The 55,856-nt window shown below is 61.9% G+C and carries 56 protein-coding genes (1 of these 56 running past the window's edge); 24 read left to right on the top strand and 32 right to left on the bottom strand.

The features are described from left to right. A protein-coding gene (locus EV286_RS28670) for a transposase (protein ID WP_165932973.1) crosses the window boundary here: on the top strand, window positions 1-56 show its 3' end. 223 nt of this gene lie to the left of the window's left edge; the window shows 56 of its 279 coding nt (coding positions 224-279); its start codon lies off the left edge, out of view; it ends in the stop codon at window positions 54-56. On the opposite strand, the gene EV286_RS28665 is transcribed toward EV286_RS28670, so the two are convergent. From EV286_RS28665 to EV286_RS28640, 6 genes are all read right to left on the bottom strand, one after another. Continuing rightward, on the bottom strand, window positions 16-783 hold the full coding sequence (locus tag EV286_RS28665) for a response regulator transcription factor (protein ID WP_132960663.1): 768 nt from the start codon (window positions 781-783) through the stop codon (window positions 16-18). The genes EV286_RS28670 and EV286_RS28665 overlap by 41 nt on opposite strands. A 300-nt stretch (window positions 784-1,083) precedes the next feature. After that, window positions 1,084-1,704 carry a response regulator gene (locus EV286_RS28660; protein ID WP_132960662.1) on the bottom strand — a complete coding sequence of 207 codons (621 nt, stop codon included), beginning with the start codon at window positions 1,702-1,704 and terminating at the stop codon, window positions 1,084-1,086. Window positions 1,705-1,776: 72 nt separating this feature from the next. Then, window positions 1,777-2,148: a response regulator gene (locus EV286_RS28655; protein WP_132960661.1), complete on the bottom strand. Its 372-nt coding sequence runs from the start codon at window positions 2,146-2,148 to the stop codon at window positions 1,777-1,779. A 10-nt stretch (window positions 2,149-2,158) separates the two neighbouring features. Further along, window positions 2,159-7,693 carry an AAA family ATPase gene (locus EV286_RS28650; RefSeq protein WP_132960660.1) on the bottom strand — a complete coding sequence of 1,845 codons (5,535 nt, stop codon included), beginning with the start codon at window positions 7,691-7,693 and terminating at the stop codon, window positions 2,159-2,161. A gap of 311 nt (window positions 7,694-8,004) precedes the next feature. After that, window positions 8,005-9,840: a winged helix-turn-helix domain-containing protein gene (locus EV286_RS28645; protein WP_165932972.1), complete on the bottom strand. Its 1,836-nt coding sequence runs from the start codon at window positions 9,838-9,840 to the stop codon at window positions 8,005-8,007. Between the two features lie 571 nt (window positions 9,841-10,411). After that, window positions 10,412-11,341 (bottom strand): alpha/beta hydrolase, encoded by a 930-nt coding sequence (locus EV286_RS28640; RefSeq protein ID WP_207909940.1) that lies wholly within the window; start codon window positions 11,339-11,341, stop codon window positions 10,412-10,414. A 281-nt stretch (window positions 11,342-11,622) separates the two neighbouring features. On the opposite strand from EV286_RS28640, the gene EV286_RS32160 reads away from it, so the two are divergent. After that, window positions 11,623-11,793, top strand: coding sequence for a hypothetical protein (locus tag EV286_RS32160; protein WP_165932971.1), 171 nt, complete (start codon window positions 11,623-11,625; stop codon window positions 11,791-11,793). A 651-nt stretch (window positions 11,794-12,444) separates the two neighbouring features. On the opposite strand, the gene EV286_RS28635 is transcribed toward EV286_RS32160, so the two are convergent. The 3 genes from EV286_RS28635 to EV286_RS28625 form a co-directional block, all read right to left on the bottom strand. Beyond that, window positions 12,445-12,630, bottom strand: a complete 186-nt coding sequence (locus tag EV286_RS28635; protein ID WP_132960658.1) for a hypothetical protein — start codon at window positions 12,628-12,630, stop codon at window positions 12,445-12,447. 104 nt (window positions 12,631-12,734) lie between these two features. Further along, complete coding sequence (locus EV286_RS28630; protein ID WP_132960657.1) at window positions 12,735-13,145, bottom strand: hypothetical protein; 411 nt, start codon at window positions 13,143-13,145, stop codon at window positions 12,735-12,737. Between the two features lie 273 nt (window positions 13,146-13,418). Further along, window positions 13,419-13,628: a cold-shock protein gene (locus EV286_RS28625; RefSeq protein WP_132960656.1), complete on the bottom strand. Its 210-nt coding sequence runs from the start codon at window positions 13,626-13,628 to the stop codon at window positions 13,419-13,421. 749 nt (window positions 13,629-14,377) lie between these two features. Here EV286_RS28625 and EV286_RS28620 point away from each other — a divergent pair. From EV286_RS28620 to EV286_RS28610, 4 genes are all read left to right on the top strand, one after another. After that, on the top strand, window positions 14,378-14,587 hold the full coding sequence (locus tag EV286_RS28620) for a cold-shock protein (RefSeq protein WP_132960655.1): 210 nt from the start codon (window positions 14,378-14,380) through the stop codon (window positions 14,585-14,587). 112 nt (window positions 14,588-14,699) lie between these two features. After that, on the top strand, window positions 14,700-14,984 hold the full coding sequence (locus EV286_RS32330; protein WP_207909939.1) for a cold-shock protein: 285 nt from the start codon (window positions 14,700-14,702) through the stop codon (window positions 14,982-14,984). Window positions 14,985-15,010: 26 nt separating this feature from the next. Then, the gene (rpsU, locus tag EV286_RS28615) at window positions 15,011-15,250 is read left to right on the top strand and encodes a 30S ribosomal protein S21 (protein ID WP_132960724.1); all 240 of its coding nucleotides are present in this window, start codon (window positions 15,011-15,013) and stop codon (window positions 15,248-15,250) included. A 56-nt stretch (window positions 15,251-15,306) separates the two neighbouring features. Then, the gene (locus tag EV286_RS28610) at window positions 15,307-15,486 is read left to right on the top strand and encodes a hypothetical protein (RefSeq protein WP_132960654.1); all 180 of its coding nucleotides are present in this window, start codon (window positions 15,307-15,309) and stop codon (window positions 15,484-15,486) included. Between the two features lie 318 nt (window positions 15,487-15,804). On the opposite strand, the gene ugpC is transcribed toward EV286_RS28610, so the two are convergent. The 6 genes from ugpC to EV286_RS28580 form a co-directional block, all read right to left on the bottom strand. Further along, a complete protein-coding gene (gene ugpC / locus EV286_RS28605) occupies window positions 15,805-16,875 on the bottom strand; it encodes a sn-glycerol-3-phosphate ABC transporter ATP-binding protein UgpC (RefSeq protein ID WP_132960653.1) in 1,071 nt (356 codons plus the stop codon). Then, the gene (locus EV286_RS28600; protein WP_132960652.1) at window positions 16,872-17,801 is read right to left on the bottom strand and encodes a PfkB family carbohydrate kinase; all 930 of its coding nucleotides are present in this window, start codon (window positions 17,799-17,801) and stop codon (window positions 16,872-16,874) included. The genes ugpC and EV286_RS28600 overlap by 4 nt, the downstream gene beginning before the upstream one ends. After that, a complete protein-coding gene (locus EV286_RS28595; protein WP_132960651.1) occupies window positions 17,801-18,823 on the bottom strand; it encodes an SIS domain-containing protein in 1,023 nt (340 codons plus the stop codon). Before EV286_RS28595 ends, EV286_RS28600 begins: the two co-directional genes overlap by 1 nt. Further along, window positions 18,820-19,665, bottom strand: coding sequence for a carbohydrate ABC transporter permease (locus EV286_RS28590; RefSeq protein WP_132960650.1), 846 nt, complete (start codon window positions 19,663-19,665; stop codon window positions 18,820-18,822). The genes EV286_RS28595 and EV286_RS28590 overlap by 4 nt, the downstream gene beginning before the upstream one ends. Then, on the bottom strand, window positions 19,665-20,549 hold the full coding sequence (locus EV286_RS28585) for a sugar ABC transporter permease (RefSeq protein ID WP_132960649.1): 885 nt from the start codon (window positions 20,547-20,549) through the stop codon (window positions 19,665-19,667). The genes EV286_RS28590 and EV286_RS28585 overlap by 1 nt, the downstream gene beginning before the upstream one ends. Before the next feature lie 75 nt (window positions 20,550-20,624). Then, complete coding sequence (locus tag EV286_RS28580; RefSeq protein WP_132960648.1) at window positions 20,625-21,860, bottom strand: extracellular solute-binding protein; 1,236 nt, start codon at window positions 21,858-21,860, stop codon at window positions 20,625-20,627. 236 nt (window positions 21,861-22,096) lie between these two features. Here EV286_RS28580 and EV286_RS28575 point away from each other — a divergent pair, with 236 nt between their 5' ends. From EV286_RS28575 to fabI, 5 genes are all read left to right on the top strand, one after another. Next, window positions 22,097-23,323, top strand: coding sequence for an ROK family transcriptional regulator (locus EV286_RS28575; protein ID WP_132960647.1), 1,227 nt, complete (start codon window positions 22,097-22,099; stop codon window positions 23,321-23,323). Window positions 23,324-23,625: 302 nt separating this feature from the next. Beyond that, entirely contained in the window at window positions 23,626-25,875 is a 2,250-nt protein-coding gene (locus tag EV286_RS28570; RefSeq protein WP_132960646.1) for a DUF3141 domain-containing protein, read from the top strand. A gap of 58 nt (window positions 25,876-25,933) precedes the next feature. After that, window positions 25,934-26,899 (top strand): phosphate acetyltransferase, encoded by a 966-nt coding sequence (locus EV286_RS28565; protein WP_132960645.1) that lies wholly within the window; start codon window positions 25,934-25,936, stop codon window positions 26,897-26,899. Between the two features lie 5 nt (window positions 26,900-26,904). Further along, a complete protein-coding gene (locus tag EV286_RS28560) occupies window positions 26,905-28,077 on the top strand; it encodes an acetate/propionate family kinase (RefSeq protein ID WP_132960644.1) in 1,173 nt (390 codons plus the stop codon). A gap of 54 nt (window positions 28,078-28,131) precedes the next feature. Then, window positions 28,132-28,914, top strand: a complete 783-nt coding sequence (gene fabI, locus EV286_RS28555; RefSeq protein WP_132960643.1) for an enoyl-ACP reductase FabI — start codon at window positions 28,132-28,134, stop codon at window positions 28,912-28,914. 62 nt (window positions 28,915-28,976) lie between these two features. Here the strand turns inward: fabI and EV286_RS28550 are convergent, their stop codons facing one another. After that, window positions 28,977-30,944 carry an adenylate/guanylate cyclase domain-containing protein gene (locus EV286_RS28550; RefSeq protein WP_132960642.1) on the bottom strand — a complete coding sequence of 656 codons (1,968 nt, stop codon included), beginning with the start codon at window positions 30,942-30,944 and terminating at the stop codon, window positions 28,977-28,979. Between the two features lie 2 nt (window positions 30,945-30,946). Beyond that, on the bottom strand, window positions 30,947-31,621 hold the full coding sequence (locus tag EV286_RS28545) for a VIT1/CCC1 transporter family protein (RefSeq protein WP_132960641.1): 675 nt from the start codon (window positions 31,619-31,621) through the stop codon (window positions 30,947-30,949). 254 nt (window positions 31,622-31,875) lie between these two features. On the opposite strand from EV286_RS28545, the gene EV286_RS28540 reads away from it, so the two are divergent. From EV286_RS28540 to EV286_RS28520, 5 genes are read left to right on the top strand one after another with little or no spacing between them, the layout of a single operon-like run. Continuing rightward, window positions 31,876-32,625: a GntR family transcriptional regulator gene (locus EV286_RS28540; RefSeq protein ID WP_132960640.1), complete on the top strand. Its 750-nt coding sequence runs from the start codon at window positions 31,876-31,878 to the stop codon at window positions 32,623-32,625. 54 nt (window positions 32,626-32,679) lie between these two features. Next, window positions 32,680-34,215 (top strand): putative N-acetylmannosamine-6-phosphate 2-epimerase, encoded by a 1,536-nt coding sequence (locus EV286_RS28535; RefSeq protein WP_165932970.1) that lies wholly within the window; start codon window positions 32,680-32,682, stop codon window positions 34,213-34,215. A gap of 52 nt (window positions 34,216-34,267) precedes the next feature. After that, window positions 34,268-35,593: a sugar ABC transporter substrate-binding protein gene (locus EV286_RS28530; RefSeq protein ID WP_132960638.1), complete on the top strand. Its 1,326-nt coding sequence runs from the start codon at window positions 34,268-34,270 to the stop codon at window positions 35,591-35,593. 51 nt (window positions 35,594-35,644) lie between these two features. Then, a complete protein-coding gene (locus EV286_RS28525) occupies window positions 35,645-36,511 on the top strand; it encodes a sugar ABC transporter permease (RefSeq protein WP_132960637.1) in 867 nt (288 codons plus the stop codon). A 2-nt stretch (window positions 36,512-36,513) separates the two neighbouring features. Beyond that, window positions 36,514-37,335: a carbohydrate ABC transporter permease gene (locus tag EV286_RS28520; protein ID WP_132960636.1), complete on the top strand. Its 822-nt coding sequence runs from the start codon at window positions 36,514-36,516 to the stop codon at window positions 37,333-37,335. A 45-nt stretch (window positions 37,336-37,380) separates the two neighbouring features. Here the strand turns inward: EV286_RS28520 and EV286_RS28515 are convergent, their stop codons facing one another. Next, window positions 37,381-38,592 carry an L-dopachrome tautomerase-related protein gene (locus EV286_RS28515; RefSeq protein WP_132960635.1) on the bottom strand — a complete coding sequence of 404 codons (1,212 nt, stop codon included), beginning with the start codon at window positions 38,590-38,592 and terminating at the stop codon, window positions 37,381-37,383. Window positions 38,593-38,726: 134 nt separating this feature from the next. Next, the gene (locus EV286_RS28510) at window positions 38,727-39,158 is read right to left on the bottom strand and encodes a hypothetical protein (protein ID WP_132960634.1); all 432 of its coding nucleotides are present in this window, start codon (window positions 39,156-39,158) and stop codon (window positions 38,727-38,729) included. Between the two features lie 148 nt (window positions 39,159-39,306). Between EV286_RS28510 and EV286_RS28505 the strand changes: the two genes are divergently transcribed. Beyond that, complete coding sequence (locus EV286_RS28505; RefSeq protein ID WP_132960633.1) at window positions 39,307-39,780, top strand: helix-turn-helix domain-containing protein; 474 nt, start codon at window positions 39,307-39,309, stop codon at window positions 39,778-39,780. 126 nt (window positions 39,781-39,906) lie between these two features. Here EV286_RS28505 and EV286_RS28500 read toward each other — a convergent pair whose 3' ends face one another. Next, window positions 39,907-40,215, bottom strand: coding sequence for a hypothetical protein (locus EV286_RS28500; protein ID WP_132960632.1), 309 nt, complete (start codon window positions 40,213-40,215; stop codon window positions 39,907-39,909). 240 nt (window positions 40,216-40,455) lie between these two features. Between EV286_RS28500 and EV286_RS28495 the strand changes: the two genes are divergently transcribed. Further along, window positions 40,456-40,680, top strand: a complete 225-nt coding sequence (locus EV286_RS28495; RefSeq protein WP_132960723.1) for a hypothetical protein — start codon at window positions 40,456-40,458, stop codon at window positions 40,678-40,680. Beyond that, the gene (locus EV286_RS28490) at window positions 40,677-40,976 is read left to right on the top strand and encodes a hypothetical protein (RefSeq protein WP_132960631.1); all 300 of its coding nucleotides are present in this window, start codon (window positions 40,677-40,679) and stop codon (window positions 40,974-40,976) included. Before EV286_RS28495 ends, EV286_RS28490 begins: the two co-directional genes overlap by 4 nt. Before the next feature lie 24 nt (window positions 40,977-41,000). Here EV286_RS28490 and EV286_RS28485 read toward each other — a convergent pair whose 3' ends face one another. The 10 genes from EV286_RS28485 to pcaD all read right to left on the bottom strand — a co-directional run bounded on the left by EV286_RS28485 (window position 41,001) and on the right by pcaD (window position 49,522). Beyond that, complete coding sequence (locus tag EV286_RS28485; RefSeq protein WP_132960630.1) at window positions 41,001-41,717, bottom strand: ABC transporter ATP-binding protein; 717 nt, start codon at window positions 41,715-41,717, stop codon at window positions 41,001-41,003. Further along, window positions 41,698-42,462, bottom strand: a complete 765-nt coding sequence (locus EV286_RS28480; RefSeq protein ID WP_132960629.1) for an ABC transporter ATP-binding protein — start codon at window positions 42,460-42,462, stop codon at window positions 41,698-41,700. The genes EV286_RS28485 and EV286_RS28480 overlap by 20 nt, the downstream gene beginning before the upstream one ends. Continuing rightward, a complete protein-coding gene (locus EV286_RS28475) occupies window positions 42,462-43,466 on the bottom strand; it encodes a branched-chain amino acid ABC transporter permease (protein WP_132960628.1) in 1,005 nt (334 codons plus the stop codon). The genes EV286_RS28480 and EV286_RS28475 overlap by 1 nt, the downstream gene beginning before the upstream one ends. A gap of 1 nt (window position 43,467) precedes the next feature. Next, a complete protein-coding gene (locus tag EV286_RS28470; RefSeq protein ID WP_132960627.1) occupies window positions 43,468-44,331 on the bottom strand; it encodes a branched-chain amino acid ABC transporter permease in 864 nt (287 codons plus the stop codon). 187 nt (window positions 44,332-44,518) lie between these two features. Further along, window positions 44,519-45,691: an ABC transporter substrate-binding protein gene (locus EV286_RS28465; protein ID WP_132960626.1), complete on the bottom strand. Its 1,173-nt coding sequence runs from the start codon at window positions 45,689-45,691 to the stop codon at window positions 44,519-44,521. A gap of 127 nt (window positions 45,692-45,818) precedes the next feature. Beyond that, a complete protein-coding gene (locus EV286_RS28460) occupies window positions 45,819-46,880 on the bottom strand; it encodes a 3-carboxy-cis,cis-muconate cycloisomerase (protein ID WP_132960625.1) in 1,062 nt (353 codons plus the stop codon). Window positions 46,881-46,923: 43 nt separating this feature from the next. Next, the gene (gene pcaG / locus EV286_RS28455) at window positions 46,924-47,538 is read right to left on the bottom strand and encodes a protocatechuate 3,4-dioxygenase subunit alpha (protein ID WP_132960624.1); all 615 of its coding nucleotides are present in this window, start codon (window positions 47,536-47,538) and stop codon (window positions 46,924-46,926) included. Continuing rightward, window positions 47,538-48,287, bottom strand: coding sequence for a protocatechuate 3,4-dioxygenase subunit beta (gene pcaH / locus EV286_RS28450; protein WP_132960623.1), 750 nt, complete (start codon window positions 48,285-48,287; stop codon window positions 47,538-47,540). The genes pcaG and pcaH overlap by 1 nt, the downstream gene beginning before the upstream one ends. A 28-nt stretch (window positions 48,288-48,315) precedes the next feature. Further along, entirely contained in the window at window positions 48,316-48,720 is a 405-nt protein-coding gene (pcaC, locus tag EV286_RS28445) for a 4-carboxymuconolactone decarboxylase (RefSeq protein ID WP_132960622.1), read from the bottom strand. Beyond that, entirely contained in the window at window positions 48,713-49,522 is an 810-nt protein-coding gene (gene pcaD, locus EV286_RS28440; protein ID WP_132960621.1) for a 3-oxoadipate enol-lactonase, read from the bottom strand. The genes pcaC and pcaD overlap by 8 nt, the downstream gene beginning before the upstream one ends. Before the next feature lie 91 nt (window positions 49,523-49,613). On the opposite strand from pcaD, the gene pcaQ reads away from it, so the two are divergent. Next, entirely contained in the window at window positions 49,614-50,540 is a 927-nt protein-coding gene (pcaQ, locus tag EV286_RS28435) for a pca operon transcription factor PcaQ (protein ID WP_132960620.1), read from the top strand. Here pcaQ and pobA read toward each other — a convergent pair. Beyond that, the gene (gene pobA / locus EV286_RS28430) at window positions 50,534-51,706 is read right to left on the bottom strand and encodes a 4-hydroxybenzoate 3-monooxygenase (protein ID WP_132960619.1); all 1,173 of its coding nucleotides are present in this window, start codon (window positions 51,704-51,706) and stop codon (window positions 50,534-50,536) included. The two genes, pcaQ and pobA, sit on opposite strands and share 7 nt — an antisense overlap. A 112-nt stretch (window positions 51,707-51,818) precedes the next feature. Between pobA and EV286_RS28425 the strand changes: the two genes are divergently transcribed. Next, window positions 51,819-52,700, top strand: coding sequence for a helix-turn-helix domain-containing protein (locus tag EV286_RS28425; RefSeq protein ID WP_132960618.1), 882 nt, complete (start codon window positions 51,819-51,821; stop codon window positions 52,698-52,700). Here EV286_RS28425 and EV286_RS28420 read toward each other — a convergent pair whose 3' ends face one another. After that, a complete protein-coding gene (locus EV286_RS28420; RefSeq protein WP_132960617.1) occupies window positions 52,701-53,456 on the bottom strand; it encodes an IclR family transcriptional regulator in 756 nt (251 codons plus the stop codon). 179 nt (window positions 53,457-53,635) lie between these two features. Here EV286_RS28420 and EV286_RS28415 point away from each other — a divergent pair, with 179 nt between their 5' ends. The 3 genes from EV286_RS28415 to EV286_RS28405 all read left to right on the top strand — a co-directional run. Then, a complete protein-coding gene (locus EV286_RS28415) occupies window positions 53,636-54,343 on the top strand; it encodes a 3-oxoacid CoA-transferase subunit A (protein WP_132960616.1) in 708 nt (235 codons plus the stop codon). Then, window positions 54,340-55,044: a CoA transferase subunit B gene (locus EV286_RS28410; protein WP_132960615.1), complete on the top strand. Its 705-nt coding sequence runs from the start codon at window positions 54,340-54,342 to the stop codon at window positions 55,042-55,044. The genes EV286_RS28415 and EV286_RS28410 overlap by 4 nt, the downstream gene beginning before the upstream one ends. A gap of 10 nt (window positions 55,045-55,054) precedes the next feature. Next, the coding region (locus EV286_RS28405) for an acetyl-CoA C-acyltransferase (RefSeq protein ID WP_132960614.1) at window positions 55,055-55,856 on the top strand (802 nt) is incomplete at its 3' end.

The raw sequence follows: 55,856 nt of genomic DNA, 5'->3' as shown, positions 1-55,856 counted from the left end.
TGACGGCGGCGACACTCAGCGAGATGCTTGAGAAAGCGTCCAGGGATCGGGTGTAGCCAGATCACCTATATCCTGCCCATTGAATGCCGTGGATCCCAGTCGCGCGACCACTTCGGTCCTGTTTTGGACCTGCAACTTGCGCATAATATGCTGCAGATGCATTTTGACCGTATGGTCCGACAGGTTAAGCTTTCCCGCGATCACCTTATTCGAGCAGCCGCACTGCAGCTCGGCAAGCACGGCCGCTTCCCGAGGCGTAAACTCGGTGTGATGCGTACGGTCAGCCGTGACTTTCTCGCTGCCAGACTGGGCTTTGATTTGTCCCTCCGAGTGGCTCGCAAGAGCGCCTAGCGGGTGAGGACAGAATATGCCGCCTGCGAGGACCAGTCGCAGACCGGCAAGGGCGACCTCAATCGGGATGGACGTCGTGAAGAAACCACGGATGCCCATTTGCAAGGCTTGGGACGCCATCAGGGCATCATCGGTGCTCGCAAGCAGCGCGATCGGCACTTCGGGAAAGCGTCCGGCAATAGCCGCCAGGTCATCGCGCAGGCTGTGGCTTGCTATGCTTCTACCCGCCAGATCCAGGGCGATAAGACGCACGTCCTTGCCAAGGGCCATATCGAGACTCTCGGTCGAGACCATATCGATAAAATTCCACCCGGCAAGTTCCCGCTCGAGAAGTTTTACTATCGTTGTACGTGCAAGAGTGGAATGTTCGATAACGATTACAGATGGTCCATTACGCCCGGATCGGCGCTTCGTTTCTAAACTGATGGACACGTTGCGCCCCCCAGAGTCTTCTGCAATCAAACCTTGCGTATATTATTCCTGTTCCCGCGTCATGTCATGATAAATTCAGGATTAATCCCGATCCGAGAGAGCCTTTATGAGAGCCCCCTTGCGGGCGATGCAGGGTGTATTGCAAGCCCTAAGATAGTACCCAGATTTTGATGAAATCAGGCGAGGTCGGCCAGGAGCCTTTCTACCACTTTAAGTGTTCCCTCGAGTTGTGGATATCTTCTTTCTTAAACCTGAAGTAAGGAGGCCGCCGCCGCATTCCGGCTCGCACGACGAAGCCCACTAGGACGTTGCCAGGCCGAGTTTTGCGTTCAGGGTTACCAGATCCGCAAGGGAGTCCACTTTCATCTTTCGCATCACCCGGCCGCGGTGTGCCTTTACCGTTGTCTCGCTTATTCCGAGTTTGCCGCCGATTTGCTTGTTCATGAGCCCGGACGTCACCAGCGCCATTACCTCACGCTCTCGGTTGCTCAGCGAAGAGTAGCAGTCTCTCAGCTGCTGCATTTCGTGCTCGCCATCGATCGCGCTGCTGCTACGATCTATTGCGTCCCGAATGGCGGCCAACAACACCTCGTCGCTGAATGGCTTTGTCAGAAACTCAACGGCTCCTGCCTTCATGGCCTGGACCGTCGTCGGCACATCGCCGTATCCCGTGATGAAAATGATCGGCATCTCGATCCGATCCGGCGCGACGAGCTTTTGCACATCCAGGCCGTTGAGCTTCGGAAGATTGACATCCAAAATCAGGCAACTTGGAACGGCTTCCCGGGGGTGCGACAGGAACGCCTCCGCAGAGTCGAATATCTTTGCCTTCCAACCTTCGACAATGATGAGTTCTTCCAACGATTCTCTGACGGAAATGTCGTCGTCGACAACGAACACAACGGGCACGGCTTCGGACATTGGCGGCCACCTCCATCCGCGATCGAATTCACCGAATTGATACTAGACCATTTTGCACAATATGTGGACCGCTCAGCCTTCTCGAAAGGCGGCATTGATGGCTCCCAGCAAGGCCGTGTCACTGAAAGGCTTCAACAAGCAGTCGACTGCGCCGCGTTCCATCACCTGCGGCCGGATCAACTCATCACCGTGTGCGGTAATGAAAATGATGGGAATGCTCGAGCCGCGACGTTTAAGCTCCAATTGGAGATCAGGCCCGGACATGCCCGGCATTGCGATGTCGAGAATGAGACATTTGGTCTTGGCCCTCCAATGAGATTTGAGGAAATCCTCGGCGGAGGAGAATACCTGCACGGCATAGCCGAATTCGCTCACCAAATCCGGTAGCGACTCCCGAACGGATTGGTCGTCATCGACGATCGATATCAGCAAACGATCCGTCATCTGGAACCCCTCATGACACACCGCCGTTCGTCTTGGAAGCTGAACGAACAGGGCCTGAGGCCCGGCTCGGCATGGCATCGCTATCTGCGCGTGGAATGGAGAAAGAAAAAGTACATCCAGGGCCATCATTGGCGGCCGCCCACAGGCGACCATGATGGCTCTCTACAATAAACCGGCTGACAGAGAGCCCCATCCCCATCCCGTCTTCCTTGGTCGTGTAGAACGCCTCGAAGAGCCGCTCGACAGCCTCCGGGGCAACGCCGATACCTGCGTCCTGGACGGCAAGTCTCACACCATCGGGGCCGTCCAGCGCCGTTCGGACCAGCAATCTTCTCGGACGATCGCATACGTCCCGCATGGCGTCCGATGCGTTCAGGAGCAAGTTTAGTATTACCTGCTGAAGCTGAATGCGATCGCCGACCACAGGCGGCAGACCTCCGACAAATTCGGACTGCAGAATGACGCCGCTTCGCTGAAGCTCGCTGGAAGAGAGCGCTATGATCTCTCGTGCCGCATCGTTCAGGTCTACGAGTTCGGTCGACGTGCCCTTCTTGCCAAACAGCGCGCGCAACCGCTTGATCACGTCCGCCGCGCGGTGGCCATCTCTGATCGAGCGTTCGGCCGTCCTGCGCGCGCCGTCGAGATTAGGCGGGTCGGCGGCCAGCATCCTGAGGCAGGTACTGGCGTTCGTGATGATGCCCAGAAGCGGCTGATTGACCTCGTGCGCGATTGACGCCGTCAGGACGCCAAGCGTCGTCACGCGCGTTACATGCGCGAGCTCGGACCGGGCTTTGCTGAGGGCCTCCTCGGCCCGGTAGCGCGCCGTTATATCCTGGATCGCCCCGACGTAGACCAACTCGCCGTCCTTGTCGCGGGCTCCGTGGGCGACCATGTGCAGGTGCTTGATGGAAGAATCCGGCATCTGCGCCCGGAAGAGATAGTCAAGATCGGTGGCAGGTCCGCGGGCTATCTCGACCATCTCGTACATGAGCGGACGATCTTCCGGATGGATGCGGCCTTGGATCAGCTCCGGCGTTAGCGGCACCGTCGGGTCGAGCTCATAGATGCGGTACATCTGTTCCGAAAACTCAATCTTGTTCGTATTCACGCACCAATACCAACTGCCGGTCAAGCTGAGGTGTTGCGCCTCCCGCAGCCATGTCTCGTTTCTTTTCAGGTCGGAATATAACCGGGCATTCTCCAGCCAGATCGCCGCTTGAGACGCCAGGAAATCCAGTACAGCCACTCTGTCGTTGGTGAAGGCGTGCGCGGTAAGGTTGTTCTCCAGATAGAGCACGCCTATGAGATCGGTCTGCTTGAAAATCGGGAGGCTGAGAACGGATCGGGGCTTGTTGCCACGCAGGTATTCGTCGTCCGGATCCAGGCCCTGAACAGAGGCATCACCAAGGACCAGCCGTTCGTGGGTGCGCAGCACATATTGGAGCGCCGACAGGGGAAGGGTGGACGGGGTGACAGGTGACCTTTCGACCACGACCTCTACGTTGCCCCGGCCCGTTGTGGCATTCGCTTCGACATGCGGCTCGCCGTCATGGAGAAGAATGAGGAGTCCGCGCTCGGCTCCCGCGTGTTCAACAGCCAGGCGCATGAGCTTTTCGAGCAGGCTGGGCAGGACCATTTCGCTGGAGAGGGTCTGAGAGGCCTTGTCCACGGTCTCTACGTCGAGTTGGGCCAGCGGCGCGTCGATCGTATCCACCCAGTGATGCGCGGATGCGCGCGGCCTCAGTTTCGGGTAGCGGGCATCAAGCTGCCTGACCTTACCCGAACCGCCCCACCGTTCATAGCAGCTACGCGCATTGAGGAGGTAGGCGAACGCAATGGTTTCAAGGCCGCGCGCCGCATGGAATTCGCCGGCGAGCTCGTTGGCGAGCGCTTCGTTCTGAAGGAAGCCATGCTCGCGCGAGAGCCGTACGGCCTCCTCATAGAGATATTGAGCCTCGATTTCGCGACCTTCGAGCCGCGCCATTTCGGCGCCCACCAAGGCACGTCGATTGGCAAAGTTTTCGGGGCAATTTTCTGCCCAGAGGCAAATCCGCTCGTAGTGTTTCGAGATAGCTTGGAAGCGTTGCGGGCGTTGCTCTTCCGGGTCCTTGTCGATTGCGGCTGCGCACGAGAGGGCCGCATAGAAATCATACTCGGCTTCCTCGATGGACGACCGCATGGTCCATCTAATTCCTTCCACCCTTTCGGCCGCCTCCAGGGCCGCGGGAAAATCCGCAGCAAAGAAGCGTTCCTGCAGCCTGAAAACCCAGTGGTAGCACACCATCATGGCCAGGCCCGGGTGTCCCTCGATATCCTGGCTGGCCCATTCCGCGTCGAATCCGTCTTCCGCGGCGACGCCGCGGAGCTTTCGGATGAGATCGAGCTGTCCGAAGAAACGCTCCGCGGGAATTCCGAGCTCAATTCTCCTGGCGAACGCCAGCGCCTGTTCGGCCTCTCGCTGAACCTGGGCAAGCGGCCTCCCGGAGACCAGCAGATGGGTCATGAGGTTTCTGGAATTATAGGCGGCGAAAGCCTTGTCGCCCATGGCGCTGCCGATCTCGAACGCGCGTGTCATCATCGGCCGGCAGAGGGGTATATGCTTGATCCATGGCATCGTGAACGCTGCAAAGCAGGAATAAACCCGCGCCTGGTAGCGGTCGGCACTGCGGCGATCCACCAGTTGGCAGCCGAGTTCGCCCAGGCCGAAGGCGGTCGAATAGTCCGAAAAATGCGAGCCCAGCGCCATGTTCAAGGCGGAGTAGGCAACGCTTGAGCTTTCGCAGTTGCCGTAGTCGAGGCTGAGGTTCGTCATACGCAGGAGCACGAGTTCCATCAGATACCTATCGACGGCATAGGCAGCGGGAAACAGCTCCATCAGCACGGACATGGTGGCGATGCAGCTCGGATCGCTCATGCTTGGCAGGTCGATGAGCTCGTCAATGGCTTGGTCAGCCAGTTTTCTTCGCATCTCTAGGTATTCGAGCTGTACGTCCGTTTCGCTCGGATGCGGTGACCACGCGATGCCGACCTGCGAGAGAAAGCCGAGTGCGACCTCCACGGCGCGTTCGCTTCTGCCTGTGGTAAAAAAGAGCAATACGGCAAGGCAGACGACGTCGGCTTGATCCGCGAGGTCAACAGCCCGTTCAGACAGCGAGGCGAGCCGGTGCTCTGCAGCGACAAGCTCGTTGCCGACAATTTCGCACTCTGCCTGTTGCAGCTCCAGATCGAAGGCCAACTGGTACTGCAGTTCCCAAGCACTTTGACCCAGCAACGCCCGCCCGGCGGCAAAATATGCATGTGCGGAGGCATATGCGCTTGCACCTTTGGCGCGCTTCCCCGCCGTGAGATTGAGTCCGGCCACCAGCCCTCGCTCGGAATCAGACTCGATAGCCGTTGTGCCTCTTTCGAACTGGTTGACGATCTCGAAGATTCTTTCGTCGCGTTCGGCCGGCGAGGCGACCGACAGGAGCCTTCTGCCAATTTGCAGATGCATCTCCGGTCGCTCACTTTCAGGAATGAGCGAGTAGGCTGCTTCCTGGACGCGGTCGTGCAAGAAAACAACGGAGTCGCCCAGGAGGTGTATCAAGCCCGCTTCCTCGGCCTCCTGCAGTGTCAGGCGAACGCCATCCTCCGAGCTTCCCCACGCACGTGCAACTGTTTGAATATCCGCGGAGTTCCCCAGGCAGGCCAACTGGCGCAAGGCTTTCTGCGTACCGGCGGATAGGCGGTTCAACTTCGAGGCCATCAGGTCAGCGACGTTGTCGGTGATGCCCTTTGCCTGAATCCGCTCGATATCCCATTGCCAGGTTGCGTGCTCTTGATCGAATGTGAGTAGTCCCTCGTCGGTCAATGCGACAATAAATTGTATCGCGAAGAATGGATTGCCTTCCGTCTTCTCCAGCACGAGCTCGGCCAGCTGGTTTGTCCGCCGCACATTCGAATTCAAGGTATCGGCGAAAAGGCGCGCCAGATGAGGGGCTCCAAGCGGCTTGAGGGCGATCTCGGCAATTGAGCCTCGCTTGGAGCGGATCGCATCAATGGTGATGGACAAGGGATGCCTGGGACCGACCTCGTTATCCCGGTAGGCGCCAACAACCATGAGATGATGTGTCTCGGGATCGGTGACGACAATCTCCAACAGCTCAAGCGTGCCCGCGTCCATCCACTGTAGATCATCGATAAACAGGATGAGCGGATGTTCCGGTTTGGTGAAAACACCAAGAAGGCCGCGGAACGCCGCCTGAAATCGAGCCTGCGCGCTCTGTGGATCGACCTGGGGTATTGGCGGTTGCTCACCGATCAAAAGAGAGAGATCGGGGATCAGGTTCACCATCAACTGCCCGTTCGACCCCAGCGCCGAAAGCAGTTCCTCGCGCCAGCGCGCGAGCTCCAAGTCACTCTTGTTAAGCAGCTGACGCACGAGTGCCTGAAGCGCCTGTGCCAGCGTGCCGTACGGGATATCGCGCTTGTATTGGTCGAACTTGCCGGTTGCGAACAGGCAGCGTGCCGGCACCGGCATCTTGTGAAGTTCGTTGACGAACGACGATTTTCCTATGCCGGAGTAACCCGACACGAACACCACCTCGCAGGTGCCATCGATCGCTGCACGCTTCGCCGCCGCAAACAGAACCTCGATCTCGGCGTCACGCCCATAAAGCTTTTCGGGAATGGCCAGTTGATCCGAGACATCCTTCTGGCCGAGCCGAAAGTTCTCGATTTCGCCTCGTGTGGCCCAGTCTTCAAGGCATTGGTGAAGGTCTGCTTCCAGCCCTGCGGCTGTCTGGTATCGTTCTTCGGGATTCTTGGCGAGGAGCTTCAGGACAATCGCGTCGATAACGGGAGGGAGGCTGTGAACTCTCGCGCTGGGTGGCAGGGGCTGCCGTGCGACATGGCAATGCATCCATTCCACCGGCTCTGAGGCCGTAAAAGGCAATTCCCCCGTAAAGAGCTCGTATAGGCTGATTCCCAGCGAGTAGAGGTCGCTTCGAGCGTCAATCGAACGGTTCATGCGGCCGCTTTGCTCGGGGGCCATGTAGGCGAGCGTGCCGGCAATGACATCCGTTGGCGCGGGAGCATGCGACTCGCCTCGCAGCCTCGAGGCGAGGCCGAATCCGGTCAGGCGAATTCGTCCATTGTCGAGGATGAGGTTGGCCGGCTTGATGTCCCTGTGAATGAGGCCGCGCTTGTGCATCTGGCTTACGGCGGCGGCCATGCTCGTGGCGACTTCCAGCAACCAGATCAAATCGCATGGTCTGTCTTTTTGAAAGAGCACGACATCCAGAGGTTCGCCGCCGCGATCCTCGAGAAGGAGCATGTCTACACCTTCATGGCGCGTGAGAGCTATCGGGCAAACGGCCCAGGCAGATTCAAGGTCGCACGCGATCTGGGTCTCATGCGCGAGGCGTTCATAGTTCCGGGAAGACGCTTGCTGTTCGGTGAGTGCCAGGGCAAGTACCGGCGGTTCGCCGGCCGCGTACCCGCGATACAACGTGAAATCCGCACTTGGTCGCAAGACTTCGAACCGATAGCCTGAATGCTGTTTCATCGTGCCCCCGCATCCCAATGCTGACCCGATCTTTTACAGCCGCGACTAAATCCTTGGTAGAAATGGCAAGCAGAGGTCCAAAACACGCACTCAAAGCCTCGGAGAGACGCGGTTCCCTAAGGCGTTTCTCTCCTCGTCCCTGCTAACGATTCGATCGTCCGGCTCTGCCAGCCTTTCTCGCGGGTCTTGAAGGTGTGGGCGCATGGTATTGCAGTCGCGCGTGGGCGTCGATAGTACTTAGGTGTCGGCCTCTACCAGCGCGCAACCCCGCCGTGCTACGCTACAGCAGTTCGCGGAAGTTCGAACGGCCTCTAGGCAATCGCCTCCGACAGGAAAGTCGGCATCCCGGCGTCTCCGGGGCCCCGGCCTCGTGGCCTATACGTGATCGCCGTTCGATCGCTCCTCTGCGAGCAGCTGCGAGACATGGCAAAGGCTTCTTGAAGCCGCCGCTCCCGCGGCGTGCCCCGATCAGCCTCCCTTAGTGCTCCCAAGGCGCGCCGACACCAATATTCGCACTCATCAAACCGCGAGAGCCGGAGCAATATCGGCGCCGCAGCGCATGCCAGATCGACGCCCATGAGAAGATAAGCCGGATTGGAAAAGCTCCACGTCAGCGCCTTGCGAATATTGTCCAGATGCGGCGCATAGGAGGAGACAACGGTGACGTCGTGGGAAGTGTGGACTTCAACGGCCGACGCCAGGAAGTCGATGTAATAGCCCGCATGTCTTCTTGCCGCCTCTTCCTCGTCGTCGCCTTGCGCAAGCTTGCGCGCCGCATAAGCCCTCGTCGCGTTGAGCAGCTTGTAGATCGTCGCCTCACGCTTGGCAGATATCGAGATGAGTGACTTGTCGACCAGGCTGACGATTGTCTTGATGATCGAATCTGATGCATCGCCGGGGTCCCCGGCGACCGCCTGCGCTGCATGCAGTGTGAATTCGCCGGCGAATACGGATAGTTTGCAGAGGATTTTCTGCTCTGCTTCCGACAATGTCTCGAAGCTCCAGTCGACCATGGATTGCAGCGTCTGGTGTCGGGGCGCGGCGCTCCTGCATCCCCTCAATGTGAGATCGGTATCGTCGTCGAGAAGGTCTGCGGTTCCGCGGATGCCATAGGTCGCAACGCGACTGGCAACGATCGAAATGGCCAGCGCAATGCCATTCAGGCGCCGGCAAATATGCGCAGCGATCGGGGCGTCGTCGTCACTCAATTCAGTGCAATATCCGCAGGACGCCGCCCTATGGATAAAAAGCTGCACGGAGGTCGAGGCGAGGGCCTCGCGAGCATTAGGCGTTTTCTCCGAAGGGCACTCGAGCGCTGCCAGGAAATGGACATTTTCACCTTCGGCGCGCAGGGCCTCGCGGCTGGTCGCCAGAAGATGCACCGTCGGTGCCGTGAGAAAAAGGCGCTCGCAGAGAGACGCGGCGGCGTCGATGACATGCTCGCAGTTGTCGATAACGAGAAGAGTGTGCCTTTCCGCCAGAAAGCTCAGGATCTCGGATTCGGGATCCCATCCGTCCGAAAAGCAGCCGAGTGCTTGGGCGACGGCGGTCGGGACGTCGTCGGTCGCACCAATCGAGGATAGATCGACAAAGAACATGGCACCGCTGCCGAACCGCTGACTCAGCGAATGGGCTACGGCCACGGCGACAGTCGTCTTGCCGATACCTCCAGGCCCGATCACGCTAACGAAACGCCGCGACATGAGCAGCGACGACAATTGCGAGACAGTATCGGTCCGGCCAACCAAGAGGCCCGGCAGCGATGGTATCTTGCTGCGCAATGCATTGACATCCGGCGCGGCATCCCGGGCAACATCCTGCGCGTTGGAGCGCCGAACCCGTGCTACGAAGCTATAGCCCTTTCCCGGAACGTTGATGATGTATCGGACCCCTTCCTGGCCGTCCCCCAAGGCTCGCCGGAGGACGGAGAGTTGAGTCCGAAGATTGACGTCTTCGACCGTGACATTTTTCCAGACAAGATCCGTAAGCTCTCGCTTGCTAACAATGCTGCCTGCCTTGTCGACCAGGGCAATCAGAATATCGAGTGCCCGGCCGCCGATCGCAACAGGTCCGTCACCCGTAAGAAGCAATCGTTCTGAGGGGATCAGGCGGAAAGGGCCGAAATGGATGATGTCGCCGGTTTTCAATTTACAGCAGCCTTCGATTATAAACCGCAGTTTCTGTCCAGCGAGAGCCGCCGGTTGCATGCAAACTCCCGGTTTGCACGTTGATCCCGCTCCGAAAAAACTGCCATTCGGCATCTTCTCGAAGAGAAACCGCATAAGCGGCGCGCCAATCGTCTAGTCGGGTTACTGCTACCTATCTAATGAGCGCAACAATCTTCTGAGCTGTTTATCTGCAGCGCAGACAAGATTTATTTGCGTCGAGGTATTTCGATTTAAAAGCGCCTGATTTTGATGCGCAACTCGATACATTAATATCAGTACAGGCGGTTGGTGTTCTATTGGGGCGATGTCTTCGTTTTTCTTAAGTATCATCATGCGAGTATGACGTGTTATGCATTACTCGCGCTGATAGAATACTGTCGATCATTCTCTGGTTATTTTGACATGATATTGTATTGTTGGGTGAGTGTCGATTGTACTTAGGTGTTGGTCCGAGGGCATATTCCACCTTGTACGGCGGCCGGCAATCAGAACGCCGGCGTGCCACAAGGTGAGCACATCCGTCTTGTTTTGGCCGAAGCCGCATTGCCCGTCAGTAAGGAGCGAACCGAGCGTCCGACGCGAGGAATGCTGTCGCCTGCCTTGTGAAGGACTCGTGATATTGAAAGAGGGAGCCGTGCCCGGCGTCGGGATAGGTGAGGAGAACCGCGTTCGGGAGGTTTTCGCTCAACCAGTATGAGTTCCTGACGGGGATCATCTCGTCGTGCACGCCGTTGATGACGAGCGTGGGCTGGCGAATGTTCTTCAGATCGGCAAAGCGCTCGCCGCTATATCTCTCCCACTCGCGAAAATCGGCGATCTGGGCCAAGGCAATTTGGGGGCCGGAGGGAGGTTCGCGATCCAACGTCCTTTGCGCGAGCCTTCCAATGAAGGCGCCGCCGGCGGCCTGGCTCGCCGGTGAGGGCGTGAAGAAGATCTTCTGCAGGATCGCGTATCCCTTGAGGGTCGGGTCGCTGAAGTATTTGGAAAGATTGGGCCGCTCGATGCGCATGATGTCTTCGCCGCCCCGTGGAGCCGTGCCCACCAGAATGATCCGTCGAAAGACAGAGGGCCGATCCTGTGCCATCTGCTGAGCGACCATCCCGCCAAGCGAGTATCCGAGGACGTCGCAGCTGCTCAGACCCAAGCCGTCGAGGAATGCAAGCGCGTGCTTGGCCATCTCTCCGATCGTTCGCGGTGTGTCGCCAGAGGAGCGGCCAACGCCCGAATTGTCGAAGAGGATGACTTCTCGGCCGGAGGCGAGCGGATCGGTGACCGCAGGATCCCAGTTGTCGAGCGTTCCCGTGAAATGCTGGAGGAAAAGCAGCGGGAGGCCGGTGCCTCCGCCGAAGCGCCTGAAGGCATATGTGTGTTCTCCCACCGTGAGGTACCGGGTCGGGGCGTCAACATTGGTCGCACTCGCTTCTGATGACATGGCGAAGCTCGGGGCTTGATGGACTTCAGCGATCCTGGACGCGCTCATTTCGGCCTCCGGTTGATCCGTCGAGTCAAGCGTGATCCGCACCGGCCTCCGATGCCAGTAAAGTTTCGCAAAGAGTTGCTTAGCGGCGCGGAGCTTGGCTGCGGTTGGCTTCGACATCCGACACGATAGGCGCAGAGGCAAGGACGCTACTGAAGACGTGCGGAGCTCTAGAAGATGAGATCTGTGAACCTATTTATCCATGGACGTATTGGCACTCGGGACAGCGATTGAAGAAGGTCGGGTCAACCCCGGCCTCTTTTGTTTGAAGACGGAGAAGCGTTATGAAGAAGACGGATGCCGACATCCTGCTATCGAGAGCCCGGCGCCAGGTGGCCAACACCAGCGGCGGCGGTCACCTCGGTGGAACCAATTTCGGCCAGTCGCTCGATGCCAAGACATCATCCTCCAAGGGCAAGGGCGAGAAGACACGTCGGCCTGTCCGAGGAAAATAAGCCGCAGCCACGCGATTGCTCGCGTCTCAAGATAAAAACTCCTAACGGCGAGCGGCGCGGCAAAGCCGGCGACTTGTTTTAACCACAATGGCTCACTATATCTCACTTCAGCGGCATTGCTGGTGAGCGCTGGAAAGTATCTGTCGCTCGCAATGTTGTAATGGCTTATGACCTTGACCACGGATGTACTGGCATTGGTAGGTAAGCGATTATGAGGAAGGTCGGTGCGCTTTTGCCCCGGCCTTTTTTATTTTTATCGTCAGGGGAATCAGGATGAAATTACGTGCAGCTGACGAGCAACAGCGGACGCTGTCAAAAAGCGAAAAAACAGCAAGGGCGACAAATGACGCCGCATGGGAAATCATAGAGCAAGAGCGCGCACGCACCGACGCAAAGAGCGAAAGGCTGCGCCAAGCGCGCCTTGCAAGTGAAGCGCTGGAAGCCGACAAGGCCAAGACTGCGACCAAGGCGAAGCGAAAGAGCGGCAAATCAGCTTCCTCCGAAACGCCGGGTCGATGATCCCTGCGTCGCCGCTATCATTCGGCAGAAACTTCTGGCTTAGTTGTTGACGGCAGGTCAGCGAACTTGCCGGAGGCATCTGCCTGCCGTTCGCATCTTTTCGCTATCCATATGGAATATCAGGCGCCGCGACTATCGCTCGCGCAGCTCGGACAGTATCCCTGTCTTGAACCGCAGCAGCAGGGATTGTGATGCTTCGCATCGCGGACCCGCAAGCGGCTCCATCCTGGATGTGACGTAGCCGGCCTTCTTCAGGATTTCGCGCAGCATTTGCGTATCGGATGAGCGAAAATCCACCTGATTGGCATTGGAAGACATCCGGTCCTCCTTTCAGTCAAGGTTAGGGTGGGGACCCTCAACCAGCAGCGCCCGGACTTGGCTTCTGAGGCAGTCAGAATGCGCTTCGCAGCCCTCTTTGGCAATTAATCAATCAAGGTCAATTGGCGGCGTTTCGTCGCGAGCTTTTCCTCAGCACAATTTACTATCTCTTGACGGTGGATGTGGTCGGTGAGGCGCCGTTGGGGGTCATCGGCAGCTCGGCAGGCCAGTGCGATTTTGCCTCGGCTTTTGCCGGTCGCGTTGCTTTCCATGCCGGGCAGGCGCATGGTGACTGGATCAGCAGCTGTTCTCAGTCGCTGCTGGTTGAGGGTTGCCACCCTAACCTCGACCGAAAGGAGGGCGTTATGTCTTCCACGCTCCGCGCGGCTGTTACAAGCGATGATCTGAACATGATTCAGGGCGTTCTCAGTGGTGCCGGCTACAATGCCGACCTCCTTCTTGAGCAGCCTCGCACATTCAATGCAGCTGCATTTCTCCTGATCCACTTGTTCCAAGGTGGAATGACCTCGGCGGACGAACTCGCGAGCGAGCTACGCAAGCGTCTTGGCCGGCCGCCACGGAGGATGTCGTCAGCACGGGCTTCGCCGCCACAGCGGCGCATATGAGGATACACCCGGCGCAAAGCTTCTTGCCGTGAGCAAAGGAACAACCGAGCCCGGCGCGGCTCACTCTGCTTGGCCTAGAAAAGCAAAAGGCCGGTCAGACCGGCCTTTTTTCTGTTGTCGTCACCCTGCCAGCACATCTGTGGTCAAGAGTGAGCAGACACATTAGACGGCACGCAGATTATCTGCGGACGACTTGCCAGAGCGCTTGTCCTGAACGATGTCGAAGGTGACCTTCTGACCGTCCGAAAGTCCACGCAGACCCGCGCGCTCAACGGCGGAGATGTGAACGAATACGTCGGCAGAGCCATTATCCGTTTCGATAAAGCCAAAGCCCTTCGATGCATTAAACCACTTTACCGTGCCTGTATTCATGGCGATTTCCCTTGGATCGTACATAAGTTTAGGTGCTGCCGCGTAAAGTCACGAGGCAGTATTTTAGACCGAAGTTGAAAGGGAAATTCGTGGCGCCTCCGCGCAAACAAAGATCATCAAACAAGATCGATGCAAAACGATAGGCGCAAAGCGTGGATTTAGCAAGCCGCCGACGGATATTTGTCGATCCGCATCGCCCGTCCCGCGCCTCATTCCAAGGCAGAATCGGGGCGGCGCGACCGTCACAGGCGGGGGCTAACGGCCAATCCGGCCGCGAAAATCCTCGATGACGTATGGCGTGTTTCAGTCGCCGTCCCAGCCTTCAGTCATCATTGCGAATTCCAAAGAGCCGCACGCCCGGGAAGCTGTATGGGCTCTCGCTCCCATGCGGGATCAAGATCATCTCGAGCGACTTTTATGGACCCGACACACGAATCGCCCACGATGTGTTCACCCATTCCGTCGTCCTCTCGTTCAGAGGAAAATTCGCAATGGTGGGCGCGTTTATCGATGGGTCCGCAGGCATCACGGCAGCGGAGGACTGCTGTTGGTCGAACGGATGATACGGCTGGCCCACGATAAAGTGCCGGCCGTCATTGCTTTATCGCCGTCGGTGTTTATATTGGCACGATCGAACTTTGCTGACGACTTTTGTCCGAGCCTTGCGGCCCTCTCAGATCTCCTCTCAACGTCGATTTTTGTTGCCGGGTCGCTGTTGACCGGGTGACGAGCGATTGAAAGGGAATCCTATGAATACCGGCACCGTAAAGTGGTTTAATGCATCGAAGGGTTTTGGTTTCATCCAGCCTGACGACGGAAGTGCGGACGTCTTCGTCCACATTTCTGCGGTAGAGCGCTCTGGACTGCGCGCTCTTGCCGAGGGCCAGAAGGTCAGCTTCGACATCGTGCAGGACAAGCGCTCGGGCAAAAGCTCGGCGGACAACCTACGGGCGGCCTGAATCTCTGACATTTCCCCGCGTGGCCACGAGTGGGCCGGTACGCCTTGGGGCGATGATGACAGAAGGTCGCGATAGTGCACCGGCCTTTATTCTTGCCATATTGGAGAATTACATGCCGAGGCATCTGTATTCGGTCGGCGACTCGGTCTTCCTCAAGACCGGTGGGCTTCGTAGCCCCAAGTCGGAGCGCCCGTGCCGTATTCTTTCGGTACTTCCGGAAACCTATGGTATGGCGCAGTATCGCATACGGTTCGACGATGAGAATTGCGAACGACGCATAACAGAGGCCGAGATCGACAACGAACTTTCAACCGCCACTGGAAAGAAGGAGCGCTCACGGCCCGCTGCTTCGGTGTCCTCATGGATCAACCCCAGTGCCATCAAAACCAGAAAATAGCGGCGCGAGCCGGAGAAGGAGATACTTTGCAAGTATTCGTCAGAGACAACAATGTGGACCAAGCGCTTCGGGCGCTGAAGAAGAAGATGCAGCGCGAAGGGTTGTTTCGTGAAATGAAGGCGCGTAGCGCCTACGAAAAGCCCTCGGAAAAGCGCGTTCGGGAAAAAGCCGAGGCTATTCGCCGGGCACGCAAGGCGGCTCGCAAGCAACTGCAGCGCGAGGGCCTGTTGCCCGCGCCGAAGAAGAAAGTCTTTGCCGCCCGCTAGCGGGCGTCGAGGAGTCGCGTTTTCGATCTCCCTTGCGGCACGAACTGGAGGAAGAGATGACAGCCACGAAGGAAGAATTCTTCAAGCCTGCTAAGCTCGCGGCCGAGCAGGCTGGCAGCATCGCCAAGCAGATCACGGCGGCGGAGGTTGCCGCACGGGAGAAGAAGACCCAGGAACTCCGGGCGCTGCGCCTGGCTCAAGCCCAGGCCCATTCGCTGAAGAAGCATGTGAAGTAGCCGCCTCCTCGATCGCCGCAGCCGGTCAAACGTCGAGGCGCCCGTTGGCGCGGGTTTCCGCGACGGCGCTGCCTTGATTTCCAAATAGAACCGATCCCCATTGCAGTACCCCCACGACTGGACGAGGTGACGGGAATGCCGTTGCCGTCTCTCCAGCTGGAAAGGCGGGGCGGAAATCAGTCTCGATAGCTGTCGGTCAGCGCGGCGGGTTCGTCGCCCCGACGGACCATGACCTCTGCGGTTCAGGACGGTTCAAACGCCGCCCGAACTCAAGTGCTGCATCAGGTTCGAAGCCGAGTTGGTTTTCAGGACTGCCGGTCAGAGGCAGCTCACGCCGCTTTCCGGGTCGAAGAGGTGCATCGCCTCCTCTTCGAAGGAAAGGCGCAGGGCCTCACCCGGGAGAAGCCGGGTGCGCGGTGGCAGGCAAGCCATGAGGCGCTGCGAACCGGCGCTGGCGCTGACTACGAGCTCCGGACCGGTGAGCTCTGCCACGTCGACAGTCGCGGCAATCGAGGGACCGGCGCCATGAAGCTTGAGCAATTCCGGGCGCAGGCCGAGAACCAGCGGGCGACCCTCGTCAAGCCGGCCGGCGAAGCGGGTGGGCAAGGGCAGCGTTTCGTCGGTGCCCTCCAGCGCCAGGCGTCCGCCCTTTGCCGTGACCTTGAGGAGGTTCATCGGCGGCGCGCCGACGAAGGTTGCAACATAGAGCGTTGCCGGGCGATCGTAGATTTCCTCCGGCGTGCCGAGCTGTTCGATACGTCCGTCGCGCATGACGGCGATGCGCGTCGCGAGCGTCATCGCCTCGATCTGGTCGTGGGTGACGTAGACCACGGTCGTCTTCAGCATCTGGTGCAGGCGCTTTAGCTCGGTGCGCATCTCCATGCGCAGCTTGGCGTCGAGGTTCGACAGAGGCTCATCGAAGAGAAAGACGTCGGGCTTTCTCACCAATGCCCGGCCGATGGCGACGCGCTGGCGCTGGCCACCGGAAAGCTGGCTCGGCTTGCGGTCGAGCAGGTTCTCGATCTGCAGCAGGCGGGCGGCCTCACGCACAGCCTTTTCGCGCTCGGCGGTGGGCACCTTGCGCATTTCGAGGCCGAAGCCGATGTTCCGGTGCACCGTCAAGTTCGGGTAGAGGGCGTAGGACTGGAAGACCATGGCGATGTTGCGGTCCTTCGGATGTACACCGAGGATAGACCTCCCGCCGATCTGGATGTCGCCGCCGCTCGCCTCGGCGAGGCCCGCGATGATGTTCAGGAGCGTGGACTTGCCGCAGCCGGAGGACCCGAGCAGCACCAGGAATTCACCGCTCTCCAAGGCGATGTTGATGCCTTTCAGCGTCTCGACGTCGCCATAGGTCTTGCGGATGTCATGGATTTCCAGCGCGCTCATCGCTTAGTGTCCTCGAATATCGAAATCCCGTCGTAGCTGCGGGGCAGTGTAGATATGGCGCGTGAAGCGATCCTCGTGCCGGCGGCAAGGCTTTCCGAAAGCGGTTTGCCCGCCGCGAGCGCGGCGAGGAAGGCGGCATTGAAGACGTCACCCGCGCCGATCGTGTCGATCACCTTTACGGCGGGTGCGGCAGCTGACAACAGAGCGCCATCCGGCCCGATTGCGATTGCGCCATCCGGTCCGCGTTTGACCACGACGGTCGCGCCGGCCGGCATGTGGGCCTGGATCGTGCGCGCGGCTTCGGCCGGATCGTCCGAACCGGCAAGTGCGTTCGATTCCACCTCGTTCAACAGGGCGATGGCCGAACGCGAGAGCCAGCCGCGGGTCGCCTCGCGATTCCGTTCCGTCCAGCCGTCGAGCGGCCAGCCGGTGTCGAGCGCTACGGCGATACCGTTGCTATCGGCCCAGTCGAAGAAGGCGTCGTAGCGTGCCGTCAGGTCGTCGGTCAGGAAACAGCCGCAGAGGAGGAGATAGCCACCCTGCAGCGCGTTGCCGTCGAGGGCGGAAAGGGCGTCTTCCAGGCTGAAGCGCGGCAGGTGCCCGCGTGTGGTGAAGAAGGTCCGCTCGCCGTCCGGATGGGTGATGCCGACCGAAAGCGTCGTGCCTTCGGGGCGAACCGGCCACTTCTCGGCGCGGTGGCCGAAGCTTTCCTTCAACCAGCGACCGAACTGGTCGTCGCCGATATTGGCCGCAATAGCGAAGTCGACACCAAGCGCCTCCCAGGCGAGGGCGCTGTTGCCGGCCGCGCCGCCGACGCGCAGCTCGTCGTGATCGACAATGATCTCGGTGCCCGCCTTCGGCCAGGGCGCGGCAGGACCGAGGATGAGGTCGATGTTGACGTTGCCGACGACTGCTAGCGGACGCATCACTCGCTCCGGGTGATCTTGGTCGAGCGGACCGGCGTGCCGGCGTTCTCGACGCGAGTCTCGGCGAAGGCGATCATCAGCTTCTGTGCGACCGGCAGCATGGAAAAGATCGCGGCGAGCCCCGTCGCGGGCGGGAAGCGGATGGTGGTTGCTCCGGTCACATCCTCCTCTCCGGAGGCATCGAAGATGATGACAGGCGCGCCCGTCTCTACGGCCGAAGTGGCCATGGCTGTCACCAGCCCGGCTGTCGAGTCCTTGCCGCGGAACAGGATCACGCCGATCTTGGGGCCGAGCATTTCCATCGGGCCGTGGCGCAGTTGTCCGCCTTCCAGCGAGAAGCAGGGGCAGCGGGAAAGTTCGGTCAGGCCGAGTGCCAGTGCTTCGGCAAGGCCCTGCAGACGGCGGCCCGACGTGACGATGCTTGCGACGCCTTCAAGGGCGGAAAGGGCTGCATCGATGGAAGCGGCCTCGGGCGAGCGCAGCACGGCAAGAGCCGGCGCGGCATCCTCCCCGAGCGCGGCGAGGACAGCGAGATGCAGCGCAAATGTCACCGTCAGGCTGCGGGTGGCCGCGAAGGCAAGCTCGGTGCCGCCCGCCCCGACCAGCGAGGGAGCGGCGCCTGCGAGGAAGGATCCGGCCTCCAGGGTCAAGCCGAAGGTGTCCGCCGTTCCGCCGGCCTCGGCGAACCAGCGATGCACTTCGGCGCTCTCACCCGATTGCGACGTGACGAAGATGGTGCGCCCTTCGAGGGCAAGCGGCTGGCCCAGCTGCTCGGAGAGCGGGACTGCGATGGCGTCGACGCCAAGCGCGCGGTAGAGCGGCTCGACGGCGCGGTTGACGGCATGGGAGCCGCCCATGCCGAGAAGCAGCAGCGCGCGGGTTCGCTTCAGCGAGGCGGCGGCCTTGGCGGCCGTCTCCGCCGCACCGTCGAACGAGGAAAGCGCATCGGCGTGCTGGCGTGCCATTTCGCGGTCGATGGCGGCAAGTCCCGCCGGGCGTGGTTTGTTTGCGTTCATGGTCATCCCTTGACGCCGCCGCTAGTCAGTCCCGAGATCAGGGCACGTTGCATGAGGAGGCCGACCAGCACCGGCGGCAGGGCGGCAAGCACGCCGGCTGTGGCAATCAGCCCGTAATCGGAGACGCGTCCGCCCGCCAGGTCGGCGATGGCCACCGTCAGGGTCTTGGCCCGCTGGTCAGAGGTGAAGAGCAGTGCGTAGAAGAATTCGTCCCAGGCGAGCAGGAAAGCGAAGAGTGCCGAGGTCGCCATGACAGGCATGGCGAGCGGCAGGGTGATGATCTTCAGCGTCTGGAAAAGGCCCGCCCCATCGATCATGGCGGCGGATTCGATCTCCTTCGGAATGGAATCGAACCCGGATTTCATCAGCCACGTGGTGAAGGGGGCGAGGATCGTCAGGTAGACCAGCGCCAGGCCGAACACGTTGTTCAACATGCCGAGATAGGCAAGTCCCTGGTAGAGCGGTACGGCGAGCGCGACCGGCGGCAGCATGTAGGTGGCAATCACCATCGAAAGCGACCAGCCGACGGATGGCGTTCGGGAAACGGCCCAGCCGGCGGGAATGGCGAGCGCCAGCGCCACCAAGGTCGCCATGCCGGCAATGGTGATGCTGTTGCGCAGCGAGGCGGTGAAGGCGGCCCCCGCGCTGTTCTCCACGGTCGATAGCAGGACACCGTAGCGCGAGAAATCCGCCGTTTGCGGCCACCAGCGCAGCGGTTTCGCGGCAAGATCGGCGGCCGGCGATATGCTCATTACAAAGAGCCAGAGGATCGGCGCGAGGATGATGAGCGCAAGCAGGATGGCCGAGATATAGATGAAGATCGTGAAGAGAGGGCTCTTGCGTTCCATCAGGCGGCACTCCCCGCAGCCTTGCGCACCAGCGACGCGTAGGTCGCCGCCAGGACGCTGACGAGCAGCGTCACGATCAGGGCCAGCGATGCTCCCGACCCTGCGCGCTGGAAGGAGAAGGCTTCCTGGTAGACGAGGATCGAGAGCGTGCGCGTGCTATTGGCCGGGCCGCCGCGCGTCATGACCCAGATGATGTCGAAAACCTTGAAAGCCTCGATCGTGCGCAGCACCAGCGCCACCATCAGCGGTCCGGCAATATGCGGCAGGATGACGAAGCGGAAGCGCGAGAACGGGCCGGCACCATCCACCAGCGCGGCCGCCGTCACGTCGCGCGGAACGGCTTGCAGGGCTGCCAACGCGATGAGAGCCACCAGCGGAAAATTCTTCCAGCAATCGGCGACGATCAGTGCGGTGAGAGCGCTGCCGGGCTCGCCGAGCCAGGAGCGGTATGTGTCGATCAGGCCGATCTGCGTCAGGGCAGCGTTCAATGCGCCGTATTCTGGATTGTAGATCAGCCGCCAGAGCGTGGCGTTGACAACGGTCGGCAGCGCCCAGGGAAGGATCATCAGGGCGCGCAGCGTCGTGCGGCCCCGGAATTCCTGATTGAGGAGCAGCGCTGCCAGCACGCCGACCACCATTTCGGCGGCCACGGAGACAATGGCGAACCATGCCGTCGTCAGCAGCGTGCGCTGGAAATTATTGCCGGAGACCATCTTCACATAGTTGTCGATGCCGACGAAGTTGCCGGGCGTACCGACAAGTTTGGCGTCCGTGAAGGAAAGGCCGACGGTGTCGGCAAGCGGCCATCCGATGACGGCGATCATGACCGCGAGCAGGGGCAGCATCAACAGCCATGCGCGGGTTGTCAGCCAGGTGCCGGACATGGAGCGCTCTTTCGGTTTACTGAATGCGGAAAGGCCGGGCGGCAGCGTCTCGCGCCGCCCGAGTCGATGGTTGGCCTAGAGGCCGCTGTCCTCGGCTGCGGCCTTCAGCGCGTCCTCCGGCGGGGACTGGCCGAGCAGCGACTGCTGAATGGCCTGCTGGAGGGCGGTGGAGAGTTCCTGGTACTTCGGCGTCGTCGGGCGCGGGTACATGGCGGCGAGCCCGACCTTGGCGGCGGCGATCAGCTCTTCCTGGCCCTTGGTGACGGCCGGATCCTCATAGGAGGAGGCCCAGATCGGCAGGCTGAGCTTGGCGTACTGGTTCTGCGTCGCCTGCGAGGTCATGAAGGCGATGTACTTCCACGCCTCGTCGGGATTCTTGCTGGCAGTCGTCACGCCGAGGCCCATCGAGCCGTTGACGGCCGAAACCTCGCTCTTGCCGGCCACGCCCGGAGCCGGAACAACGCCAACCTTGCCGGCGACCTTGCTGTCCTTCGGGTCGTTGGCCATGTTGTACATGTAGGTCCAGTTGAGCGCGAAGGCAGCGTCGCCGTTCTGGAAGACCTTGCGGACGTCCTCCTCCAGGAATTCCTTGGAGTTCGGGTTGGTGACGCCCGAGGCGTAGCTGGACACCATGTAGTTCAGCGCATCGAGACCGCCGCCGTTCTGGAAGTCCGGCTTGCCGTCCTTGAGGAAATCGCCCTTGTAGGCGCTGACGAGGGTGGTGTAGTCACAGATCGCGGCTTCCGCCTGCGCCCAGCTCCAGGCGATCGGAGTGGCAAGCAGGCCCTTGTCCTTGATCGTCTTGGCCTGCTCGGTCAATTCTTCCCAGGTCTTCGGCGGGTTCTTGATACCGGCCTTTTCCAGGATTTCCTTGTTGTAGAACAGGTACTTGGTATCGAGGATCCAGGGCATGCCGTAATACTTGCCGTCGTACTGGACGGTGGTCCATGCGCCGGGCAGCACGCCCTTCTTCATATCGTCGGTGACGCGCGAAGAAACGTCCACCAGCACGTTGTTGCTGGCATATTCGGCTGGCCAGATCACGTCGAAGAGCACGACGTCGTAGCCGCCGGAGCCCTGCGCCAGCACCGTCTTGTCGTGCAGGCCCTCATAGGGGACGAATTCGAGGTTGACCTTGATATCCGGATTTTCCTTGGTGAAGGCGTCCGTCATCGCCCTCACATCGGCTTCGCTATAAGCGGCCTGCGCCATGAAAAGCGCGTTGATCGTCGTTTCGGCGTAGGCATGCGACGCGAAGGACGCGCCGATGAGGGCCGCGCCCATCAAAAGCTTGCTTGAGGATTTCAACATTCCTGCCTCCAGTTTTCTTGACATTCACGCGAGTTTTGATGGCGGGTCGCGAACCGTCACCAATGGTCTTGCGAGCGTCCACGGCATGCGCGGGCGCCGGCACTTCGTCGGAGCGTCATTGAGCCGGCCTTTGTTCGGCCCTCGGCGTTCCCCGGAACTCTTCGGTTCCTTATTAAGTCAACTGTATTGACTTATTAGTTCTTCAATATTCTATAGGAGTCAAGAGGGAATTGCTCATGAAAGACGGACGTCCGATCCGGGCCAAGAGCGGCACCAATCACGAAGGCACGAGCGCCCATAACCGGCGCGTGATGATCGACGCGCTCAGGGTCAACGGGGCGTTGTCGCGGGCCGATCTGGCGCGGGCGACGCGGCTCACCAAGCAGGCCGTCTCCAACATTATCGACGAGCTCGAAAGCAATGGCCTCGTCACCGCGCAGGACGTCGTGCGCAAGGGCAGGGGCCAACCCTCGCGACCCTACCAGCTTGTACCGGAGGGGGCCTTTGCGATCGGCCTGCAGATCGACCGGCACGTCACGCGTGCCCTGGCGGTCAATCTCGTTGGCGAAGTGCTCGCGCGGGCCGAGGCGGTGTTGCCGCGCGGTGGTCCGGCAAGGGGCATCGCCACCATTCTCGACCTGATCGCCAGGGTGCGTCGTGACCTCGTCCGCCTTGCCGCTCGCGCGGAGGAACGGCTTGTGGGCCTGGGCGTCGCCATGCCCGGACCCTTCGGCATCGGGGGCGGTGGCGACGATCCCTGGATGATGGAGGCCTGGCAGGCCTTTCCGCTGATCGAGACGCTGGGGGACGGGACCGGCCTCGATGTCGGGCTGCAGAACGACGCTGCCGCCTGCGCCACAGCCGAGCGCATGGTCGGCGCGGCCCATGGGCTGGACCATGCCGTCTGCCTTTATCTCGGCTATGGTATCGGCGCCGGGTTGATCCTCGGCGGCGAGCTTTACAGCGGTGCCAACGGCAATGCCGGGGAGATCGGCATGGCGTTGCTTTCGGCTTCCGGCCCTGCCGCTCCGCTGGAGCACCGGGCCTCGCTCGCCTCGCTCTATCAGCATCTCGACATCGATCCCGCCAGCCCCGACCTCTACGCGGTCATCAACCGTCTCGCCGAAGAAGGCGACCCGCGCATGGCTGGATGGATCGAAAGAGCTGCCGGCGACTTGCGCTGGAGCGTGCATCTGCTGGAGACGGTCTTCGATCCGCAGACCGTCATTCTCTGCGGCGCGCCGGATCGACTGGCGAGCCGGCTGGTCGACGCGATACATCCGTTGCTGCCCTCCATCGCAGAGCACCGCGACCGGAGACTGCCGCGCCTGCAGCCCGGTATCGCCGACCCATGGTCCGTTGCGCTCGGCGCCGCCGTCGAACCCATCGGACGGGCCTTCGACCCACGGTTTTCGGCCATATGGAAAGGTTCTCCTCAGCCGGCCGCGAGCCAATACGGGTAGAAACGCGTTGACGGTTCGGTGGTGCCGCTCGGCGCCAGAGTTCGAGCCGGCCGAGCGATATGCGGATCAGCAGCGCGCGATCGTGGCCAGGCGCTGGAGTCTCCCGACCTTGCCGTGTGGGACCTACTCGTATGCTACCGTAAAATACGTTGGTGCTTCCGACCGCATGACGGTATGCTGCAAGTGCTAAGAAAGCGCGTGACTGATGGCGGGACTGCTCCGTTCCCTGGCTGGCGTCAGGTGGAAAATGTCGTCAGAGCAATCCTTGATCTCGCAACCAGCGGTGAACCAGGAGACTCAGCATGCGGTATCCTTCGTACACGCCTACGACTGACCTTGCGGGCCAATTCGGTCCTGCCGGCGTCGCTCTCGAATATGCCGTAGACGCGGCTCAGCGCAGCCTTCTGTTCTGGGATGTGATACGCATGCGGGGCAACCAGTATCGGACACATGCAGAAGCGACCGCGCCGCACGTGCTGAGCTTTACCCCAGAGGTAATTCTCGACGGGCGCAAGCTTGAGAAGCCGGTCAACTACGCGCTTGTGCGCATCGTTCCGCCGGAAGGGATCGAGGTTGACGAGACCCGCCGGCCGTTCGTGGTCGTCGATCCGAGAGCCGGGCACGGACCGGGTATCGGTGGTTTCAAGGCCGACAGCGAGATCGGTGTCGCTCTGAAAGCCGGGCACCCGTGCTACTTCATCGGCTTCCTTCCGGAACCTGAGCCGGGGCAGACAATCGAAGACATTGCCCACGCCGAAGCGATCTTTCTGGAAAAGGTCATTTCCTTGCATCCTGACGCGGATGCGAAGCCCTGCGTGATCGGAAACTGCCAGGCCGGATGGGCCGTCACGATGCTGGCTGCCATGCGTCCCGAATTGTTCGGGTCGCTGATCATTGCCGGCGCGCCGTTGTCCTATTGGGCCGGGGAAAGAGGCAAATACCCCATGCGCTATTCGGGCGGCTTGCTTGGCGGCAGCTGGCTCACGGCGCTTGTCAGCGACCTTGGCCATGGAAAATTCGACGGCGCCTGGCTGGTGCAGAATTTCGAGAACCAGAATCCGGCTAACACCTTATGGACCAAGCAGTATACCCTCTATTCCAAGATCGACACGGAGGCGCCGCGCTACCTTGGTTTCGAGCAATGGTGGGGCGGTCACGTCAGCCTGAATGCCGAGGAGATCCAGTTCATCGTGGATGAACTCTTCGTCGGCAACAATCTCGCTGCGGGACGCATCCAGACATCGAAGGGCGAGGCGATCGACCTTCGCAACATTCGCGCGCCGATCGTCGTCTTTTGCTCGAAGGGTGACAACATCACGCCACCCGCACAGGCGCTCGACTGGATCCTGGACCTTTATGACGACGTGAACGAGATGCGCTCGCATGGGCAAACGATCGTCTACACCGTTCATGAGACAATCGGCCATCTCGGAATTTTCGTGTCGGCAAGCGTTGCCCGCAAGGAGCATGGAGAATTCTCCAGCAACATCGACCTCATCGACGCGCTGCCGCCGGGGCTCTACGAAGCAACGTTCGAGGCGAAGACCGACGAGACCATCCGTGGAGACCTCGTCGAGGGCAACTGGATCATGCGCTGCGAGGCCCGGACGCTCGACGACATCAGGGCGCTCGGCTGCAATAGCCCCGCTGACGATCGCCGTTTCGCGACCGCGGCAAGGGTCTCTGAAATCAATCTCGCGCTTTATCGAACCTTCTTCCAGCCAGTCGTGCGGGCGATGGTGCCGGATTGGGCGGCCAAGCAACTGCGGGAGAGCCATCCGCTCAGGCTGCAATATGAATTGCTTTCCGACGCCAATCCCCTGATGGCGCAGATTGCGGATCTTGCCGCTGACGTGGCCGAGGAACGCCGTCCCGTGGCGGCGGAAAATCCCTTCCTGGCTTTGGAAAAAGCGTTCTCCAGCCAGATCATCGCGGGCCTGGAGGCCTGGCGCGGTGCGACCGAGGCGCTGAGCGAGGCGACCTTCCTTTCGGTCTATGGTTCGCCACTCCTGCAGGCAGCAGTCGGCGTCGATCCGCTGGATGCCAAGCCCCACCGTCGCGCCAGCAAGACCGCACTGCATCTTCAGGTGCTGAATGAGAAGATCGAAGAACTCAAGGCGCGAATCGGGCAGGGCGGGCTTCGCGAGTCCCTGGCGCGCAGCCTGCTTTATGTCGCGATGGTGAGCGGCGCAGCGGACGAGCGTGGATTTGCCGCAATACGCCGGATGCGGCGCGCTGAGAACGGAATGCCGGCGATGACGCTCGCCGAGTTCAAGACGTTGATCCGCGACCAGTTCCTCATGTTGCTGCTCGACGAGGAGGCGGCCGTCAACGCGCTTCCAGCCATGCTGCCGCAAGATGAGGGCGTTCGTCGCGGAGCGCTTTCGTCTCTCCAGGAGGTTCTGAACGCACGCGGCGCGCTTTCCGAAGAAGCCGAGCGACGCTTGCAGAGGATCGTCGGCATTTTCGATGTCTCCGAAGAGCCGCTTGCCGAACCCGTGCCGCCGCCGACGAAGCCCGTGCCGGTCAAGGCTGTCCGCAGCGCAAACTAGCCGACGGCCACTCGATGGCCGGCGGGTGAACTCGTCTTGCAACATGGAGCATATGCGGATGTCGGATTTGGAGAATCTCGGGGAAGCCGGGCGGCATCAGAAATACGAGCGATTGATCGAACGGGCCAAGCAGGTGCCGCCGATGACGACCGTCGTTGCCCACCCATGCGACGAGTCATCGCTGCGGGGCGCGGTCGAGGCCGCCGAGGTCGGGATAATAAGGCCCATTCTGGTGGGGCCGGCGGAGAAGATCAGAGCAGTCGCGAAGTCGCACGACCTCGACATTTCGCCTCTCGAGCTGATCGACACGCCGCACAGCGATGCCGCTGCGGCGAAAGCGGTGGAAGTCATCCGCGAAGGCCGCGCTGAACTGCTCATGAAGGGAAGTCTTCATACGGACGAGCTCATGCGGGCCGTGACCTCCTCCGCGACCGGCCTCAGGACGGCGCGGCGGATCAGCCATGTCTTCGTGATGGATGTTCCGACCTATTCGGAAACGCTTTTCATCACCGACGCCGCGATCAACATCGCTCCGGATCTCGATGTCAAACGCGATATCGTCCAGAACGCCATCGACCTGTTTACGCAGGTGGGCCTCGGAACTCCGCGGGTCGCGATCCTTTCTGCGGTCGAGACGGTCAGCTCGAAGATCCCTTCGACGATCGATGCCGCCGCCCTCTGCAAGATGGCCGAACGCGGACAGATCACCGGAGGCATCCTCGATGGGCCGCTCGCCTTCGACAATGCGATCGATCCCGAGGCGGCAGCGATAAAGGGCATCAAATCACCCGTTGCCGGCCATGCGCAGATTCTCGTGGTTCCCAATCTCGAAGCGGGCAATATGCTGGCGAAGAACCTGACGTTTCTGGCTAGGGCGGATGCCGCGGGAATCGTTCTCGGAGCTAGCGTCCCGATCATCCTGACGTCGCGGGCGGATTCGGTTCGGACGCGCCTTGCCTCCTGCGCGGTTGGCGTATTGTTTGCCGACGCACGCCGCCGGACGGCGCCAATACAGGGCGGTTGATTGCCATGGACACGATCCTCGTCGTGAATGCCGGTTCATCGAGCTTGAAATTCGAGGTTTTCGCCGCCGGAAGCACGCTGGCACGATTGCTCAAGGGGCAGATGGAGGGCATCGGCACCGCGCCGCACCTGACCGTCAAGAGCGCCGGCGGGGAACGGGTAGCGAATGAAAACTACTCCTGCGAGAACGTTCCCGATCTGCTTGCAGCCATGCGTCTCGTCGGCGAATGGCTTAGGGAGCGGCAGGAGGGGCGATTGATCGCCGTCGGCCACCGGGTCGTCCATGGCGGTCCAGACCATACCCGCCCGGCACGTATCGACCAAAACCTGGTGGACGAACTCGAGAGGTACGCACCGCTCGCTCCGCTACACCAGCCGAACAACCTTGCGCCAATCCGCGTCCTCCTCGAGCGCCAGCCGCAGCTTGTGCAGGTCGCCTGCTTCGATACCGCCTTCCATCGTGGTCATGATCCGATGACGGATCACTATGCCATTCCCGCCCGTTACTTTGACGAGGGCGTGCGGCGGTACGGCTTTCATGGGCTGTCCTACGAATATGTTGCGGGAAGGCTCGCCGAGGTGGCACCCGGCATCAGCAACGGACGCGTCATCGTCGCCCATCTCGGCAGCGGCGCCTCGCTGTGTGCCCTTTGGCAGGGCAGGAGCGTAGAGTGCACGCTCGGCTTCACGGCGCTTGACGGCTTGCCCATGGGCACCCGATGCGGGCAGATCGATCCGGGCGTCCTTCTCTACCTGCTGCAGCAGCATGGCATGACGCCGGCGCAGTTGCAGGACCTGCTCTATAAGGAATCCGGATTGAAGGGGTTGTCCGGCATCAGCAATGACGTGCGCGATCTACTGGCGAGCGACAGCGCCGGCGCGGCACTTGCCCTTGACCATTTCGTCCATCGCATGGGCCTCAATGCCGGCGCGTTGGCGGCAGCGCTCGGTGGGCTGGACGCTTTCGTGTTCACGGCCGGTGTCGGTGAGAATTCTGCGGTTATGCGTGAGCGTATAGCCGGAAAGCTCAGCTGGCTTGGAGCGTCGCTCGACGCCCGGCGGAATGATGGTGGCGAACTGCTTGTGTCGACCGATGACAGCAAGGTCGCGATCTATGTCGTGCCGACCGACGAGGAATTGATGATCGCCCGGCATACGTTCGCGCTTATCGCCGCTTAGTGCGATCGCGCAGGATGCCACTTGCCAGCTCCAGGATCGAGAAGAGGATCGAACATGCTTCCCGAGGTAAAAGCCAAGCTTCTTGAAGGAAAGCGCGGGCTGGTGGTCGGCATCGCGAACGACCAGTCGATCGCCTGGGGGTGCGCGAGAGCATTCCGCGCATTGGGCGCGGAGCTCGCCGTGACCTATCTCAACGACAAAGCCCGGACCTATGTCGAGCCGCTGGCTCAGGAGCTCGAAGCTCCCATTTTCATGCCGCTCGATGTCGCCGTGCCGGGGCAGTTGGAGGCTGTCTTCGAGCGGATCACGGAGGAATGGGGAGAACTCGATTTTCTCGTGCACTCCATTGCCTTTTCGCCGAAGGACACGCTGCAGGGACGCGTCGTCGATGTGCCGCACGACGGGTTCCTGAAAACGATGGACATATCCTGCTGGTCGTTCATACGCATGGCGCATCTCGCCGAACCGCTGATGAAGCGCGGCGGGACGCTGTTCACCATGACCTATTACGGCAGCCAGATGGTCGTGAAGAACTACAATGTGATGGGTGTGGCCAAGGCGGCCCTGGAAAGCGCCGTGCGCTACATCGCCGCCGAACTCGGCCCGAAGGGCATCCGCGTGCACGCAATTTCGCCCGGACCGCTGGCGACGCGGGCGGCCTCGGGTATCCCCGAATTCGACGAGCTTCTGAACAGGGCGCAGGAAACGGCGCCTACGCGGAGCCTCGTGTCGATCGATGATGTCGGCATGGCAACTGCCTTCCTGGCGCACGATGCCGCCCGCCTGATAACCGGCGACACGATCTACATCGACGGCGGCTACCACATCATCGACTAGCTTCGCTGCCGCATCTTGCCGCGACGCGGAGGCAGGGCTTTCGCGAACGCGACTGCAACGCCTCAGGCCGGCGACGATGCCCTGAGCTCGAAGAGTTCGGTTTGTCCCGTCCGTCCCTTCACGCTGACGATTCCGATCGGGGCGAGTTCAAACTTGTCACCGACCGCGTCGCGGATTGCGCCGCTGACCAGGATCGAAGTCCCATACTGGCGATTGAGGCCTTCCAGCCGCGATGCGATGTTTACCGTGTCGCCAATGGGGGTGTACTGCCTGCGTGTTTCTGCTCCGACGCTGCCCACGACGGCCGGACCGGTATGAACGCCGAAGCGCGTGATGAGCTCGGGGCGCCCGGCCGCAGAGTTGGCAGCATTTATGGCGTCGATCGCAGCCTTCATCGCAAGAGCGCAGCGGCAAGCGTTCTCGATATGATGTTCGTCCTGCACAGGAGCATTCCACATCGCGAGAACGGAATCGCCGATATATTGCACGATCGTGCCGCCGTGCCGCTCGACAGTGCTGTTGAGCGTCTCGAAATAGGTCGAGAGAAGGGCGACGACCTCCTCGGGCGAGTGCAGCTCGGAAATGGTAGTGAAATCGCGGATGTCGGTGAAGAGCACCGTGATGTCCTGCCGCGCCGCCGTTCCGACAACCGATTGGCCGGCAATGACGATCCTGCGCACGAGCTCTCGCGGCACGTAGAGTGAGAAAGTCCTGATGGCACCGCGGGCGGCGTTCAGCGCCTTTGCCAGCGAGTTGACCTCCGATATCCAGGAGTGCGAGACGCGACTCTTGCCGAATTCGAGGTTGCCCATGTGCCGGGCCTCATCGGCGAGCGCATAGAGCGACCGGCTGATCAGGCGGGAAATGATGATTGACGCCAGGACGCCCGCTGCCAGGAAGGCAGCGGCGATCGCCAGATTCCGCTTCAGCATCTCTTCGACAGGGGCGACAAGGTCGTCCAGCGGCGCGGCTATCACGACATTGTAGCCGCTCAGCAGCCCGCCGGTCTCCTCACGAAAGACTTGCGCCAGATACTCTCGCCCGCGCACCGGAAAATGGATCACCTCGCCGGCCGGCAGACGCACGTCAGATCTCAGCAGGTCCGTGATCGCCGGAATGGCAGGATCCGCTTCGCCAAGGGCCGCAGGTGATGGGTCCGCGCCGCGGCGAAGCTGTCTCCTGATCTCATCCATTACGGGCCTGTCGGAGTGGACAATCAGGCGGCCGGTATGATCGAAGACATAGCCGCGCGCCTGTCCGGATAACGTGCTGACATTGACGATCTCGCCGAGCGTCAGCAGCAGCACGTCCGCGCCTATCGCCACGCGATTGTCAGGCCCTGCCGGTGTTGCCAATGTCATCGTCAAGGAATTGGTCGCCGCCGAGACATAGGGCCCGACCGACGCTGTCTTGCCCGCGCCAACGGCCGCGAGGTACCAGGGCCGGAACCTGGGATCGAAGAGATCATCGCGGTCGCTGCGTTGTTTGATCGGGTGCGCATCCTTGTCGAAGAAGGTCCAGGTCGTATTGGGGCCGCCGGCAGTCCTGGTGATCACGCGGAGCGCAAACGCGGTCTCGGCCGGGGCGTCGAGGTTGCCGCGCCAATCGGGATTGGCCGCCACATCGATGGCCTGAACGAATCCGCCATCGGGATAGCCCGCATAGATGCCGTCGATGCGAAAGGTCGACTGCAACACCCGCAGGAGAAAATCCTGTTTTGCCTGCAGGTCGGCTGGTGGCGGGGTCTGCATTTCCGGAACGGCCGAGGCGGTGATGATCGCGGCGTATCCGCTGTTGAAGACGTTGTGGTAGTCCTCGATGGCGCGAAGCCCGAGCTGGCGCATCTGCGCCTCGCCAGTCGACAGGGCGGTGAACTTGCCCTGCGTATAGGTCATCCACACGAGGGGAAGCGAGGTGCAGGCCAAGAGTCCGAGGATAATGACGCTGAGGTGCAGCCGCAGCGGCAGCGCCCAGGTGTCGAGCCTATCGACCTTGTTATCTTGGGTGGTCTCGTTTCCCGGGCGTTTCATGCTCAACCACCCAGGGCCACTGCAATGCCAACGAGCGCGAGCCCAAGGCAGGTCATCGTGATCCCCGCTCTCAGCGGCTTCGAATCGGAAAAGCGTGCCCATCCGAAGCCGGTCAAGAACAGTAGCCCGATCAGCAGGAAATTGCTGGTTCGCAGGGCGAGGTCGGCATTGTCGATGAGGAGGAAAGGAATGATTGCGGGAAGGGCTGTCGCAGTTACAAGGAGAAAGACAATGACAGCCGCAAGGGCGTCTTCCTTCGACAGGCTGAGATTGCCGGGTTCTGCTCGCCGGGCCAGGACCAGCATGGACCTGTAGAGCGCATCCGTATCGGCCGTGGCGGTTACCAGGGGTTCGCCGCTGATGGGAAATTCCTTCATCAGGGCCGATAGTGCAACATCGTCGCTCCTTGCCGTCCTGACCTGGCGAAGGACGCGCACGCGCCGGCTCTTGTAGAAGACCGTCCCGAGGGTGAAGAGAACCGCGTCGATGATCCCCCAGGCGACGTTGCAGCCGACCGTCGCGACGATTAGTTCGTGAACGTCCAGCCCGGTCTCCGAAAAAAGAAGCCGGGAGCCGACGGTGAAGGTAAGTGCCATGATCAATCCAAAGAGGATCTCGCCAAGCGCGTCCCCCGGATCAATCACGTCCCTGATGTGAAAACTAGCGATCGACCCCATAGATCACCCGTCCTGCATCCGCCCCAGCGGTCGAGTCGTCCCTAACGGAACGATCCGGCGCAACTACCTATTAGCAGTTCTCCTAGTGCAATTGAACTGGGGCCTGGGCCGCAACCCAGATACACAGCTCGCACTTGGTCCGGCCATCTTTGCGTGGTCGTCGTGAGTGATTTGCCTTCAAATCGTAATACCAGTATAGGTCCAGAAGCGGGCCACGGAAAATTTCTCCGTGGATCAGGGCGCACGGAGCAGGAATGGCAGCGAACAGCTTGATCGATATGGTGGGCGCCACGCTTGGCGAGACGGCATCGGACTTGCCGCTCTACAAGCGATTGAAGGCGGCGATCGAGACGGCGATCCGTTCCAACACGGTCAAGGCCGGTGCCGTTCTGCCGGGGGAGCGAGTGATCGCCGAAAGGCTGTCGCTTTCGCGGGTGACCGTGCGCAAGGCGCTGGCTCTCCTGGAAGAGGAGGGTCTCCTGAACCGGCGGCATGGCTTCAAGACCGAGGTCGGCTCACGGGTCGAGAAGTCGCTGTCGACGCTGACGAGCTTTTCCGAGGATATCCGCGCGCGCGGCCAGACGCCCGGATGTATCTGGCTTTCCAAGCACATAAGCCGTGCCTCGCCGACGGAGATGATGGCACTTGGTATCGCCGGCAATGCCAATGTCGTGCGCATGAGACGGGTGCGCACTGCCGATGGCGTGCCGATCGCCGTGGAGATGTCCGCCGTGCCGGTGCGCTTCCTGCCATCGCCCGACATGGTCGACAACTCTCTCTACGAGGCACTGGAGACACGGGGCTTCCTGCCGCAGCGGGCGATACAGCGCATGCGTTCGCGCGCTGCCTCCGCCGAGGATGCGAGCCAGCTGCATTGCGAGCCCGGAGCGCCGCTCTTGATGACCGAACGGCGCTGCTTCCTGGCCGATGGGCAGATCGTCGAATACTGCGAGACTCGCTACAAGGGCGACGTCTACGATTTCGTTTTCGAACTGCAGCGATGATACCAGTCATAAACTGGTTGTAATCTGGTATTTTCGTCTTATCGTGATGCTGAAATGGGGTGTCACGTGCAGCGCGAAGAAATCAGCAACAGCCTTATCGTTTCCTGCCAGCCGGTACCCGGCGGGCCGATGGACAATGCCGACTTCGTCGTCGGTTTTGCCAAGGCGGCCCTCGATGCCGGTGCGAAGGCACTGAGGATCGAGTCGGTCGCCTATGTGAAGGCCGTGCGCCCGCAGGTAGCCGCGGCGATCATCGGCATCGTCAAGCGCGATCTCGACGACAGTCCGGTGCGCATCACGCCCTTCATCGAGGATGCCGAGGCGCTCGCCGATGCCGGCGCCGATGTCGTCGCTTTCGACGCGACCGACCGCGTCCGACCCGTGCAGGTCGAGGCTCTCGTCAAGGCAGTCAGGGCCAAGGGCAAGCTCACCATGGCCGACTGCTCCTCCCTCGAGGACGCTGAGCGAGCGCTTGCCGCCGGCGTCGATTTCGTCGGCACGACGCTCTCAGGCTATGTTGGCGGACCCGAGCCGGTCGAACCTGACGTCGCCCTCATCGCCGCGATGCGAAGGCTTACTCCCTACGTCATTGCCGAGGGTCGCATCCGCTCGCCGGAGCAGGCAGCGGAAGCTGTGCGGGCAGGTGCTTATGCGGTGGTTGTCGGCTCGGCAATCACGCGCACCGAACACGTTACGTCGTGGTTCCACGACACCGTCGAAAGGGCCTTTACGCTGCGTGACGGGCGGAGCCGGACAATGCTCGCCATCGACATCGGCGGGACGAAGACGATGGCCGCGCTTGTGAAGGGCAGCAACGTCATCGAGGAAATCGTTGTCGCCACCGAGCGCGAGGCGGGGCCGGATGCGTGGCTTGCCGCGCTCGCCGCAGCTACCGGCTCGTGGCGCGGCCGATATACGGGGATTGGGATTGCCGTGACCGGCTTCATCCAGAACGGGCTCTGGTCGGCCCTCAATCCTGCGACACTCGGCATTCCGGATCGTTATCCGCTCGTCGAGAAGGCTTCGGCCCTGCTCGCGGCGCCCGCCTTCGCCGTCAACGACGCGCAGGCGGCAGCATGGGGCGAATACAGATTCGGCGCCGGGCGGGGCGGCGATCTCGTCTTCCTCACCATCTCCACCGGCATCGGCGGCGGCATCGTCGTCAACGGCAGGGTGCTGACCGGGCTTGCAGGCCATTTCGGTCTGATCCGCAGCCCGTCGCAGGGCGTGGCACCGATCGAGGACGAAACCTCAGGTCGCTGGATGGCCGCGCAAGCCAAAGCTACGGGCCATGAAACGGATGCCGCCGGCGTTTTCGCCGAGGCACGCAAGGGAGCGGACTGGGCCAGCGCGATCGTCTCGCAGTCGGCGTTTCGGGTGGCAACGCTCTGCCGCGACATCCAGATGATGCTCGACCCGAAGCAGATCGTCATCGGCGGCGGCATCGGCCTTGCCGAGGGGTATCTCGGTCAGGTTGGACAGCATCTGGCGGGCATTTCTCCCCGCCTTACCCCTCATCTCGTCGCGGCCAAGCTCGGCGGTCGCGCAGGCATCATCGGCGCAGCGGACCTTGCGGGAGAGGGCAGGTAGCGGCGCCCTCCGGGCAGCAATCGAAGCAATAGAACAAAGAAAGGGAACAACGATGAAACTGAACAGGACATCTCTTCCGGCATTTGCGGCGCTTCTTGCGAGCGTTGCCCTGCCGGGCATTGCCAATGCTACCGTCACCGTGCTCGGCTGGCCCGGCGGTTCCGAGGAAACCGCGCTGCGCGCCACTGTCGAGGCCTACAACAAGCAGGCAGCCGACCCCGACAAGGTGGAGCTCCTGTTCTTCAATCGCGACGGCTTCTTCGACAAGCTGCAGGCCGACATGGCGGCCGGTTCCGACGCATTCGATATCAACCTCGTCGCCACCTATTCGATCGGCCGCTACGCGCCGTACATGGAGCCGGTCGATCTCGGCGGTGATGCCGCCAAGGTCTTCGGCGAATCCGTGTTGAAGACTATGCAGTTCGACGGCAAGCAGTATGGCGTGCCGACCGACCTTTCGCTGCATTTCATGTATTATCGCAAGGACCTGATCGACGCCCTGATGAAGGACGATGCGGCGAAGAAGACCTATTCCGAGATCGCCCAGAAGGTTCTCGGCAAGGAGCTGCAGCCGAAGGATCCGGACAGCTGGACATGGGACGACTGGGCTGCGACCGCGCTCTATTTCTCCAAGCAGGCAAATCCCGACAGCCCGGTGCGCTATGGCACCGTGCTGCAGATGAAGAACCTGCTGTTCAACATGATGGTCTTCCAGTCGCTGCCGCGCTCATACGGAGGCGACTGGATGGACAAGGACGGCAACGTGACCGTCGATTCCGACGCCTACAAGACCGGTCTCGAGCTCTACAAGACGCTCTACGACGCAGGCGCTTCGCCGAAGGATTCGCTGACCTACGAGTATGCCGAAACCAATGCGGCCTTTGGCTCGGGCCAGGCGGCGACGGCGCTGCAGTGGAATGCCGCGGCGGCCGACCTGACGAACATGGAGAAATCGCCCGCGGTTGCCGAAGTCACCGGCATCGTTGCGCCTCCGGCAGGTCCGGATGGCCGTGCAGACCATATCCATGGCCTTGGTCTCGGCCTCAACAAGAATGCCAAGAACAAGGAAGGTGCCGTCAAGTTCCTGAAATGGCTGGCGACCGAAGACGCGGCCCTGACCTATGCCCGTAGCGGCGGCTCGCCGGCGCTCACCCCGGACGTGGTCGCGAAGGTGGCCTCGGACCGCCCTGATCTCGTCAAGCTCGGGGAGTTCGCCAGCAAGTACGGCTATGTCATGGACGGGGCCACCTCCGCCAATGCGCTTTCGGTCTACGAACTGCAGGCCAAGGAATTCACCGGCTACTGGTCCGGCCAGCAGAGCCTCGACGATGCGCTTGCCCATACCAAGGCAGGCATGCAGGATCTCCTGAAGAAGTAATCAGAGGCGGACGCCGGCAAACCCGGCGTCCGGCCCATCAGGCGGATCGAAATGGCTATCGTAAAACGCGCCGAAGGCAGTGCGTATCTCGCGCCGCTCACCGGCTTCCTGCTGCTTTTTCTCGGCTTTCCGGCCGTCGTCAATCTCGTCTATTCCGTCTCGACGGTGAGTTTTGAAACGCTGCGGAGCCCGAGCATCACCGGCTTCGGCAACTATCTCGTGGTCCTGACGGATCGGGATTTCTGGCGGGCGAGCTTCTTCTCGCTGCGCTTCGGCATCCTGACGGCACTGGCCGAGTGCCTGATCGGGTTGTTCCTCGCGATCTTCCTGGCGCCGTTGCTCGCCAAGCGCTCCGTCCTGATGGCGCCGCTGATGCTGCCGCTGATGGTCGCCCCGGCGATGATCGGCCTGATGTACAGGCTTGTGCTGCATGAATTCGCGGGGCCGGTGCCCTACTACCTCTTCGAATGGTTCGGCGACAGCCCCGCCTTCCTCGACGTCAACAATGCGTTTCGCACGCTCGTGGTCGTCGAGACGCTGCAATGGACGCCTTTCGCATTCCTGCTCTTCTATGTCGCCTATCAGGCGATCCCGCTGGAGACGCGGGAGGCGGCGGCACTCGATGGTGCCTCTGCATTGCAGGTCCTGTGGTGGATCGAGTTGCCGTTGATGCGCCCGACGCTGATGATCGCCTTCTTCATCCGCTTCATCGACGGCTTCCGCGTCTTCGACAACGTCTATGCGCTGACCGGCAGCGGCGCCGGCGGCTCCACGACCTCGCTGTCGATCTACATCTACCAGGCCTTCTTCAAGGAGGGCGCGATCGGCAAGGCGGTTGCCGCTTCCGTCGTGCTCTTCCTGGCCTCGCTAGCCGTGCTCTACGGTCTTAATTGGCTTGCCGGCCGCAGGAGGACGTGACGATGGTGAACGCACTGCGCTGGCTTGTCTTTGCGGTCGCCGCCCTGGCGATGAACTTTCCGGTCATCGTCACGCTGGTCACCTCATTCAAGAGTGCCCGCGAGCTCTCGACCAATGCCGGTCTCTGGATCAACCAGCCGACACTCGAGAATTATGCCCGGGTGCTCACCCAGACCGACCGCTTCAACATCTATTCCTATCTCTTCAACAGCGTCGTTGCCTCGCTGATCGGCACCTGCCTTGCGATCCTGCTCGCATTTCCCGCGGCCTATGCGATCGCGAGAAGCGAGGCAGGGCGGCGCATGCTCCTGCCGATCGTCATCAATCTGCGCGCCGTGCCGCTGATCATCTTCGCGATCCCGCTCTACATGATGTACCAATGGCTTGGCCTCCTGGATACGCAGCTTGGCCTCGGGCTGATCCTGACGATCGTCAATACGCCGCTGGCACTCGTCATCCTTGTCAATGCCATCAACGACGTGCCGCTGGAACTCGATGAGGCGGCGAGGATCGACGGGGCGAATTCGTTCCAGATCATGCTGCGGATCATCCGACCGGTGGTGCGGCCGGCGGTCGTGACGACCTTCATTTTCGGCTTCATCACCGCCTGGAATGAATTCCTGTTCGGTCTGATGCTGACGACCAGCCGAGCTGTTCCGATGACCGTCGGCGCCTCGTTCTTCTTCGCGGCAAGCGGCGGCGGCGTGCAGTGGGGCACAGCCTCTGCGGTGATGATACTCGGCGCCCTGCCGCCGGCGCTGCTCGGTCTGCTGATGTACCGCCAGATTTCGGGCTCGATGACCGCCGGAGCCGTGAAGGGATAGGCCGGCCCCGGTCCTGTCATCGCCGATGGCGGCAAGAGCGGCCCGTCACTTGAGCGAGACCGGCCCTCCGTCGATCTTCAGGCGGAAAAGCGTATAGGGCTTCTCCCGCATGTCCGTTCCTTCGTGGAACGGCGGCTGGCGATGCAGCTGGTTGGCCGTGAAATAGAGATAACCGTCATTGGCGACCCAGAGCGTGTCCGGCCACAGAATGCGACCGTCATGGGCGATCGTCTTCCAGATCCCATCGGTGTCCCGCTGGCGGATGCTGTTGTGCTCATAGTCCCCGGCATAGATCCGGCCCTTGTCATCCGACATCAGGCCGTCGGAGGCGCCCTTTTCCCCGAGATCGATGACGGAGCGGGCGACGGCGGCGTCGTCGACCGTGCGGTCGCGCAATATGCGCGTCGGCACCGAAAACAGATGGCGGCTGGAGAGCGGTGAATAGTAGAGGGTGGCGCCATCGGCGGAGATGGCTATGCCGTTGGAGCCATAGCCGACGTTGAGCGGTGGCCTGCCCGTCTGGCGGGTTGCCATCTGCTCGCCTTCGACGATCGGAATGAAGGTCGGGTCCGGCGATGTCGAATAGTCTCCGGTCAGCCTTCGCCAGCTTTCGCCGCTAGCAAGATCGACGACGATGATGCCGCCCGGCCCACGAAACGACGAGTCCGTCAGATAGGCGTAGCCGGCCTTGCCCTGGCGGAGGTCGAAGCGCACGTCGTTGATGTAGGTCGTCGATGTCACGGCGCTGGGTGGCAGCACGATCGTTTTTACGATCCTGTCGGTCGTGGGATCGACAGCCACGAGCTTTGCCGCGCCGACAAGGGGCGGGGCAAGCTGCGGGGCGCCGGTATCAACGATCCAGAGCCGGTCGAGGGGATCGACGACGACGTTCTGCACGCTCCTCAGCGTCTCCGCCGGTCGCGCCGGATCGAAGATGTTCGTCCCAATATCCGGATAGGGAACGACCCTTCCGTCCCGGATTTCGCCGACGGTGTAAGGCACGTCGTCGCCCCAGCGGGGGAAGTTCACAAAGATGCGCCCGCTGGCCGAGACGGTGACACCCGTCGGCATCGCGTCATAAAATTCGAAGACCGGCTCGATCGTGCCGATCGGGCGATCCGACGGCAATGTCAGGGGGGCATGCGCCCCGGCAACCGGCGCTTGGCCGCCACTACCTGCCGGGGTGTCCTGGGCAACCGCCAACGGCGCCAGGCCGAATATGAGGCCAACAAGGAGGTGAGGCGTGTATCGGGACATGGCTACCTCGGATATGGGGATCTGTACGGAAGTAGGGAGCGCCAGTGAAGCGCTCGAATCCCGGCAATGCGGGCGGCCGGGAACTGCCTTCGCCGGCCCGGTCGAAACTGGAGCCGCCGAAAGGGAGATGATGGTTACTTCGCCTCTTCCATAGCTGCGAGCTGCGGAATCGTAACATAGAGGTCACCGAAGCGATCGCCCACAGCTTCCCACATGAGCGCCGAAAAGAGCAGCGCTGCATCCAGTGGACGGTGGTTGATCACGAGCGAGTCTGCCTCGCCCAGGGCATTCATGTGGACGACAACCAGGCATTCGATCGGCACGCCACGGATGCTTGAGCGGTAGGACTCCATGAAGAATTGATCACCGAAATCACCCTTGTAGGTGAAATCCTGAAACTCGTAGAGCCGGATCGCATGGCTCAGGAGCGCGCGGATGTTTTCCCGGCCCACGACCGGATACTTCAGTACCGTGGCCTCGAGAGTGGCATCCTCGGCCAGCTTTTCGAGCCATGGCGGAGGGCCGCCCGCGGGTGCCGTGACGGGGGCTGTATCGTTGAACTTCATTACTCCTCCCATGGCTTTTACGCTACGGCCTGCGTGCGGCCCGTGACGGAGCGCCGCACGCCAGACGGTTTAAATTCGCAACTGGTAGACAGGCTATGCCCGGTAGTTTATTTTTGCAACTGGAAAGTTTGCGAATGCGGAGGCATGAATGAAGGGGAAGAAGACGGATCTGGGAGCGCTCGATTGCGGGATAGCACGCGCGCTTTCCGTCATCGGTGACTGGTGGTCGCTGCTGATCATTCGGGATGCGTTTCGCGGAGAGAAGCGGTTCGGCGAGTTTCAGAAGAACCTCGGGCTTGCCAGGAACATACTGTCTGCTCGCCTGAAAAAGCTCGTGGACGCCGGCATTCTCCGCACAGAGCCGGAAAGCGAGGGATCGGCCTACAATGCCTACGTGCTGACAGAAAAGGGTGAACGGCTTGGCGTCGTCCTCCTGTCGCTGTGGCAATGGGGGGAAGAGAATTGCTTCAGCGAAGGCGAGTTGGACCGGGTGATGGTCGAGAGGCATAGCAAGGAGCCGCTCGCAAGACTTTCGCTCAGCACACAAAGCGGCAGGGCCATCGGCATGCGCGACTTTACCACGGTCTCAAAGGCTGAGGCATTGCCAGCTACAAGGCAGTAGGGGCATCACTGCCGATTGGCGGGTTGTCGCAAGCCCTTGGCATGCGACAACCGCAACAGCTCCGGATCAGACCTCCAAGTCCCAAGGGAGCCGAGGCTTTGTCCGGGTAGGGTCCTGTTGAAGCCCTCAGAGATCGAAGTATATGTAGCCGCGGTCCCGGCGGTGATACCGGCGCCACTCGCGATTTTCCCTCCAACGGGAATCCCGCCAGTAGTTGCGGCGTTCCCAGCGATCGGAGCGCCAGTGACGGGGCGGGTACCGATCGTACCGATACTCCGGATAACGCCTCCAGTGACGAACCTGGACGACATCGTTCTGTTGCGCAACAGCCGGGCGCTGTGCCGGTGCCGGGGCTGCGGATGCGGGCTCAAACGAGGTGAACCCGATGACTGCGCCGAGGGCCGCAATGGCGAGAGTGTTGAAAAGCTTTCTCATCTTTTATCTCCTCAGATATGCGAGGAGTTTGAGCCCGGCGGAATGAACTCGTCCTGAAAGCGCGGTTCAGCCACCATTCATCTTCGTCGGCTATTCCAGTTCCTGGGCTTCGAAGAAATTTTCGATTCTCTGGCTTCGAAGAAAAGTGCCGGGCTGATTGCGTGCCGGGCTCGCAGACTTGACTCATCGCGCCCTGTCGGCAACCATCGCTCGACTTTATGGATCAACAAGTTAATGCCGATGACACCCGCTCGTTTCACAGAATGCCTGCTTCATATCCGCTGGACGCCGATCAACCTGGCAAGCGCGCTGCAGTGCGACCTTGCCCTGGTGGAGGCATGGGAGAGCGGCGAGGACGAAGTCCCGGCCGAACTGGGCGCCTGGTTGGAGATTCTCGCCAAGGCGCATGAGGCTGTCGAGGTGCCCTCGACCTATCGCGGCTGGCAGCACAGGCCCAAGCTTTGACGGCCCCACCGGATTTCATCGCCGAACTCGTCCGGGCCGCAAACCAGGTCGGCAAGCTTTCGCCGGTCGAACGTCGGCGGTTGCTCCATCGCGCGGTATCGACGATCCAGGGATTGCGGAATGTATTGGCGGCGACGGACAAGATCGTGCCGATGGAACGTGGCGTGAGCAAGGATCTGCAGCACATGTCCTCGATCCTCATGGACATACCGGATGTGATCGTCGCTGATGCGCTCCTGGAGGGCGCGCAAGAGATCAGGCGGCTGCGTATCCTGGCGAATACCCAGGAGGGTTGACCACCGCCCACTTCGCCGGTCGCTTCAATGAAGCCCGCCGACGCCCAGAAACCGCTCGACCGCTTCGCTGTCCTGGGCGAGAGCCTCGGGCGTGCCGCTCCAGGCAAGGCGGCCGCGTTCGAGGATGATCACCTGATCGGCGAAATCGAGCGCGCTCTGGATGCGCTGCTCGACGAGAAGGATGGTCATGTCGCCGGTCTGGGCAAGCGCCGAGAACGCAGCCATCAACTCTTCGCAGATGACAGGTGCTAGGCCCTCCAGCGGTTCGTCGAGCAACAGGATCGAGGGGCGGCCGAGGATGGTGCGCGCGGTCGACAGCATCTGCTGCTCGCCGCCGGAAAGTTGCGAGCCGAGATTCCGGCGACGTTCCGCAAGGCGCGGGAACATCGCATAGGCCTCCTGCAGCGCCGTTTTCGGCCGGCCCTTCAGCCCGACGAAGAGGTTTTCCTCGACGGTCAGTGTCGGGAAGATCGCGCGCGTCTGCGGCACATAGCCGAGGCCATGATGGGCGCGTGAGGCGCTGGGCAGGCCGGTCACGTCGGACGAGCCGATGCGGATCTTGCCGTCGTAGCGTCGCGTCTGGCCGGCAAGCGTCGCAAGCAGTGTCGTCTTGCCCATGCCGTTGCGCCCAAGCACGGCAAGGCGGCGCCCGGCCGGAACCGAGAAGGAAACGCCTTCCAGCACCCGCGTCGGCCCGTAGCCGGCGGAGAGATTTTCCACCTCAAGCGGCGTCGCTGGCATTGGCATAGCTCCCAAGATAGGCTTCGCGCACCCGCGCGTCCTTCGTGACATCGGCGGGCGCGCCATCGAAGATGATTGTGCCCGCGGCAAGCACGATGACGCGCCTTGCGAACCGGAATACGAGGTCCATGTCGTGCTCGATCATCAGCACGGCGAGATCGGAAGGCAGGTCGGCAAGCGCCTGTTCGATGCGACCCGTATCGCTCTGCGGCACGCCGGCAGCCGGCTCGTCGAGCAGCAGCACCTTCGGCCGCAGCGCGAGCGCCACGGCTATCTCGAGCAGCCGCTGTTGGCCGTAAGCAATCTCGTTGACCTTGCGGTGCATGTGCTCGCGCAGGCCGAGCGTTGCGAGCAAAGCGTCGACCTCGGCCATGACGGCCGGCATCGCCAGAAAGTTGCCGAACATGCGGCCGGACCGGCCCTCCCGCTGCAGGATCGCCAGCGCGACATGTTCGGCCGGTGTCATTTCCTGGAAGAGGCGGGTCACCTGGAAGGAACGCACGAGGCCGCGGCGCACGCGGCTGATCGCGTCGGTTCTTGTCACGGATTCACCGCCCAGCAGCACCTCGCCGGAATCGGGCGCGAGACTGCCGGTCACGAGGTTGACGAAGGTCGTCTTGCCTGCACCGTTCGGCCCGATCAACGCGACCCGGTCGCCGGGCGCAAGCGAAAGTGAAACATTATTCGTGACTGCGAGACCGCCGAAGGATTTCCCTAAATTTCGGACTTCGAAGACGGCGCTCATCAGCGAGCCTCCCTGCGACGGGCGATCAGGTCGGCGGCGGTGCCATAGAGGCCCTTCGGTGCCACGAGCACGACGGCTATCAGCAGCGCGCCGACGATGGTCAGCCAGTGGAAGGGGTTGGCCGCCGAGACATAGTCCTCGAAGAGCATGAAAATGACGGTGCCGGAAAGCGCCCCGAAGAGCGAGCCCGTGCCTCCGAGAACCAGCATGACCAGCGCTTCCGCCGAGAGGGTGAATGAAAGGCTGTCGAGGCCCACGACTTGCGTCGAGATCGCGTTGAGCGCCCCGCCGACGCCGGCGACCGCGCCTGAGATCACGTACATCTTGATGAGCGTCGCCTTTGGCGAGGCGCCCATGGCGCGGATACGCAGCGGGTCCTGCTTGATGCCGCGGCAGAGCATGCCGAACGGCGAGCGAACAAGGAATCGCAAGAGCACGAAGACGACGAGCAGGAGTACGACGCCGAAGATGTAAGCCGTGTGGCCCCACAGGTCGAACTCGAAATAGCCGAGGAGGGGATCCGGCGAAATGCCAGAGAGCCCGTCGCTGCCGCCTGTCCAGCTGGACGCCTTGTTGGCGAACTCGTGCGAGAGGTAGACAAGCGAGATGGAGAGCACGAGCTGCGGCAGGCCGTGGGCGCGCAGGATCACGAGGCCGCAGACGAGGCCGGCCACCGCGCCGCCGGCAATCCCTATCGCTGTCATCAGCAGCGGATCGTTGACCCCGAAATGCGCCGAGGCCATGCCCGCCGCGTATGCGCCGGCGCCGAAGAGCGCTGCGTGACCCAGCGTCGCCACGCCGCAATAGCCGGTGACGAGATCGAGCGAGAGAACGAGAAGCGCAATGGCGATGATGCGCGTCAACAGCGCCAGATTGTCGGGAAAGAGCAGGAAGCCGGCGGCCGCGAGCGCGATGATGACGGCAATGCCGATCAGGTCGTGATGCAGCGAGCGGCTCTGGCGGGATGCAGCAGAAAGGCCTTCGGTGTTGATCGTCATTGCCATCTCATTTCAGCCTTCCGGCAAGGCCGCGCGGAAAGATGCAGATGATCGCGATGACGGCCAGGTAGAAGAAGAATTCGCCGAATTCCGGCATCAGGTAGCGCCCCGTCGTGTCGATGCCGCCGAGCAGGAGGCAGGCGACGAGCGCACCGGGAATGGAGCCCGCCCCGCCGACAGAGACGACGACGAGAAAGGTGACCATGTAGCGCAGCGCGTAATAGGGTTCGACAGGCAGAAGCTCGGCACCGAGGACACCGCCGAGGGCGGCAAGGCCAACGGCGACAGCGAAGCTGACGGCATAGATGATCTCGGTGCGCACGCCGAGTGCGGCGGCCATGGCGGCGTTGTCGACCGAGGCGCGCAGCTTGACGCCGAAGGCGGTTCTCTCGATCAGGAACCACAGGAGAGCGGCAACGAGCAGTCCGCAGACGATGGCAAAGACACGGTGGGTGGCGATCGAACGGAAGCCGAGGTCGACGGAGCCCTGCAGGTCAGGTGGCAGCGGGATGGTCTTCAGCGTCGGGCCGAAGACGAAATTGGCGATGCCGATGATGCAGAAGGTGATGCCGATCGTCATCAGCACCTGCGTCAGTTCCGGGGCGCCGTAGATACGGCGGTAGAGCAGGCGCTCGATCGGGATCGCGATCGCGACCGTTCCGACGACCGCAAGTACCACGGCAGCGGCGTAGCCTAGCCCCATGTCACGGGCAGCATAGGAGGCGATATAGCCGCCGATCATCGCGAAGGCGCCGTGAGCGAGATTGACGACCCGCATCAGGCCCATCGTCACCGAAAGCCCGATGGAGATGACGAACAGCACCATGCCGTAGGCCAGGGCATCGACTGCTATGCTGAAGACAGTTTGCATGAACCCGTCCGATTGCTTTGTCTTTCATGTCGCGCGTTCCCCGCGCTGCTCGGCACAGTTCCCGGCAAGCGGGGAGAGCAGATGAGCCATCGCCTTCCCCGCCCGCGGACGGGCAACGCATCGACGTTCTGCGCCGGCAGCGTGGATGGCCGCCGGCGCCTATAGCAACAGGCCCGCCGAGGCGCTGCTACTTGGCCGCCGCGAGGCCCGGATCACCCTGCTTCTCGAAGGTCTGAACTTCCTTGTTGTAGTAGGTCCCGTTGTCAGCCTTGGCAACTTCGCGCAGGTAGATGTTCTGGGTGATGTGGCGCGATTCCGGATCGATCGAAACAGGGCCGCGCGGGCTCGTCCAAGCCAGTCCCTTGACGGCATCGACGGCCTTCTGTGCATCCTGCTTGCCGCCGGTCGCTTCGATCATCTTGTAGATGACATACATGCCGTCATAGGCACCGACAGCCGGGAAGGAGAGCTCGGCGGGATTGCCGATCGCCTTGCCTGCCGCTTCGACGAACGCCTTGTTTTCCGGGGAATCGTGGGAGACGGCATAGTGGAAGGTCGTCTGGATGCCGAGTGCGGCGTCGCCAAGCGCCGGCAGATCCGACTCCTGCGTCAGGTCGCCGGGGGCGAAGAACTTGATACCGGCAGCCTTCAGACCATTCTCGTTATACGCCTTCACGAAACCGAGCGTCGTCGGCCCGGATGGCAGGAAAGCGAAGACAGCTTCCGCACCGGAATCCTTGATACGCTGCATGATGGGGCTGAAGTCGTTCGTCGAAAGCGGCATGCGGATCGCCTCGACGACCTGTCCGCCTTCCTTCTCGAAGCCGGCCTTGAAGGCGTTTTCCGCATCGATGCCCGGGCCATAGTCGCTGACGACGGAGATCACCTTGTTGACGCCAGCATCATGGGCGACTTTGGCGATCGGCGTCGAGGTCTGCCAGGTGGTGAAGGAGGTGCGCACCACGAACGGGCTCTTGGTGACGATCGCCGACGTGGCGGCATTCATAACCACGAGCGGAACATTGGCCTGCTTCAGTATCGGCGTAACGGCCATCGCGTCCGGCGTGAAGTAGAAGCCGCCGAGATATTGCACGCCCTCCTTGACGACGAGTTCCTGCGCCAGCGCCTTGGCTTGCGCCGGATCGGCCTGCGGCACGTCGCGGTAGATGATCTCGACCGTATCGTCGCCGACCTTGTCGCCGTTGAGCGCCATGAAGGCGTCAATGCCGGCCTTGAAATTCTTGCCCTGAAGCGCGAAGGGACCCGAGAACGGGCCGACGACACCGACCTTGATCGTATCCGCGTAGGCCGCGCCACCCATCATGATTGCCGCTATCGCGGCCAAGACCAACCGTTTCATATTTCCTCCCTCTGATAGCTCCGCTGCAGTGCCCCGATTTCCGGCGGCCGGACTATCCCCATCTTAGTGTGTCATGCAAAACAGTGATGCAAAAATGAAATAAGCACGGCAATTCATACGCGCCAGGTTATGATTTACGCGAGATCGGGCTCCCGAGTCTTCGAATGTTGGCGGCGAGTTCAGCGGCAAGGCGAAGCGAAGCTGCCGTTGCGACTGCCATCTGCGGGAGGATCAGCCACTCCAGGGTCCAGGCGGCGCCGGAGCGCTCCTGTTCATGGACCAGCGCCTGGTGAATGCCCGAAAGCTGGGTGGCGTTGAAGCGGGCGAGCGCGACAAGCGTCTCGGCTGCGACCGGGTTCTGCTTGTGCGGCATGGCCGACGAGCTGCCGCCGCCGGCGAGTTCGATCTCTTCGCCGGCCTGGGCGAGCAGCGCCACATCCTGGCCGAACTTGCCGAGGCTGCCGCTGATCAGCGAGAAAAGCCCGGCAAAGTCTGCGATGCGGCCGCGCTGGCTCTGCCATTGCGGTTCGTCCGTGAGCCCAAGTTCGGCTGCAAGTCCGGCGCGCACGCCGGGAGCCCTGTCGGCGAGCTTTTCCAGCGTGCCCGCCGCGCCGCCGAACTGCACGGCAAACCTCTGCAGGGTCAGCCGCTCGCGATAGTCTTCGAGCGGCTCGCGCCAGGCCCGCACCCTGTCCGCGACAGTGATCGGGATCGCCGCCTGCATTCGGGTGTGGCCCATCAGGCGTTCGCTGCCGAAGCGTGTCTCGAGCGAGTTGAAGGCCGAGATGATGGCGTAGAGCCTCGTTGCAAGCAGGAAGCTCACTGGCTTCAGCCGCAGCATCAGGCTCGTGTCGATCGCGTCTTGGCTGGTCGCGCCGAAGTGGACATGCTGCGCAGCATCGCCACCGACGGCTTTGCGCAGTTGCCTGACAAGCTCGGGAACAACGACCCCGTCCGCTGACGTCGCCGATTTCAGGGCGGCGACATCGGGGGTGAAGCTGGAACAGACCTCCGCGACCCGGCGCGCCGCATCGGCGGGGATGAGGCCTTCAGCAGCCTCAGAGCTGGCGAGCGCGGCTTCAAAGGCAAGCATGGCGCGGATATCGGCTTCCGCCGAAAAATGTGCCGATACTTCATCATCGCCGAGAAGGCCAGAAAGAAACGGATGGTCGAAGGCAGACGCTGGCATTTGTCTCGCTATCTTCCGCCGGCCCTCAGTTGCAGGCGGATTCTCAGATGTCCAGGAAGACGGTTTCCCTTTCGCCCTGGAGATGGATGTCGAAGCTATAGGCGGGTGCCGTCCCGGTCGCAATCAGCGTTTCCAGCCGATGGCGATGCTCGATGCGGGCGAGCAGCGGGTCCTGCGCGTTCGCGTCCGTTTCCTCCGGGAAATACATGCGGGTGTGCAGGCCGATATTGATGCCGCGGGCGACGATCCAGAAGGTGACGTGCGGCGCCATCCTGCGGCCATCCTTGAAGGGAACACGGCCCGGCTTGATCGTCTCGAAGGTGTAAACGCCGTCTTCGGCCCGCGTCGCGCTTCGACCCCAACCGGTGAAGTTCGGATCGGCCGTGCCGCGCATTTCGGAGGGGCTGTTGTAGAGGCCGGCACTATCCGCCTGCCAGATCTCGACGACGGCGTCGCGCACCAGTGCGCCCGCGCCGTCGAAAATGCGGCCGCTGATGGTAATGCGCTCGCCGAGCGTCTTGTCGTTGACCATCCGCGTGCCGAGATCGGTCTCGTATACGCCGCCGATGTCGCAGATATTCGGGGTGAGGCCGATGTGGACATAGGGTCCGGCGGTCTGCGACGGGGTTTCCTTGAGGTAGCCGAGTTCCTGGGCCATCAGTTCCCCTCCAACTTGTTCTCGAACATGGTCGAGCGGCGGCCACGCAGAACGATATCGAACTTGTAGGCGCGCGAATCCATCGGAATCGTGTTGCCCCAGTCGAGCGGAGCGATCAGCTGCTCGATCGCTGCCTTGTCCGGTATCGTGCTGACGATCGGACATTTCCAGATCATCGGGTCGCCTTCGAAATACATCTGCGTGATCAGGCGCTGGGCGAAACCGTGGCCAAAGACCGAGAAATGGATATGGGCCGGGCGCCAGTCGTTGACGCCGTTTGGCCAGGGATAGGCGCCGGGGCGCACGGTGCGGAAATAGTAGCGGCCTTCCTCGTCGGTGATCGCGCGGCCGCAGCCGCCGAAATTGGGATCGATGGCGGCGAGATAGGTTTCCTTCTTGTGGCGATAGCGGCCGCCGGCATTGGCCTGCCAGAATTCCACCAGCGCACCGGCAACGGGCTTTGCCCGCTCGTCGAGCACGCGGCCATGCACGATGATGCGCTCGCCGATCGCAGCCTCGCCGGACTTGGCGAAATTGTGGATGAGATCGTTGTCGAGTTCGCCGATCATCGAATGGCCGAAGACCGGGCCGGTGATTTCGGAGATCGTTCCGTCCAGCGACAGCAGCGCCTTCTGAGGCGAGCGCAGGATCGACGTCTTGTAGCCCGGCGCAAAGGCTGGCGGATGCCAGGCGCGGTCGCGGGCAAAGAAGGCTCCGGTCTCGGGCTTCCGGTTTGTAATGTCAGACATGGTCTGCCTCCCTCTTGTACTTGCCGGCCTAGGCCGCCTCTTCGGCGTCCATCTGCTGGAAAACCTGCTTGGCGATCTTGATCGCGTGATTGGCAGCCGGCACGCCGGCATAGATCGCGACATGCAGCAATGCCTCGCAAACGTCCTCCCGCGTGGCGCCGGTATTGGCCGTGGCGCGCACGTGCATGGCCACCTCATCGTCCTGGCCGAGCGCGGCGAGCAGCGCGATCGTCACGATCGAGCGGTCCCGCTTGCTCCAGCCCGGCCGCGACCAGACATGACCCCAGGCTGCCTCGGTAATAAGCTCCTGGAACGGGCGGTCGAACTCCGTCGATGCCGACTGCGCGCGTTCCACATGGCTGTCGCCAAGAACGGCGCGGCGCGTGGCCATGCCCTGCCGGTAGCGCTCGGATGGCACGTGAGGGTCACTCATGCTGTTTCTCCTGGGAGGCGAAGTCGATGAAGGCGCGCAGGATGGCGGTCAGTGCTTCCGGCTGCTCGACGCAGGGAATGTGGCCGGCGTCGAGGATGATCTCGAAGCGCGCCCCCGGTATGAGCTTGGCCGTCGAGCGCACGAGATCCGGAGGCGTCGATCCGTCCTTATCGCCGACGATGCAGATGGTCGGCACGTCGATGCTCCTGGCAACCTCTGTATAGTCGGCGTCGCGGATCGCCGCACAGGTGGCGACATATCCGGCGACAGGCTGGCGTTCCAGCATGTTGCGATAGCCGACGAATTCGGTGTTTTCCGGTCTGCGGAAGGCTGGCGTGAACCAGAGTTCCATGACCTTGTCGACGATGCTCCCGATGCCCTTTGCCTCGACCGTTTGGATGCGGGCATTCCAGGATTCGTTCGTGCCGATCTTGTGGGCGGTGTCGCAGAGGATGAGCGCGCGCACCAGGTCTGGACGCGAGCTGTAGAGCGATTGCGCGATCAGGCCGCCGACTGAAAGGCCGCAAATGAACGAGCCCTTGACCGAGAGAAGGTCCAAAAGTCCGGCAAGATCCGAGGCGTGGTCCTCGATGGAGTAAGGCGTCTCGCCGATGTCGGAAAGGCCATGGCCGCGCTTGTCGTAAAGGACGATGGCGAAATCGCCGGCGAGGCGAACGATGACATCGCGCCAGATACGAAAATCGGTCCCCAGAGAGTTGATGAACACGATAACCGGCTTGTCGGCGGGTGCGCCGATGATCTGGTAGTGGATGGCTACGTCGTTGATGCGGGCAAACTGCACGGGATTCTCCTCTATCGAGAGCTTGGATGTGTCATTTGGTTAAGTAAAATGATATTTTATCGTGTTTTGATAATCGTGAGGTTATGAATCGATGATCACATCGCGGGTCAAGCTGCGCCATCTGCAGACCTTTGTCGAAGTCGCGCGCCAGAAGAGCGTAATGAAAGCGGCCGAGTTGCTCAATATCAGCCAGCCGGCGGTGACCAAGGCGATCGGCGAACTGGAGGAGGCGCTCGGTGTCGATGTCTTCGAGCGCGACGGCCGCGGCATCCGCATCACGCGTTACGGCGAGGTCTTCCTGCGCTACGCGGGATCGGCGTTGACTGCGCTGCGGCAGGGCATCGACTCCGTCTCGCAGGAGCGTTTCGGCGAGGCGCCGCCGATCCGCATCGGCGCGCTTCCGACGGTATCGACGAACATCATGCCGCGCGCCATGGAGCTGTTCCTCGCCGAGAACACCTGGAGCCGCATCAAGATCGTGACTGGGGAAAACGCCGTATTGATGGAGCAGCTGCGTGTCGGGGACCTTGACCTCGTCGTCGGGCGCCTCGCGCCGCCGGAAAAGATGACCGGCTTCTTCTTCGAGCATCTTTACTCCGAGCAGGTGCTCTTCGTCGTCAGGCGAGGACACCCGCTGCTCCGCGGGCGCCAGGCGATATTCCCCGATCTCGGCGTTTACACGATCCTGATGCCGACGCGGGGCTCCATCATCCGCCCCTTCGTCGAGCAGTTCCTAATAACGAACGGGGTCGCGAACATGCCGAACCAGATCGAGACCGTGTCGGACTCCTTCGGCCGTGCTTTCCTGCGCTCGACGGACGCCATCTGGATCATTTCCCGCGGCGTCGTCGCTCAGGACATCAAGGACGGCATCCTCTGCGTGCTGCCGATCGACACGAGCGAAACGAAGGGGCCGGTCGGACTGACCATGCGGGCCGATGCCGTTCCCTCCGGGCCGCTGTCGATCCTCATGCAGACGATCCGCGAGGCGGCGGCCGGCATGCGCGAGGCTCAGTAGGGCAGGCCGACATAGTTCTCCGCAAGCGCCGTCGAGGCTGCGCGCGAGTGGGTGAGATAGTCGAGTTCTGCCTCCTGGATCTTCTGGCCGAAATCGCCGGTATCGGGAAAGCGGTGCAGCATCGTCGTCATCGACCAGGAGAAGCGCACCGCCTTCCACACCCTTGCCAGCGCGCGCTGTGAGTAGGCGTCTATGCCTGCATCGGAGCGGTCCTGATAGTGTTCGAGAAGCCCGGCAAAGAGATAGTGCACGTCACTGGCGGCAAGATTCAGCCCCTTGGCGCCGGTCGGCGGTACGATATGGGCAGCATCGCCGACAAGGAAGAGCCGCCCGAAACGCATCGGCTCTGCAACGAAGGAACGCAGCGGCGCGATCGACTTCTCGAAGGATGGTGCGGTCACCATCGCTTCCGCATGATGGGCAGGCAGGCGGCGGCGAAGCTCGTCCCAGAAGCGGTCGTCGCTCCAGTCCTCGACCTTCTCCTCCAGCGGACACTGAATGTAGTAGCGGCTGCGGCTCTGCGAGCGCATCGAGCAGAGTGCGAAGCCGCGTGGGTGATTGGCATAGATCAGTTCGTGGCTCACCGGCGGCGCTTCAGCGAGGAGGCCGAGCCAGCCGAAGGGATAGACCTTCTCGAACGTACGGATCGCCTTTTCGGGGACAGACTTGCGGCTGATGCCGTGGAAACCGTCGCATCCGGCGATGAAGTCACAGTCGATGCGATGCGCTAGCCCGTCCTTCTCGTAGGTGACGTATGGCGAGGTGCCGTCGAAATCATGCAGTTGGACATTCACGGCCTCATAGATGGTCGGCGCGCCCTTCGCCTCGCGGTGCTCCATCAGGTCGCGCGTCAGTTCCGTCTGGCCATAGACCATGACCCGCTTGCCACCGGTCAACCCAAAAAGATCGATACGATGATCACGGCCATCGAAGGCTAGCGAAAACCCGTCATGCGGCAGGCCCTCGGCATGCATTCGGGCGCCGGATTTCGCCTTGTCCATGAGGCCGACCGTGCCTTCCTCCAGCACGCCGGCGCGGACGCGGCCGAGGATATAGTCCTTGCCGACTCGATCGATGATGACGTTGTCGATCCCCGCCTCCGTCAGCAACTGGCCGAGCAGCAGCCCGGATGGTCCCGAGCCGATGATGGCAACCCTAGTGCGCATGTCTCCTCCCTGCACGTCTTTTCACCGAAATTGTGAGGGGGCGTGGTGGTCGCGGCAATGGACATTTCACGCCGGAAATTGCACAAATCGAACATCAGGAGTTTTTGATGTCATGACGAAATTCGTTCCGACCTACGAGCTCTACGGCGAAATGACCGGGCGCAAGCCCGATTTCTGGCTGCACTGCGAAACGATTCCGTCCCGCAGCAGCCTGCATCACTGGGAAATCCGGTTGCACCGGCATGAGAGCTTTTTCCAGATATTGTACATCAGCGCAGGATCCGGGGACGCGATCTTCGACTCCGAACGGCACGAGATCGTGCCGCAGACTGTCATCACCATGCCGCCGGGATTGAACCATGGCTTCCGCTTTTCCAAGGATATCGACGGCTTTGTCATCTCCGTGCTTGCCTCGCATTTGAAGGCGATGCCGGGCGACCGCAGTCCCCTCGGTGAGTGGCTGGCCGTGCCACATCTGACCCGGCTGGACATGGAGGAGGCGGATGCCGCCTATGTGGCGCAGACGCTGACGCGGCTTGGCCAGGAATTCGCCCGCCGGCGGGGAGGGCGCACCGATCTTCTGGAAGCCCATCTCACCGCTGCCTTGCAATTGACCGCGCGCCTTTCCGGCAGTGTCGAAGGCGAGGCAGCGGACGAGGGCGGCCGGCGGATGGAACTGTTGAACGACCTCATCCATCGCCACCTGCGGGAACATAGGCCGGCCACCTTCTACGCGGCCGAACTCGGCATTTCGCCGACCCATCTCAATCGCATCGTGAGGGCCGTCACAGGGCAGGGCGCGCATGAATTCATCACCCGCCGGCTGACGGACGAGGCCAAGCGCGAACTGGTGTTCACCTTCGGCAGCGTGCAGGAGATCAGCTATCGGCTGGGCTTTGCCGATCCTGCCTATTTCTCGCGCTTCTTCCTGAAGCAGACGGGCGAGACGCCGCGCGCATGGCGCATCGGCGAGCGGGCGAGGCTCGGCATGTGATTAGCGCAGCACGAGGCGGAGCGCGGCCTGGGTCTCCTTCAGCAGCGGCAGATAGCGCGTGACCATTTCAGCGGCAGATGTGTGCGCCGCGGGTGCGCCGATATTGATCGCCGCAATCAGGTGGCCGCGATCGTTCTCGATCGGGACCGCGATCGAGCAGAGGCCGAGTTCCAGTTCCTGGTCGATGACGGCATAGCCCTGGGCGCGGACACGGCGGAACTCCGCAATCAGTTCCTCCGGATCGGTGATGGTCCTTGGCGTATTCGCCTTGAGTTCGGTGCGGGCGAGGATAGTGCGCGCTTCGCCTTCCGGAAGGCCGGCTAGCAGGACGCGGCCCATCGAGGCGCAATAGGCGGGAAGGCGGCTGCCGGGCGTCAGGTTGATGGACATCACCCGGCGCTGCGAGGCGCGGGCGATATAGAGGATCTCGGTGCCGTCGAGCACGGAAGCCGAGGCGCTCTGGCCGGCCTTCTCGGAAAGCTGGTCGAGATGCGGCTGCAGGATCGCCGGAAGGGGTGTGGCCGCAAGATAGGCATGGCCGAGACGGAGCACCTTCGGCGTCAGGGTGAAGAACTTGCCGTCGTAGTCGGCATAACCCAGTTCGGCGAGGGTCAGGAGCGAGCGCCGGACAGTCGCCCGGTCGAGGTCGGTCAGTTTGGCGGCGTCCGTGATGGACAGGCGCTGGTGCATCTCCCCGAATGCCTCGATGACCTTCAGCCCACGAGCGAAGCCGCTCACGAAGTCCGTTTCCCGCATGTCCTTGCTTCCCTCGTGACAGTTCGCTCGCCAAGTCCGTGAGCGCGATATTGTGCGATATACGAACAAAAGTCAAATATCGCACAAAAACCTTGCCAACCCTTGGCGCCTCGCTCTATTCGTGATGTTGGAGGCGTGGAGGAAATGTGCCCGCCATCCCGGGTAAGGAGAGATCCAGCATGGACAAGACAATCGGGAGCACGGCAGAGGCCGTTTCCGAAATCGGTGATGGCGCCACTGTCATGATCGGCGGCTTTGGCGGTTCGGGCGCTCCGATCGAGCTCATTCACGCGCTGATCGACAAGGGTTCGAAGAACCTGACGGTCATCAACAACAATGCCGGCAACGGGCGTATCGGCATCGCGGCCATGATCGACGCCGGGATGGTGCGGAAGATGATCTGCTCCTTCCCGCGCTCTTCGGATCCGCGCGCTTTCACGGAAAGATATCTTGCTGGGCAGATCGAGCTCGAGCTTGTGCCGCAGGGAACGCTTGCCGAGCGCATCCGCGCCGGCGGTGCCGGGATCCCTGCTTTCTATACACCGACGAGCTACGGCACCGAGCTTGCCGAGGGCAAGCCGACCGCGGAATTCGATGGCAGGCACTATGTCCAGGAGCGATGGCTGAGGGCCGATTTTGCCATCGTGAAGGCGCATGTCGGCGACGTCTACGGCAACCTCACCTACAACAAGGCTGCCCGCAACTTTAACCCGCTGATGTGCATGGCGGCGGCAAAGACCATCGCGCAGGTCTCGAAGATCGTGCCGGCCGGGGACATCGATGCCGAGCACGTCGTTACGCCGGGCATCTTCGTCGACCGTGTGGTCGAAGTCGCCGATCCCCGCCAGGAGGAAGAGCTCATTCGAGCAGGAGTGGCCTACATATGACCGTCGATACGCACCCCATCAACACCCGGGAAGACATCAAGCTCTCCAACGCCCAGATCGCCTGGCGTGCCGCGCAGGACATTGCCGATGGCGCCTATGTGAACCTCGGCATCGGCTTTCCTGAAATGGTCGCGCGCTACCAGCCGCCGGGCCGGCAGGCGATCTTCCACACGGAAAACGGTATCCTGAACTTCGGCGAGGCGCCGCCCGCCGGCGAAGAGGATTGGGATCTCATCAATGCCGGCAAGAAGGCGGTGACGCTGAAGCCCGGTGCCTCGTTCTTTCACCATGCCGACAGCTTTGCCATGGTGCGCGGTGGTCATCTCGACGTCGCGATCCTCGGCGCCTACCAGGTCGCCCAGAACGGCGATCTTGCCAACTGGCGTGTCGGAAGCAAGGGCGTGCCGGCCGTCGGCGGCGCCATGGACCTCGTGCACGGCGCCAAGCAGGTCTGCGTCATCACCGAACACGTCACGAAGAACGGCGAGCCGAAACTCGTCGATAAATGCACTTTCCCGCTGACGGGCGTCGCCTGCATCACGCGGATCTATACGAGTCACGCCGTCATCGACATCGTCAAGGGACGGTTCGTCCTGCGCGAAAAGCTTGCCGCCATGTCCCTGGATGAATTGCGGGCCATGACCGGCGCGCCGCTCCATGTCGATGGCCCCATTGCCGACCTCGTCGTGCCGGAACTTTGAGGAAGATCCTATGACCGAAGCCTATATCTGCGACTATATCCGCACGCCGATCGGCCGTTTCGGCGGATCGCTGTCTTCGGTGCGCGCCGACGATCTCGGGGCGGTACCGCTGAGAGCGCTGATGGCCCGCAACGCCTCCGTCGACTGGGACGCGGTCGACGACGTCGTCTTCGGCTGCGCCAACCAGGCCGGCGAGGACAACCGCAACGTCGCGCGCATGTCGCTGCTGCTGGCCGGCCTGCCGGTCTCGGTGTCGGGCACGACGATCAACCGGCTCTGCGGCTCCGGCATGGATGCCGTCATCACCGCCGCCCGCGCCATCCGCTCGGGCGAGGCCGAACTGATGATCGCCGGCGGCGTCGAAAGCATGAGCCGCGCGCCCTTCGTCATCCCGAAGGCGGATGCCGCCTTCTCGCGCAATGCCGAGATCTACGACACCACCATCGGCTGGCGCTTCGTCAATCCTTTGATGAAGAAGCAGTATGGCGTCGACTCGATGCCGGAGACCGGCGAGAACGTCGCCGAGGACTATCGTGTCAGCCGCGAGGACCAGGATGCCTTTGCGGTGCGCAGCCAGGCCAAGGCCGCGGCATCGCAGGAAAATGGACGCCTGGCCAGAGAGATCACCCCGGTGACGATCCCGCAGCGCAAGGGCGATGCCATCGTCGTCGACAAGGACGAGCATCCGCGGGCAACGACGATGGAGGCGCTCGCCAGGCTCGGCACGCCGTTCAGGAAGGAAGGCGGCACGGTCACCGCCGGCAACGCCTCTGGCGTCAATGACGGTGCGGCCGCCCTGGTCATCGCCTCGG

The sequence above is a fragment of the Rhizobium sp. BK251 genome, from assembly GCF_004345245.1.
Classification (GTDB): domain Bacteria; phylum Pseudomonadota; class Alphaproteobacteria; order Rhizobiales; family Rhizobiaceae; genus Rhizobium.
The sequence above is the reverse complement of the archived record's forward strand: the minus strand, read 5'-3'. Positions and strand labels throughout refer to the sequence as shown.

What these genes read in the sequence shown, in the direction of transcription:
- EV286_RS28660 (WP_132960662.1), bottom strand. Translation starts at nt 1,704, where the DNA reads ATGTCCGAAGCCGTGCCCGTTGTGTTCGTTGTCGACGACGACATTTCC.
- EV286_RS28655 (WP_132960661.1), bottom strand. Translation starts at nt 2,148, where the DNA reads ATGACGGATCGTTTGCTGATATCGATCGTCGATGACGACCAATCCGTT.
- EV286_RS28650 (WP_132960660.1), bottom strand. Translation starts at nt 7,693, where the DNA reads ATGAAACAGCATTCAGGCTATCGGTTCGAAGTCTTGCGACCAAGTGCG.
- EV286_RS28640 (WP_207909940.1), bottom strand. Translation starts at nt 11,341, where the DNA reads ATGAGCGCGTCCAGGATCGCTGAAGTCCATCAAGCCCCGAGCTTCGCC.
- EV286_RS32160 (WP_165932971.1), top strand. Translation starts at nt 11,623, where the DNA reads ATGAAGAAGACGGATGCCGACATCCTGCTATCGAGAGCCCGGCGCCAG.
- EV286_RS28635 (WP_132960658.1), bottom strand. Translation starts at nt 12,630, where the DNA reads ATGTCTTCCAATGCCAATCAGGTGGATTTTCGCTCATCCGATACGCAA.
- EV286_RS28625 (WP_132960656.1), bottom strand. Translation starts at nt 13,628, where the DNA reads ATGAATACAGGCACGGTAAAGTGGTTTAATGCATCGAAGGGCTTTGGC.
- EV286_RS28620 (WP_132960655.1), top strand. Translation starts at nt 14,378, where the DNA reads ATGAATACCGGCACCGTAAAGTGGTTTAATGCATCGAAGGGTTTTGGT.
- EV286_RS32330 (WP_207909939.1), top strand. Translation starts at nt 14,700, where the DNA reads ATGCCGAGGCATCTGTATTCGGTCGGCGACTCGGTCTTCCTCAAGACC.
- EV286_RS28610 (WP_132960654.1), top strand. Translation starts at nt 15,307, where the DNA reads ATGACAGCCACGAAGGAAGAATTCTTCAAGCCTGCTAAGCTCGCGGCC.
- ugpC (WP_132960653.1), bottom strand. Translation starts at nt 16,875, where the DNA reads ATGAGCGCGCTGGAAATCCATGACATCCGCAAGACCTATGGCGACGTC.
- EV286_RS28600 (WP_132960652.1), bottom strand. Translation starts at nt 17,801, where the DNA reads ATGCGTCCGCTAGCAGTCGTCGGCAACGTCAACATCGACCTCATCCTC.
- EV286_RS28595 (WP_132960651.1), bottom strand. Translation starts at nt 18,823, where the DNA reads ATGACCATGAACGCAAACAAACCACGCCCGGCGGGACTTGCCGCCATC.
- EV286_RS28590 (WP_132960650.1), bottom strand. Translation starts at nt 19,665, where the DNA reads ATGGAACGCAAGAGCCCTCTCTTCACGATCTTCATCTATATCTCGGCC.
- EV286_RS28585 (WP_132960649.1), bottom strand. Translation starts at nt 20,549, where the DNA reads ATGTCCGGCACCTGGCTGACAACCCGCGCATGGCTGTTGATGCTGCCC.
- EV286_RS28580 (WP_132960648.1), bottom strand. Translation starts at nt 21,860, where the DNA reads ATGTTGAAATCCTCAAGCAAGCTTTTGATGGGCGCGGCCCTCATCGGC.
- EV286_RS28575 (WP_132960647.1), top strand. Translation starts at nt 22,097, where the DNA reads ATGAAAGACGGACGTCCGATCCGGGCCAAGAGCGGCACCAATCACGAA.
- EV286_RS28570 (WP_132960646.1), top strand. Translation starts at nt 23,626, where the DNA reads ATGCGGTATCCTTCGTACACGCCTACGACTGACCTTGCGGGCCAATTC.
- EV286_RS28565 (WP_132960645.1), top strand. Translation starts at nt 25,934, where the DNA reads ATGTCGGATTTGGAGAATCTCGGGGAAGCCGGGCGGCATCAGAAATAC.
- EV286_RS28560 (WP_132960644.1), top strand. Translation starts at nt 26,905, where the DNA reads ATGGACACGATCCTCGTCGTGAATGCCGGTTCATCGAGCTTGAAATTC.
- fabI (WP_132960643.1), top strand. Translation starts at nt 28,132, where the DNA reads ATGCTTCCCGAGGTAAAAGCCAAGCTTCTTGAAGGAAAGCGCGGGCTG.
- EV286_RS28550 (WP_132960642.1), bottom strand. Translation starts at nt 30,944, where the DNA reads ATGAAACGCCCGGGAAACGAGACCACCCAAGATAACAAGGTCGATAGG.
- EV286_RS28545 (WP_132960641.1), bottom strand. Translation starts at nt 31,621, where the DNA reads ATGGGGTCGATCGCTAGTTTTCACATCAGGGACGTGATTGATCCGGGG.
- EV286_RS28540 (WP_132960640.1), top strand. Translation starts at nt 31,876, where the DNA reads ATGGCAGCGAACAGCTTGATCGATATGGTGGGCGCCACGCTTGGCGAG.
- EV286_RS28535 (WP_165932970.1), top strand. Translation starts at nt 32,680, where the DNA reads ATGGGGTGTCACGTGCAGCGCGAAGAAATCAGCAACAGCCTTATCGTT.
- EV286_RS28530 (WP_132960638.1), top strand. Translation starts at nt 34,268, where the DNA reads ATGAAACTGAACAGGACATCTCTTCCGGCATTTGCGGCGCTTCTTGCG.
- EV286_RS28525 (WP_132960637.1), top strand. Translation starts at nt 35,645, where the DNA reads ATGGCTATCGTAAAACGCGCCGAAGGCAGTGCGTATCTCGCGCCGCTC.
- EV286_RS28520 (WP_132960636.1), top strand. Translation starts at nt 36,514, where the DNA reads ATGGTGAACGCACTGCGCTGGCTTGTCTTTGCGGTCGCCGCCCTGGCG.
- EV286_RS28515 (WP_132960635.1), bottom strand. Translation starts at nt 38,592, where the DNA reads ATGTCCCGATACACGCCTCACCTCCTTGTTGGCCTCATATTCGGCCTG.
- EV286_RS28510 (WP_132960634.1), bottom strand. Translation starts at nt 39,158, where the DNA reads ATGAAGTTCAACGATACAGCCCCCGTCACGGCACCCGCGGGCGGCCCT.
- EV286_RS28505 (WP_132960633.1), top strand. Translation starts at nt 39,307, where the DNA reads ATGAAGGGGAAGAAGACGGATCTGGGAGCGCTCGATTGCGGGATAGCA.
- EV286_RS28500 (WP_132960632.1), bottom strand. Translation starts at nt 40,215, where the DNA reads ATGAGAAAGCTTTTCAACACTCTCGCCATTGCGGCCCTCGGCGCAGTC.
- EV286_RS28495 (WP_132960723.1), top strand. Translation starts at nt 40,456, where the DNA reads ATGACACCCGCTCGTTTCACAGAATGCCTGCTTCATATCCGCTGGACG.
- EV286_RS28485 (WP_132960630.1), bottom strand. Translation starts at nt 41,717, where the DNA reads ATGCCAGCGACGCCGCTTGAGGTGGAAAATCTCTCCGCCGGCTACGGG.
- EV286_RS28480 (WP_132960629.1), bottom strand. Translation starts at nt 42,462, where the DNA reads ATGAGCGCCGTCTTCGAAGTCCGAAATTTAGGGAAATCCTTCGGCGGT.
- EV286_RS28475 (WP_132960628.1), bottom strand. Translation starts at nt 43,466, where the DNA reads ATGGCAATGACGATCAACACCGAAGGCCTTTCTGCTGCATCCCGCCAG.
- EV286_RS28470 (WP_132960627.1), bottom strand. Translation starts at nt 44,331, where the DNA reads ATGCAAACTGTCTTCAGCATAGCAGTCGATGCCCTGGCCTACGGCATG.
- EV286_RS28465 (WP_132960626.1), bottom strand. Translation starts at nt 45,691, where the DNA reads ATGAAACGGTTGGTCTTGGCCGCGATAGCGGCAATCATGATGGGTGGC.
- EV286_RS28460 (WP_132960625.1), bottom strand. Translation starts at nt 46,880, where the DNA reads ATGCCAGCGTCTGCCTTCGACCATCCGTTTCTTTCTGGCCTTCTCGGC.
- pcaG (WP_132960624.1), bottom strand. Translation starts at nt 47,538, where the DNA reads ATGGCCCAGGAACTCGGCTACCTCAAGGAAACCCCGTCGCAGACCGCC.
- pcaH (WP_132960623.1), bottom strand. Translation starts at nt 48,287, where the DNA reads ATGTCTGACATTACAAACCGGAAGCCCGAGACCGGAGCCTTCTTTGCC.
- pcaC (WP_132960622.1), bottom strand. Translation starts at nt 48,720, where the DNA reads ATGAGTGACCCTCACGTGCCATCCGAGCGCTACCGGCAGGGCATGGCC.
- pcaQ (WP_132960620.1), top strand. Translation starts at nt 49,614, where the DNA reads ATGATCACATCGCGGGTCAAGCTGCGCCATCTGCAGACCTTTGTCGAA.
- pobA (WP_132960619.1), bottom strand. Translation starts at nt 51,706, where the DNA reads ATGCGCACTAGGGTTGCCATCATCGGCTCGGGACCATCCGGGCTGCTG.
- EV286_RS28425 (WP_132960618.1), top strand. Translation starts at nt 51,819, where the DNA reads ATGACGAAATTCGTTCCGACCTACGAGCTCTACGGCGAAATGACCGGG.
- EV286_RS28420 (WP_132960617.1), bottom strand. Translation starts at nt 53,456, where the DNA reads ATGCGGGAAACGGACTTCGTGAGCGGCTTCGCTCGTGGGCTGAAGGTC.
- EV286_RS28415 (WP_132960616.1), top strand. Translation starts at nt 53,636, where the DNA reads ATGGACAAGACAATCGGGAGCACGGCAGAGGCCGTTTCCGAAATCGGT.
- EV286_RS28410 (WP_132960615.1), top strand. Translation starts at nt 54,340, where the DNA reads ATGACCGTCGATACGCACCCCATCAACACCCGGGAAGACATCAAGCTC.